This is a genomic window from Pirellulales bacterium, assembly GCA_035533075.1.
GTDB lineage: Bacteria > Planctomycetota > Planctomycetia > Pirellulales > JAICIG01 > DASSFG01.
The window spans coordinates 1-42,734 of the sequence record DATLUO010000270.1 but is presented as its reverse complement, the minus strand read 5'-3'; the positions used below and the strand labels follow the sequence as shown (position 1 = coordinate 42,734).

At 64.0% G+C, this 42,734-nt stretch carries 29 protein-coding genes and 1 other RNA gene; 11 read left to right on the top strand and 19 right to left on the bottom strand.

Annotated elements, in window-relative coordinates; translation table 11 throughout:
* Positions 1–23 precede the first annotated feature (23 nt).
* Positions 24–1,277 (bottom strand): hypothetical protein, encoded by a 1,254-nt coding sequence (locus VNH11_33795; protein ID HVA51364.1) that lies wholly within the window; start codon positions 1,275–1,277, stop codon positions 24–26.
* 223 nt (positions 1,278–1,500) lie between these two features.
* Here VNH11_33795 and VNH11_33790 point away from each other — a divergent pair, with 223 nt between their 5' ends.
* Both VNH11_33790 and VNH11_33785 read left to right on the top strand, forming a co-directional pair.
* Positions 1,501–1,698: a hypothetical protein gene (locus VNH11_33790; GenBank protein ID HVA51363.1), complete on the top strand. Its 198-nt coding sequence runs from the start codon at positions 1,501–1,503 to the stop codon at positions 1,696–1,698.
* A gap of 382 nt (positions 1,699–2,080) precedes the next feature.
* Positions 2,081–3,259, top strand: a complete 1,179-nt coding sequence (locus VNH11_33785; GenBank protein HVA51362.1) for a hypothetical protein — start codon at positions 2,081–2,083, stop codon at positions 3,257–3,259.
* A gap of 168 nt (positions 3,260–3,427) precedes the next feature.
* Here VNH11_33785 and VNH11_33780 read toward each other — a convergent pair whose 3' ends face one another.
* From VNH11_33780 to VNH11_33770, 3 genes are read right to left on the bottom strand one after another with little or no spacing between them, the layout of a single operon-like run.
* A complete protein-coding gene (locus VNH11_33780) occupies positions 3,428–3,994 on the bottom strand; it encodes a sulfotransferase domain-containing protein (protein ID HVA51361.1) in 567 nt (188 codons plus the stop codon).
* Positions 3,995–4,027: 33 nt separating this feature from the next.
* The gene (locus tag VNH11_33775; protein ID HVA51360.1) at positions 4,028–4,870 is read right to left on the bottom strand and encodes a hypothetical protein; all 843 of its coding nucleotides are present in this window, start codon (positions 4,868–4,870) and stop codon (positions 4,028–4,030) included.
* Complete coding sequence (locus VNH11_33770; protein ID HVA51359.1) at positions 4,867–5,052, bottom strand: hypothetical protein; 186 nt, start codon at positions 5,050–5,052, stop codon at positions 4,867–4,869. The genes VNH11_33775 and VNH11_33770 overlap by 4 nt, the downstream gene beginning before the upstream one ends.
* Positions 5,053–5,241: 189 nt before the next feature.
* On the opposite strand from VNH11_33770, the gene VNH11_33765 reads away from it, so the two are divergent.
* Positions 5,242–5,862: an isoprenylcysteine carboxylmethyltransferase family protein gene (locus tag VNH11_33765; protein HVA51358.1), complete on the top strand. Its 621-nt coding sequence runs from the start codon at positions 5,242–5,244 to the stop codon at positions 5,860–5,862.
* 5 nt (positions 5,863–5,867) lie between these two features.
* Here the strand turns inward: VNH11_33765 and VNH11_33760 are convergent, their stop codons facing one another.
* From VNH11_33760 to devC (VNH11_33745), 4 genes are all read right to left on the bottom strand, one after another.
* Positions 5,868–6,989: a citrate/2-methylcitrate synthase gene (locus VNH11_33760; GenBank protein HVA51357.1), complete on the bottom strand. Its 1,122-nt coding sequence runs from the start codon at positions 6,987–6,989 to the stop codon at positions 5,868–5,870.
* 113 nt (positions 6,990–7,102) lie between these two features.
* Positions 7,103–8,287 carry an ATP-binding cassette domain-containing protein gene (locus tag VNH11_33755; protein HVA51356.1) on the bottom strand — a complete coding sequence of 395 codons (1,185 nt, stop codon included), beginning with the start codon at positions 8,285–8,287 and terminating at the stop codon, positions 7,103–7,105.
* A complete protein-coding gene (gene devC, locus VNH11_33750) occupies positions 8,287–9,432 on the bottom strand; it encodes an ABC transporter permease DevC (GenBank protein ID HVA51355.1) in 1,146 nt (381 codons plus the stop codon). Before devC (VNH11_33750) ends, VNH11_33755 begins: the two co-directional genes overlap by 1 nt.
* A 128-nt stretch (positions 9,433–9,560) precedes the next feature.
* The gene (gene devC / locus VNH11_33745; protein ID HVA51354.1) at positions 9,561–10,703 is read right to left on the bottom strand and encodes an ABC transporter permease DevC; all 1,143 of its coding nucleotides are present in this window, start codon (positions 10,701–10,703) and stop codon (positions 9,561–9,563) included.
* A 67-nt stretch (positions 10,704–10,770) separates the two neighbouring features.
* On the opposite strand from devC (VNH11_33745), the gene VNH11_33740 reads away from it, so the two are divergent.
* The 7 genes from VNH11_33740 to VNH11_33710 all read left to right on the top strand — a co-directional run bounded on the left by VNH11_33740 (position 10,771) and on the right by VNH11_33710 (position 17,257).
* Positions 10,771–11,823: an ROK family protein gene (locus tag VNH11_33740; GenBank protein ID HVA51353.1), complete on the top strand. Its 1,053-nt coding sequence runs from the start codon at positions 10,771–10,773 to the stop codon at positions 11,821–11,823.
* 137 nt (positions 11,824–11,960) lie between these two features.
* On the top strand, positions 11,961–13,766 hold the full coding sequence (lepA, locus tag VNH11_33735) for a translation elongation factor 4 (protein ID HVA51352.1): 1,806 nt from the start codon (positions 11,961–11,963) through the stop codon (positions 13,764–13,766).
* Positions 13,767–13,874: 108 nt separating this feature from the next.
* Positions 13,875–14,324, top strand: coding sequence for a hypothetical protein (locus tag VNH11_33730; GenBank protein ID HVA51351.1), 450 nt, complete (start codon positions 13,875–13,877; stop codon positions 14,322–14,324).
* Positions 14,325–14,328: 4 nt separating this feature from the next.
* Positions 14,329–15,330 (top strand): hypothetical protein, encoded by a 1,002-nt coding sequence (locus VNH11_33725; GenBank protein HVA51350.1) that lies wholly within the window; start codon positions 14,329–14,331, stop codon positions 15,328–15,330.
* A gap of 1 nt (position 15,331) precedes the next feature.
* The gene (locus VNH11_33720) at positions 15,332–15,823 is read left to right on the top strand and encodes a RimK/LysX family protein (GenBank protein HVA51349.1); all 492 of its coding nucleotides are present in this window, start codon (positions 15,332–15,334) and stop codon (positions 15,821–15,823) included.
* A complete protein-coding gene (gene rimK / locus VNH11_33715) occupies positions 15,820–16,725 on the top strand; it encodes a 30S ribosomal protein S6--L-glutamate ligase (protein HVA51348.1) in 906 nt (301 codons plus the stop codon). Before VNH11_33720 ends, rimK begins: the two co-directional genes overlap by 4 nt.
* A gap of 199 nt (positions 16,726–16,924) precedes the next feature.
* Positions 16,925–17,257 (top strand): RNA-binding protein, encoded by a 333-nt coding sequence (locus VNH11_33710; GenBank protein ID HVA51347.1) that lies wholly within the window; start codon positions 16,925–16,927, stop codon positions 17,255–17,257.
* 121 nt (positions 17,258–17,378) lie between these two features.
* Here VNH11_33710 and VNH11_33705 read toward each other — a convergent pair whose 3' ends face one another.
* Complete coding sequence (locus VNH11_33705) at positions 17,379–29,984, bottom strand: DUF1583 domain-containing protein (GenBank protein HVA51346.1); 12,606 nt, start codon at positions 29,982–29,984, stop codon at positions 17,379–17,381.
* A gap of 394 nt (positions 29,985–30,378) precedes the next feature.
* On the opposite strand from VNH11_33705, the gene VNH11_33700 reads away from it, so the two are divergent.
* Positions 30,379–30,537 carry a hypothetical protein gene (locus tag VNH11_33700; protein ID HVA51345.1) on the top strand — a complete coding sequence of 53 codons (159 nt, stop codon included), beginning with the start codon at positions 30,379–30,381 and terminating at the stop codon, positions 30,535–30,537.
* Positions 30,538–31,287: 750 nt separating this feature from the next.
* On the opposite strand, the gene VNH11_33695 is transcribed toward VNH11_33700, so the two are convergent.
* From VNH11_33695 to VNH11_33650, 10 genes are all read right to left on the bottom strand, one after another.
* Positions 31,288–33,033: an ATP-binding protein gene (locus tag VNH11_33695; protein ID HVA51344.1), complete on the bottom strand. Its 1,746-nt coding sequence runs from the start codon at positions 33,031–33,033 to the stop codon at positions 31,288–31,290.
* Between the two features lie 276 nt (positions 33,034–33,309).
* Complete coding sequence (locus VNH11_33690) at positions 33,310–35,202, bottom strand: ATP-binding protein (protein HVA51343.1); 1,893 nt, start codon at positions 35,200–35,202, stop codon at positions 33,310–33,312.
* 104 nt (positions 35,203–35,306) lie between these two features.
* Entirely contained in the window at positions 35,307–36,965 is a 1,659-nt protein-coding gene (gene rpoN / locus VNH11_33685) for an RNA polymerase factor sigma-54 (GenBank protein HVA51342.1), read from the bottom strand.
* An 87-nt stretch (positions 36,966–37,052) separates the two neighbouring features.
* Complete coding sequence (gene recR, locus VNH11_33680) at positions 37,053–37,652, bottom strand: recombination mediator RecR (GenBank protein HVA51341.1); 600 nt, start codon at positions 37,650–37,652, stop codon at positions 37,053–37,055.
* Complete coding sequence (locus VNH11_33675) at positions 37,649–38,014, bottom strand: YbaB/EbfC family nucleoid-associated protein (GenBank protein HVA51340.1); 366 nt, start codon at positions 38,012–38,014, stop codon at positions 37,649–37,651. Before VNH11_33675 ends, recR begins: the two co-directional genes overlap by 4 nt.
* Positions 38,015–38,028: 14 nt before the next feature.
* Entirely contained in the window at positions 38,029–39,762 is a 1,734-nt protein-coding gene (gene dnaX / locus VNH11_33670) for a DNA polymerase III subunit gamma/tau (protein HVA51339.1), read from the bottom strand.
* A gap of 58 nt (positions 39,763–39,820) precedes the next feature.
* An RNA gene (gene ffs / locus VNH11_33665) (signal recognition particle sRNA small type) lies at positions 39,821–39,919 on the bottom strand.
* 192 nt (positions 39,920–40,111) lie between these two features.
* Positions 40,112–40,573 (bottom strand): hypothetical protein, encoded by a 462-nt coding sequence (locus tag VNH11_33660; protein HVA51338.1) that lies wholly within the window; start codon positions 40,571–40,573, stop codon positions 40,112–40,114.
* Positions 40,573–40,962: a hypothetical protein gene (locus VNH11_33655; protein ID HVA51337.1), complete on the bottom strand. Its 390-nt coding sequence runs from the start codon at positions 40,960–40,962 to the stop codon at positions 40,573–40,575. Before VNH11_33655 ends, VNH11_33660 begins: the two co-directional genes overlap by 1 nt.
* Before the next feature lie 13 nt (positions 40,963–40,975).
* Positions 40,976–41,170 carry a hypothetical protein gene (locus VNH11_33650; protein HVA51336.1) on the bottom strand — a complete coding sequence of 65 codons (195 nt, stop codon included), beginning with the start codon at positions 41,168–41,170 and terminating at the stop codon, positions 40,976–40,978.
* Positions 41,171–42,734: the final 1,564 nt, after the last annotated feature.

Here is a 42,734-nt window from a genome sequence, read left to right as displayed (position 1 = left end):
CTCGCTGGCCCCACCTTACGGCGTCATCGCGCGACCTCGCCGGTCGCGGACTCCGCGTCGGCGACGAGTTCCTCGGCACGGTTATCGAGCAGGGCGAACCGTTTTTTGGTCAGTTTCAATTCTTTCAACACGATGTCTTTGAAGCGGTCGGCCAGCGATAACCGCCGGGCCAGGACGAGCGCCGCGGCCAGCGGCAGTTCTTCCAGGTCGCGATCGACGGTGGCGAAATCGAGCAGCAGATAGCAGTAATAGTCTTGCAAGGCGGTGTCGCGCGTGACGATGTCGGCGGCCAACGATTCGTCGGTCACGCTCGGCAAAACGTTCCCGGCCACGTTTTCGCTGGGAGAACCATAATCGTCAAAAAAACTTCGGGCATGTGCCAAGACCCGTTCGGTCTGAAACCAGGCCGGCGCCAGCAACTGGTCGACCAGCCGCCGCGTGAGATGAGCCACGCGCTTTTGGCCGAGCAGGTCGAGATCGGCGAGCGCCAGCGGCGCTTCGAGCATCGCGGCGATGGCCGGCGTGGCATCGTCGCCTTGTTCCAACCAGAGCCGCAGCGCGCGGGCGCGAATGTAGCATTCCGGGTGAGTGAGGCCTTCAGTGCGCGCGTCGTGATGGCTGAAAATTTCGTCGGCCTGGCGGAGATAGCTCTCGGCGCTGACTTCCTTCAGTTCGGTGGAGACTTTGACCAGCGTCGAGATGGCGGCCGACAAGTCTTGGGTGACCATCCAGGCGGCGCGGTCGCAAAACAGCTCGCAATAGAGCCAGTACAGCCGCGCCGTCGAGGCATAGACCGCCGTGCCGGCCGGGTCGTTGGCCAAGGCTTCGAGCAGATGCGCGGCAACGCGGTAGTCGCCGTCCCATTTTTCCCACAACAGGCGATGAGCCAATTCGTGACCGAAGAGGGCCTTGATCTCGATGGTGGAGAGCGTGGTGGCCAGCGGGCCGCTCAAGACCAGGTGGATTTCGCTGGGAAGATGGGCGACGGAGGCGTTCAGCCCTTGCGGATGTTGGGCCTGATAGATGGTCAGCGGCAAATCGAGGGCGAGCTTTGCCGCCGCTTCGTCGGCCAGCGCATACAGTCCGGGCTGCGTCTGCCGCTCGATGCGATACGTCGATTTGAGCAGATCGAGGCGAATGCTGGCGGCCTGCTGTGGGTCGTCTCGCTTTTCGGCGAACCATTGCCAGACGGCCGGATCTTCGGCCTTCAAATAATCGACGACCGCACGCAGGTACGCGAGCGGCGTCAGGCGCGACGAATCGAAAGGCTGGACCATGCTGCGGCAACGTGAAACGTCGAACGGCAAAGCCGTGATTCTACCGCCCGGCGGCCCCATTGCCAGCGCCGGCGGCGGCGACGACCGCGGCGTCGTGATTCGTCGTTGATTCGTCGGCGGCTGATTGCGTGACCGGGAGCGCCTCGCTAGAATAGACCCTGCTTCGGTGGCCGCGGCGTCGATACAAAACTCGATGTGTCAGCCTCAAGAGGGAGTCGTTCCCGTGATTTCCTTTTTTTGTCCTTATTGCAAGCACGTTCAGAAAACGTTCGAGGAACAAGCCGGTACGCTGATTGTCTGCGAGCAGTGCAAGCTCGAGATTCGCGTGCCTCAGCCGGCCGGTCCTCCGCAGTTGCCGTCCACGGCGCGCCAAAAGGCGCCCGTTGGATTTTGGAAGCGGCTGTTCGCTGGCGCGAAGTAGGCACCAGAGCGGTTCGGAGCGGATGGGGCTTCGGCTCAGCGTGCGAATACTGGAACTGGTACGCGGATTGCTTCTCTGCCCGCTGCGCCGTGCAAACCACGTCGTCGGCGTGGCACGTGCGCCGCGGGGGCGGCGCGCCAAAACGCCTCGTTTTTCCGCAAAAACGCGGTAATTACCGTAGTTTTCTGGCTTGACAGGCGTGTTTTACCCCTCCTGCCTGAGCGGAGAAGTCATTTTGAGGGGTGGATAAAAAATAAACCTTTACAGGCCGCGACTGACCAACTTCTGGCCAGCAGCAAGCCGCACGGTGCGGATCGGGCCAGGGGCCTGGAAAACCTGGGCCTGGAAAACCTGGGCCTGGAAAACCAAGAAGGGAAAACTGATGCTACTCAATAAATCGACCGCGGTCATGGACTACAAGCTCGTCACCGGATATGAATCGCTCAGGAAGCGATTGCTGGCTGCCAAGTTCAACGACCGGCTCGACAAGCCGCTGGCCTATTGGGCGATTGGCAGCGACCGTCGCTTGCCCTTGGCCTTCATGGGCAGGACGCTGAGAGACTTGCTCAACACGCCGTTCGATGAGCTGTTCGCCACCGCCGGCATCGGTCAGAAAAAGATTCGCACGTTCTTGATGTTGCTCAATCGGGCCGCGCAGCCCAAGCCGATCGGCGCGCTGGTCGACGAGGAGGAGACCTACGTCGATACCGCGGCCGAAGTCGCCAAAGACCAGCCGCATGTCGACGCCAGCCTGGTGAGTGAGGCCCTTTGGGTTCGGTGGCGGGCCACCGTTCGCAAGCACCGTTTGGAGCACGAGCCCTTGGGGCGCTTCGCGGTCAGCCTATTGGACATGCCGCGCGTCGTCTGGTACAAGCCCTTGGGTGAGTACGTCGATCTTTCGTTGGCGGAACTCCGTTCGCTCCGAACGCACGGCGAGAAGCGGGTCCGCGCCGTGCTGGATGTCTTCGGCAACCTGCACCAAATGCTCGTTCACGTCGATCCGGACAGCCACCTGGGAGTTCGCATTGCGCCGCGGTCGTTGATGCCCGTCGAGGACTGGGTCGTACACTGGCTGACCAACGTCGGCATTCCCAGCAAGCGGGAGCTGCAAGACTCGCTGGTTTCGCCGCTGCTCGAACTGGTCCGCGTCGATGCCGGCGCGCCGATCGCCAAGCTGGCGGAGGGCCGCCTGCAGTCGCAGTCGGGCAGCGTCCGCCGGGCGGCTCATCGCATGGGACTGACGCGGGCCCGTGTTTATCAATTGTTGAGCGAGGCTTCGGAGGTGCTCGTGCTGCGGTGGCCGGCCGGCCCGGCACTGGTCGGCCAGCTTCGCAACAAGATGCAGGCCGCCGAGGCCGACCGCAATTTGCTGGCTTGGTTCGACCTGGCCATCGAGCTGTTGCTGCTGCGCAGCTCGCGCCACGATGAAGACGACGAAGACGACATGCCTTCCAACGGCCGGTCAAGTCAGGCATCCAACGGCTCCTCACCGAAGGAAACCGGCCGCCATCGCAACGGACAGCGGTCGACGGCCAAGACGGCGCCCCGCCGACGCGGCTGAGGCAAGCGCGCCGGTGAACGTAGGGTGGGACCAGCGAGCTTGCGAGCGCCGGCCCACCCTGTTTAGGCGTCTGGTATCAGGCATCAGGAAAGTCGTCCTGACGCCTGAAACCTGACGCCTGACGCCTCTTGCTGGTGGGCCGGTGCTCGCAAGCTCGCTGGTCTCACCCTACCGTTTCCGATTTCGGTACAGCGACGGGTCCACCGCGCGCAGCATTTTTTCGACGTCGGCAGCGCCTCCGAGAAACGCGCGAACGCATTCGGCATGCCGGCGCGGTTCCTTGATGAGCTCGTTATAGCTGACATACAGAACCTGCATGTTGCGCTGTTGGTCCAGCCACTCGCGCAGCCGCTTGAGGTGCGCCGTAAACGGCCCCTCGATTTGCTCGCGAGGCGGCGCGGACCGGCCCAGCCGTGCGAGCATCTTCTCTTGCGAAGCGAGCATCTCGTCGAAATCCCGCTCCATGAAGATGATCCGAAATCGCTCGTCGCCGGGCAGATGGTAGAGGAGCTGCGAGACCATCTTGACGGCCTTGCCCCGCGCCTCGGCCAGCCACGACGCGTCGCGCTGGATGGCTTTGACCTTCTCGAACTCGTAGTAGCCTTTGGGGTTGTCGACGTCGGCGGTGCGAGTTCCGTCCGTCACGACCTCGATGCCGCCGTTGTCCAGCATTTGCATCATCAGCGACGTGCCCGAACGCGGCAAACCGGAGACGATCATGATTTCCGTGTCCATCCTGTAGACCTTCCTCCGCAACCGGCCTGGCGATCACAGATTGACGTTCAACACCCGGCGAAAGGCGAAACCCGAAATCATCGACACCGCGAACCAGTAGACGACCCAGGTATCCGCGCCGCTGGTCCACGACGATCGTTCCGGATAGTCGATCTCGACCGACTGAATCGGCGAGTTGCGATCGAACGGCTTCTCGGCCGGATGCAAAATCGCCTCGCTTATCTCCCAACCGGGCCGCAACGAGCTGACGCGCATGAAGCGGTCGCCGACAACGAAATCTTTTTCGCCAATCTGGTCGCCCGCGTGAAACACGAGGCGATGCCGGCCGGGCCGGCGTGCCTTGATCTTCCAACACACCTCGCGCTCGGTTGGCACTCGCACGGGGCCGACGGTCACGTCGATGGCGTCGATCGGTGCCAGCCGCACGTCGGAGAGCGCCGCGCCGTCGGCGCCCACCTTCAAGATGACGACGGCCTCTTCACCCGCTTCGAGCGGACGCGCCTGATACCACAGCGATAGCTGTCCCAGGATGAGCAAGACCGGCACGACCATGACCAGCATCGGCACGATCGCCAGCAGCAACAGTCTCAGCGCCGCGAGCAGAATGGCTCCCTGTGCCCGAAATGCGACCCAGGCGCTCTCCTTGAACAGCTTGATCGCCAGCAGATTGGCTTTGATTTCGTCCTTGACCCGTTTGATGGCGGCCTGGTTCGAGGTGTATTTGAAGGCGGCCAGCAGCGCCACTCCGCTGGCGACCGCCGCAAGCGTTGCCGACAGCCAGCCGGGCAAGACGGCGATGGGAGCCAGCAACAGGCTGCCTAGAGCGTTTGCCAGGACGTTCAGCCAGACGACGAGTTGTGTCACCAAGTCGGTCACTCGATGTATCCCAGGCCGCGGAGTTGATCGGCCACGCGGGCTTCGGAGTCGTCGGCGTTTTGTTTCTGCAACTCGTTCTCGATCGAGTGCGCGATGAACTCATCGACGCTGCTGTAGCCGGCGGTTTCCGCCGCGCGTTTCGCCCGCTCGTAAAGCCCGGGGTCGATCTTGACTTTCATCATCGTTCGCACCTCTCCTTCGTATCGTAGGATAAGCCGGTCGGAGCCGTTCTTCAAGCTCGGCGGTCCGTGAGGGCGTCTTGATCGGGCTTGTCGCTTTTTCGCCGCGCTTGTACCATGCCGGCCTGCGAGGGGGCCACTTCTCGATCCTTCCCCTATTCACCAGGGTCTGCGGATAGCATGCGACGGGCGATGGAAGCCGAACGGGCGGCAAGCTGGGCCTTTCGTGCTCGCGGGCTGGTGGGAGCGCTGCTGGGGGTCGCTTTCGGCACGCTGGTGGTCTTTTCGCCGCCGCTCTTCTCGCAGGCCCAATGGGAGCGGATTCCGCTGGAGGTGCTGGGCTGGCTCACGTTCTTCGCCGGCGCCGCAATGCGTTTCTGGGCCACGCTTTACATCGGCGGCCGCAAACGCCAGGTGATCGTCAGCGAGGGGCCGTACTCGATTTGCCGCAATCCGCTTTATTTGGGCACGTTTCTGATCGCCCTGTCGACGGCCATTATCCTCGAGAGCATGACGTTTCTGGCCTGCGTGCTGGTGGGGGCGGTGTTTTATGCCTGGGCCACCGTGCCGGCGGAAGAGCGCTATCTGAGCCGGCGATTTGGCGGTCCTTATCACCGCTATTGCCGCGAGGTGCCGCGCTTCCTTCCCCGGCTGGCGAACTTCGGCACGCCCGACACGATCGTGGTGAACATCCGGGCGTTACGCCTGGAATGCTGTCGTGCGGCCCGCTGGGTGTTGCTGCCCGTCGTGGCCGATCTGCTTTGTCGCCTGCGTTGCGAAACCTGGTGGCCGCATTGGGTGAACTTGCCGTAGCCCTCCTATCCCCGCTTGGCCAGCGGCACCAGCGGGCGATGTGCCGGACCGGTGTAACGCGAGCGCGGCCGGATCAAGCGGTTGTTGTCCAATTGCTCGATCACGTGAGCGCTCCAGCCGGTCACGCGGCTGATGACGAACAACGGTGTATAAAGCTCGACCGGCAAACCCAGATAGTGATACAAGCGGGCGCTGGGCCAATCGAGATTGGGCGGCAAACTCTTCTCTTGCCGTACCACGGTCTCGATGACCTCCGCCATTCGTTCCATATCTTCGTGGCCGGTCTCGCGGGCCAGCTCGCCACAAAGCGTCTTCAAATAGACGGCCCGCGGGTCGCCCGACTTGTAGACGCGATGCCCGAAGCCCATGATGCGGCGTTTGGCCGCCAGGGCCTCGCGCACCCAGCGGTCGGCATTCGCCGAGCTGCCGACCTCGGCCAGCACTTCCATCACGCGCTCGTTGGCGCCGCCGTGCAGCGGGCCCTTCAGGGCCCCGATGGCCGCGGTGACGGCGGAGTGCAAATCGCTCAAGGTCGAGGCCACCACGCGGGCGGTGAATGTCGAGGCGTTGAACTCGTGCTCGGCGTAGAGAATCAAAGAGACGTCCATCGCCTTGACGGCTTGCGGCGAAGGGACTTCGCGGTTCAACATCCAAAGCACGTTGGCCGCCAGCGACAGGCGGCCATCGGGCGGCACCGGCTCTTTGCCCGCCGTCAGCCGTTGCCGGGCGGCCATGACGACCGGCAACTGGGCCACCAGCCGTTCGGCTTTTCGCAGGTTGGCTGCGTGGCGGCTGTCGGCGGCGTCGGAATCCCAATGGGCCAACAGGCTGGCGGCCGTGCGCATCACGTCCATCAGCGGCGCCTGGGCCGGCAGCAACCGCAGGAGACCGACGATCGCCGGATCGAGCGACTGGGCTTCGACCAGCCGGGCACGAAAGGCGTCGAGCTCCGCCGCGGTCGGCAACTCGCCGTGCAGAATGAGAAATGCGACCTCCTCAAACGTGGCATCGCCGGCCAGTTCTTCGACGGCGTATCCGCGGTATTGCAGGCCACCGGCCAGAGTGCTGACCGCCGTCTCGCCGGCGACAACGCCTTCCAGCCCCGGACGGTAAATCTCTTCGCTCATGATGGGTTCCTGTTGGGTGGCTAGCACTGCGGGAAATGCAAATCATACACCTCGCCGGCGTCTCTCGAAACCGTTTTTGATCTTGGACACCCGCGAAGACGCTACGCAATCGGTTACTGCCGGGCGAACAGCACCCGCCGCAACACATCGCGGAAAGGCGGGCTGGCGTCGATCACGCGTTTGAAGTCGTCTTTGCCCAACGTATAGACCTCCAGCGTCTCGCCGGCCCGCACCGTGGCGTTGCGCGGCTCGCCGCTGATCAGGGCCGCTTCGCCGAAGAAATCGCCCGGTCCCAAACTCGCCACCTGGCGTGTTTGGCCGTCTTTGGTCACGTGGACTTCGGCCTTGCCCGAACGGATCACATACAGTTTGTCGCCCGGATCGCCCTGGCGAATCACCACGTCGCCGGCCGCGAACCGCTCCAGCGCCACCTTGTCGGCCACTTCGGCCAGCGTGCCGGCCGACAGGTTCTTGAACAGCTCGTTGCGTTGCAGGAATTCGGTGATCGTGGCCGCCTCTTGCACCAGCACGTCGGAGATAACGCGGCCGTCGACCATGTTCACGATGCGGTCGGCCACGTCCAGAATGCGATTGTCGTGCGTGACCATCAGTACCGTGCAAGCTTCTTCCTTGGCAAATTTGTGCAGCAGCTCGACGACGTCGCGGCCCGACTCGCGGTCGAGCGCCGCGGTCGGCTCGTCGGCCAGCACCAACTGCGGGTGGCTCGCCAGCGCCCGCGCGATCGCCACGCGCTGTTTTTGTCCGCCCGAAAGCTGATCGGGCTTGTAGTGAATTCGCTTCTCCAGGCCCAGGATGGTGAGTATCTCGATTGCCCGCTCGCGAATGGCCGCGGGGTCGTCGTCCCAGAGTTCCATCGACATGGAGACATTTTGCAGGGCCGTGAGCGAATCGAACAAGTTGTGGGCCTGAAAGATGAAACCCACATCGCGGCGCACATCGACCAGCTCTTTGGCGCTCAGGCTGTGCAGCTCGCGGCCCAGCACCATGAGCTGCCCTTGCTGCACGGTGCGCAGCCCGCCGATGAGCGTCAACAGGGTCGTTTTGCCGGAACCGGAAGGCCCGGTCATGATCACAATCTCGCCGCGGGCCAGGTCGAGCTGGTTGTCGAACAGCACTTGCTTTCGCAGCTCGCCCTCGCCGAAGCTATGGTTGAGCCCCCGCACGCGGACGGCAAACAGATCGTCCGACGACTCTCTCAGGTCCGCGTGCCGCCGCGTCGCCGACCTGGGGTTGATCGAGGCAAAGGCGGTACTCGCTCGCGCGCGTCTCCTGGCCATCAAAAAAGCTCCGCGGGGTCAAGTTCCATCACCTTGCGCACGGTCATACAGCCTGAAACGATGCACATGACGATGCTCATGCCCAAGACCGTGAGCGCCGTGGCCAAATGAACGCCGACCTTCAAATTGGTGAGCATGGCCACGAGGTAGCAGATCAATTGGCTGCACGCCACACCCGGCACGAACCCCAGCAGCGACAACAACACCGCTTCCTGCATAATCAGCCACACGAAATAGCGGTTGCCATAGCCCATCGCTTTCAGCGTGGCAAACTCGGGCAGGTGGTCGGCCACGTCGGTGTACAGAATCTGATGGCAAATCACACTCCCCACAATAAACCCCATCAACGTTCCAAGCCAGAAGATGTATCCGATCGGCGTGCTGGTTTCCCAGAACCACCGCTCGCGCTGTTCGAACTCCTGCTTGGTGAGCACCACCACGTCGTCCGGGAGAAGTTCTTGCAAGTCGCGCTGACGGTCGAGGAGACTCTGCCCGCTTTTCAGGCGGACCAGACCGACGTCGACCGCACTCAGAGGATCGTTGCCCGGAACGGGAAACAGGCGTCGGTAGGTTTCGTCGCTGGTCATCAAGTTGCCGTCGTTGGCGAAATCCGTGCCCAGCGTGAACAGCCCCACCACATCGACGCTGCGGCCCGCCAATTCGATCGACTGACCCTGCGTAACATGACCGTATTCGGGTTTCGACTTGCGGTCGAACAACACCCGGTCCGCGAGACGCAAGTCGGACCGATGCGATTCGACTTCGGGCATGTTGAACACGGGGTGATCGGGGTTGAAAGCCAACACGCGGATAGTAACCGCTTCGCCGGTTTCGCTGTTCTTGAGGTTCGAGCGGTGCGTCTCAAGGTAGAGCGGATAAGCGGCCAGCACGCCCGGACACGCTTCGGCCTGGGCCACTCTGCGGCGGCTGAACGTCTCGCGGACCACGATGGTGTATTGTGCCCGGCTGGTGATAATCAACTCGGCGTTCATCTGGCGTATGACCTCGACCGTACTGTCGAACAGCGCCTGGCGAAAGCTGAGCTCCATGCACATGAGCAGCACGGCGAAACCGACGCCGGCCAGCGCAAGTGCCAGCCGGCGCCGGTCGTGCGTCAGGTTCAGCCAGGCAAGAGGAGTGGGCATCGGGTTCGGGGTTCAGAGTTCAGAGTTCAGGGTTCAGGGTTCAGGGTTCAGGGTTCAGGGTTCAGGGTTCAGGGTTCAGGGAATTCCGCATCCCTCATCTCTCGTCTCTCGTCTCTCATCCCTCATCCCTAAAACAGATCCGCGGGATCGGCGGCGTTCACTTTACGCAAGGCGGCGACGCCGGAAATCGCACACATGACGATGCTCAACACGAGGATGCTCGCGGAGAGTTCCCACCCCATTCGCATCGGAATGTGAGCGCGCTGCTCCGTGATGTCGTAAAGCAAGAAGGAAAACGCCCAGCCGGGACAAAAACCGGCGACGGCCAGAATGATCGCTTGTTCGAGCACCACGCTCGCCAAATAGCGGCCCGAATAGCCCATCGCTTTCAGCGTCGCGTATTCCGACTGGTGGTTGGCGATGTCGCTGGACAGCACCTGATAGACGATCGCCACCCCGACGATCAACCCGACCACCACGCCCAGCGAAAAGATCACGCCCACGCTGGTGCGCGTCACCCAGTGCTGGCGCTCTTTGCGTTCGATCTCGCGGCGCGTGTAAACGTTGACGTCGCGCGGCAAGCGGCGGCGGAGGTCGTCGGCCACGGCCTGGGGGTCGAAGCCCGGCTTGACGCGCACCAGCCCCAGGCTCGGCTCATCGCGGGTGCGTTGCGGAAACAACTCGCGAAACGTCTCGTCGCCGACCACCACGTCGCCGTCGGCCCCGAAACCGGTCCCCATGCGATAGGTGCCGGCCACCTCGACCTTTTTGCCGCCGATCTCCAAGTCGGTGCTCTTGCGCCAGTTGCCGAACTGCTTGCGGGAAAGCTCGTCCATATAGACCCGGCCGGGCTCCTTGAGGGGCCTCAAATCTCCGGCCAAGGCGGGCAGCCGAAACGGCCGCTGCTCCAGCGGGAAGCCGATCACAAAGATGCCGCGCCGCGAGGCGTCCTCCCGAGCGTGCGTGCGGTTCATCCAGAGGCTGAAATCGAGATAGAGCGGATGGGCCTCGGCCACGCCCGGCACCGACTCCGCCTGATACAACCGGATTCGCGAAAAGCTGCCCGCCTTGGAAATCGACTGGTACTGCGGCGAAATCAAGAGAATATCGAAATTCAACTGGTCGTAGATTTGGGTTGCCGTCTGCCGCACCGAATTGAGAAAGCCGATTTGCATCAGGATCAGCACGACCGCGAACGCCACCCCGGCGATGGCCACGAGCGTGCGCATTTTGTCGTGTAGCAGGTTCAGCCACGCCAACGGTGTCTTCATGGGTTTCCATATTACTTGCCGCTGGAATTGCCCGAAACTGGTGTACTTCATATACTTGTGCGATTCCATGCCGCCGATTCGCCCTTTCTTGCCCGTAGACGATGCTCAAGCGCCGCTGTTCGCGGGCGTCGACGTGGGGGGCACCACGGTCAAGATCGGCATCGTCGACGACCTGGGCCGAACCCTGGGATGGACCGCCATTCCCACCGATCCAACTCGCGGACCCGACGACGGCACCCGCCGTATGGGCCAGGCGCTGCTGGGGCTGATCGAGCAGACCGGCTTGCAGCCTCGGCAAATCGCACGCGTCGGCCTGGGCACGCCCGGCACGATGGACATTCCGGCCGGATTGCTGCTCGATCCGCCCAACTTGCCCGGCTGGATTGACTTTCCGGTCCGCGACCGCCTGAGCCGCGAGTGTGGCTTGCCCGTCAGCTTCACCAACGATGCCGCCGCGGCAGCCTATGGCGAGTATTGGGTCGGCAGCGGTAAGTCGTTGCCCAGTATGGTGATGCTGACATTGGGCACCGGCATCGGCGGCGGCATCATTGTGCGCGACGCCTCGATCGACGGCGAACACAGCCACGGAGCCGAGTGCGGGCATATAATAATTGACTGCCGCGAGGACGCACGGACCTGCTCGTGTGGCCAGCCGGGGCACCTGGAGGCGTATGCCAGTGCGTTGGCCGTGATCCGCCGCACGCAGGAGGCCCTCGACGGCGGCCGAGCGAGCTCGCTGGCGGTGCGGCTTGCCGCCGGCGAAACGCTGACTCCGCTGTTGCTGGCCGGCGAGGCCGAAGCGGGCGATGAATTATCTCTGGAGATCATCCTGGAAACGGCACGCTACCTGGGCATCGGCGTCACGACGTTGATGCACACCATCGACCCCAGCGGCGTCGTGCTGGGCGGGGCGATGACCTTCGGCGGCAACGCCAGCCCGCTCGGCCGGAGGTTCATCGAACGGGTGCGCGACGAAGTCCGCCGCCGGGCGTTTCCCGTTCTGGCCGCCAAGACGCCCATCGAATATGCCTCGTTGGGCGGCGACGCCGGATATATCGGCGCCGCCGGCATCGCACGGGCAGAAGAAGGAAGGCACGATACTGCACGCGGGCAGCAATGAGACATTTTCGGTGGCTGGGGCAGAAGCTGGCCTTTGTCTCAAAGATCGCCGCGCGCCGTATAGAAAACACGAACGCCAACGTTCTGAGATCCGTTGTCAGTTGCAACGGACGATGGACAACGGACCACGGACTATCAATGGACTGCAAACACATCCGCAACTTCTGCATCGTGGCGCACATCGACCACGGCAAGAGCACGTTGGCCGACCGGCTGATCGAGCTCACCGGCACGGTCAGCCGCCGCGATCTGCGCGAACAGCTCTTGGACGACATGGAGTTGGAACGCGAGCGAGGCATCACCATCAAGGCCCGCGCGGTCGCCATGCGCTATACCAGCCGCGGCGAGACCTACGAGTTGAACCTGGTCGACACGCCCGGCCACGTCGATTTTCATTATGAAGTCTCCCGCAGCCTGGCCTGTTGCGAAGGCGCCTTGTTGCTGGTCGATGCCTGCCAGGGAGTCGAAGCCCAGACGGTGGCCAACGCCTACGCGGCCATCGAGGCCGACCTGACCATCGTGCCGGCCCTGAACAAGATCGACGTCGTCAGCGCCCGGCCCGAGCAAGTCATGGAAGAGATGGAGTCGAGCCTGGGCATCGATCCGGCCGATGTGCTGGCCGTGAGCGCCAAGACGGGCGCCGGCGTCGAGGCCCTGCTGGAGGCGCTGATTGCCCGTGTGCCACCGCCCGAAGGCGATCCCACCGGCCCGCTGCAAGCGATGGTGTTCGATTCGCACTACGACGAGTTCCGCGGGGCGATCACCTATGTGCGGCTGATGAACGGCACCGTGCGCCGCGGACAAAAAATCCGCTTTCTCAAGTCCGGCACGACCTACGAAGTGCTGGAACTGGGCCAGTTCGTGCCCGACCGCCGGCCCTGCGACCAATTGCAAGCGGGGCAAGTCGGCTACTTGATCTGCAACATCAAGACGCTCAGCCAGGTTCACATCGGCGACACGGTGAGCGTGCCGGGCGAAGGCGCCGCCGTGCCCCTGCCCGGCTATCAGGAGCCGAAGCGGATGGTGTTTTGCGGCCTCTATCCCTCCGACGGCGAGAACTTCGAAGAGCTGCGCGAGGCGCTCACCAAGCTCAGCATCAACGACCCCAGCTTCGAGTTCGAGCCGGAGACGAGCGACGCCTTGGGCTTCGGCTTCCGCTGCGGCTTTCTGGGCCTGCTGCACATGGAGATCATTCAGCAGCGGCTGGAAAAAGAGGCCGATCTCGATCTGGTGCAGACGGCCCCCAACGTGACTTACGAGATTCTCACCAAGACCGGCGAGCTGCTGCGGATTTACAATCCCCAGCAGGTACCCGACGCCGGCGACATCGAGCAGTTCCGCCAGCCGATCGTGAAGGTGAGCTTTATCTTGCCGACCGAGGCGATCGGCCTGGTGCATCAGCTTTGCAACGACCGGCGGGGCGAGTATGTGCGCACCGAGTATCTCTCGCCGACGCGGGCCATGCTGGTCTACAATCTGCCGCTGGCCGAGGTGATTTACGACCTGCACGACAAGCTCAAGAGCTGCACCCGCGGCTACGGCACGATGGATTACGAGTTGGTCGGCTACGTGCCGGCCGATCTGGTGCGGCTCGACATCCTGGTGGCGGGCAACCGTGTCGACGCCCTCTCGATCGTCTGCCATCGTGCCGACTCCGAGCGTCGCGGCCGGGCGATCGTGAAGAAGCTCCGCAGCGAGATCGACCGTCACATGTTCGAGGTGGCGTTGCAGGCCGCGGTGGGCAGCCGGATTATTGCCCGTGAGACGATCTCGGCCATGCGCAAGAACGTGACGGCCAAGTGCTACGGGGGCGACATCACGCGCAAGCGCAAGCTGTGGGCCAAGCAGCGCGAGGGAAAGAAGCGGATGAAGTCGATCGGCAGCGTCGACATTCCCCAAAAGGCCTTCTTGGCCGTGCTGGAAACCGGCGACAAGGATTTCTGACGCACTTGACGAGAGCCTGCTTGAGTGCTAATGTACATGGGTGCGCGTTCCGTTCGGGGTCGGATCGACGGAGCCGTTTGCTTTACATCCAGCAAGGATTCGACGAAAATGATGAGCGAGGCGCCGCTTGGAGATGTCCGAAGCGAACGACTCAAATATGCCGATGATTTGGCCAGGCTCATCAACTGCCCGCCGAGTGACGCGAGACAGTGCCAACCGAGCCGCGTCTTTCGATTCGTCCACGATTTGATTACCGATGAGAGAAACTTCATCCCCCCGGCTAAGTTAAATCCCGCTCGAAAGTTCAAGGATGACGAAGAGCGTTGTTCGGCCCATGCTCTGTCCATGTTCATCTCGCAGCCACAAGCCGTCTCCTTCTTCACGGGTCTAAAGCGCCGATATCCGAACATCCATAAAGTGCTCGGCGCCAACCTCTCCGCGGGCACGCTGGCGGATACCGATGGACTCGCGACGACGCCCGACTCGCGAGGGCATTTCGACCTATTGAGTCCGGGTCGGCTGACTTTTCCAAAACATTTTGTATCGTTCAGGCGTTAGTGTCATGATTGCTCTTCGAGGGATTGAGATTCCGTCGCTGCCGATCTCCGGCCTGCACAAAGTCCGGGATCTCGACGCCTTCGATGGCCCTCTGCTTTCGCATTTCCGCCACCCGAGCGGCGACGACTACTTGTATTACTGGTGCGATTGCAACGACTCCGCCAATCGGTGGATGGTGCTGCGCGTCACCGAACGCAATATCCTCCGCTTGGCTAACCGGGTCGTCCCGCTCGACTACGTCATTCCGACCGGGGCGAAGGACGACTTCGTCTATTTCGTCGATCTCGACGGAAATGGGCGCGCGGCACGTGTGCTGCTTGTGATCAAGGAAAACGTGCCGGCAGACTATACGCCACAGGGCGGCGCGCGTCTCCCGTCACGCGTCCTCGGCGACGATGGCTCGTATACAATCCTGGTCGAGGGACCGCTGTCGCTCGACGAGTTGTTCGAGCTGCCAACAAAATATTCCCAGGCATACAGTCTTCAATACACGCTGGCGACGCTCCGGCCCGACGGTTTCGAAGCCTTCCCCTGGCGCGGAGGGTTCAGCTCCATGCACTTCTACCGCGACATCGCGAAAAAGCTTCCTGCGGAAGCCAAACCCGCACTGGATGCCGTGCAGATTGCATCCCCCGGTTTTATTCGCTTTGTCATGGATCGCAGGACGGCCAGCTTGGTCACGGAGGCCGTCGGTCGGTTCCTTGACGCCAAATCCGCGGCGAATCTTGCCTACGATCGCTTGCGGCTCTACATCCGGGCTGAAAAGCTGAATGATTTGCGTGAAAAGAACAAAGATCTCCGCAGCCATGAGTGGGCCGAGCATGACGCGAAGCTGATCGACTTCACTCGTTCGTTGATCGAAGCCATGCAGGTCATCGGCGGAGAAATCCTCTCGAGCGCGGCTGAAGCGCCCTTTGAATCAGCGAAGATCACGATGTCTTACGCACATCGCCTGAGAGAGCTCGCCCACTTCGCGAATGCCGGGCAAATCATCTTTCCAGAATAGCATGCTGCCCGAACTTTTCCCCGGTTTGCCGATCATCGGTTGGCGCGAATGGCTGGCCTTGCCCGACCTGGGCATCCGCGCCGTGAAAGCCAAGGTCGACACGGGCGCCCGTTCGTCGGCGCTGCACGCCTTCGATATCGAGTTGTTCGAGCGAGACGGTCGGCCGATGGTGCGGTTCCGCGTCCACCCCTGGCAAGGCGATCAGACGGAAACCGTGGCCGCCGAAGCGCCGCTGGCCGGCGAGCGATTGGTCCGCAATTCCGGCGGCATCGAGACGGTGCGGCCGGCGATCGTGACCGATCTCGAGTTGGCCGGCCGGCGTTGGCCGATCGAACTGACCCTGACCGCCCGCGACGCGATGGGCTTTCGCATGCTGCTGGGCCGCGAGGCGGTGCGGCAGCGGTTTTTGGTCCATCCGGGCCGCTCCTATCTGACGGGCAAGCGACCGGCCGGGGTGCCGCGGCCGCCGCGCCGCCGCGGGGGGACGCCGTGAAGATCGCCATCCTCTCGCGAAAGCCGGGGCTGTATTCCACGCGCCGCCTGAAAGAAGCGGGCGAGAAACGCGGCCACGAAATGCGCGTGATCGACTATCTGCGTTGCTTCATGAACATCAGCTCGCTGAAGCCCATCGTGATGTATCAGGGCAACCCGTTGGAAGACATCGACGCCGTCATCCCGCGGATCGGCGCTCCGCACACGTTTTACGGCACGGCCGTGGTGCGGCAGTTCGAGATGATGGGCGTCTTTTCGGCCAACGAGTCGCAGGCCATCACCCGCTCGCGCGACAAGCTGCGTTGCCTGCAACTGCTGGCCCGCAACGGCATCGGGCTGCCGGTGACCGGCTGCGCTCATTCGACCAAGGACGTCGAAGGGTTGATCAACGCGGTGGGCGGCGCGCCGTTGGTGGTCAAATTGCTCGAAGGGACGCAGGGCATCGGCGTGGTGCTGGCCGAGACGCGCAAGGCGGCGGCCTCGGTGATCGAGGCCTTCCGCGGCCTGCAGGCGAACATTTTGGTACAAGAGTACATCAAAGAAGCGGGCGGCGCCGACGTGCGGTGTTTTGTCGTGGGCGGGCGGGTGATCGCCTCGATGGAACGCCGGGCACGGGCGGGGGAGTTCCGCTCGAATTTGCACCGCGGCGGCACGGCCAGCAAGGCCCGGCTGACGCCCGAAGAGCGCAGCACGGCCGTGCGGGCGGCCAAGGCCATGGGGCTGAACGTGGCCGGGGTCGATATTCTGCGGTCCAACCACGGGCCGGTGGTGATGGAGGTCAATTCGTCGCCCGGCCTGGAGGGCATCGAACGGGCCACCACGGTGGACGTAGCCGGAAAAATCATCGAGTTTTTGGAGAAACACGCCGCGGGAGGCAACCAGCCCGACCGGATTAAGGGCTAAGCGCTCTTCCCTCGGAAGCTCAATATGCTATAGTAGCGGTGGTTGGTTTGTCGACGCGCGAATCGTCTCGTTGGTTCTTCGCGAATCTCCCGCGATTTCTCTCTCGAACTTCCCACCTGGCGGGCCACCATGCTTGGCCCCTTTCTCACGGCCCGGAAAGACGAAAACGGGTCACGTTTGCCCATCAGGAGTTTGAATCGTGGGTAAGAAGTTGTATGTCGGGAATCTGAGCTACCAAATCAACAACGCCGCGTTGGAGGCCCTGTTTGCCCCCTTCGGCGAAGTGCGCAGTGCGCAGGTAATTCAGGACCGCGACACTGGTAGTAGCAAGGGTTTTGGATTCGTGGAAATGGCCGACGATAATGCGGCGCGTGAGGCCATCAAGGGCCTGAACGAGCAGCAGCACGAAGGCCGCGCGCTGATCGTCAACGAAGCCCGTCCGCGCGAAGAGCGCAGCGGCGGCGGTGGCGGTGGTGGTGGTGGCGGTCGCCGCGGAGGAGGTGGCGGTGGCGGGCACGGTCGCCGCTACTAAAGTCGCCGCGACTAATGTCGACTGCTACTAATGTCGACTGCGGCCAAAACAGCAGAGTGGGCCGGCGAGCTTAGGCTTTGCCGGCCCACTGCTTTTAGCAACCACCCGACTTTGTGAAAACTTACGGCGCCTTGCCGGGAGCCACGAACGATTCGGCGCGAATCGAAAGCTCCTCCAGCACAACGTCGACGCCGCTCTGTTTGCTGAATGCACGAGCGTAGACCTTCACGCGCAACGCGTCGGCGTCGCCGGCCCGTTCCTCCGAGAGCAAGCGGTAGTCGTCAGAACCGTATTCGCCGAACAGAAAGTAGATCATCGGTCCGCTGCGCACGATCTTCAGCTTGCCGGACGCCGCCGCGATCGTGTTGCCTTTGAGCATGCTCGGCCGGTCGAGCTTGCCGGGCAAGTCGCGGGCGTAGATCGATTGCAGCACGTGCTGGCCGTCCTCCCGCTGCCGCCGCTCGAACAGCAGGTCGGCGTTGTCGGAACCGTTCAGCCGCAGTTGCAGATCGATGCCGGGACCCCAGGCTTTGGGGCCTGAAACCGTTTTCAGCCCGCTATAAACCGCCACGACTTCAAAGTCGCCGCGGAGCCGGAAGTTCGTCTCATAACCCACGGCGTTGGGCTTTTCTTGATTCGCCGGCAACACGATCCTGGCGCCGCTGGCCGGCCGTGTGATGTACTTCGCGGCATTTTGCCCAGCAGGCGACAACTGGGCGGCGAGCGGCTTGCCGCCGCGAAAATCGTATTTGAATTCGGCGACGACCTTCTTCGGATCGAGCGCGGCGCGCACGGCCGGGGAGACGGCCAGTTCCTGCTCGGCGAGCGGGGGCAGCGACTTCGGCCAGTCGCCTCGGTAGACCACGTTGCGCACACGGGCTTCGGTTTGCGCGGCGTCGTGATACAGCCCAAACACCCGCTGATTCGTCGGCTCGAGGTCGCGCTGGTACACTTCAACGCCGTTAAGCTGCAAGGTGACCGTATCGCCCACAAGCGTCAGCCGCACGCGGTTCCAGGCCCGATCGTTGAGGGGCAACATCGCCGGGCCGCGGCGGTTCTGCGGCTCGGTCGCGCGATTGTCGGGCGTCAAGCCGGAGCGATCGTGCTGAGCGTCCGAGAGCCAATGGATATCGACGCCCGACGGCTCGAGCAGCAAAGCCAGCCGGTCGATGGCCGGCGCGACCGCCGCTTCGCCGGCCTGATAATAGAATTCATAGTCGATCTGGCCGTCTTCGAACAGCGGACGATGATACTGCAATAGACTCTGGCGCGTGCCGGCGGTGTGGGCCAGCTTGCGGCCAAAAATCTCTTCGCCGCGCTTCTCCCAATTCGGCCCGTCGCCCGCCACCGACTCGCCGTAGTATTCCGCCAGCCAGGCGTCGAGATTGGCCGCCGCCGACAAGCGCAGCTCGGCAGGCACCTGCGGCGTGCCGGTGATGCGGACCTGCCGTGCTTCGGCGTTGAACAGTCCCCACGAGCGAAAGACCAACCAGGGATCGGGTTCGTCGGGCAAACGCTGGGTGACGATTTGCCGGCCGTTGACAAACGCCGTGGACTGACCGTTCTTGACCGACAGACGATAGCGATACCAATGACCGAGGTCGTCGAGCGGCGGATCGATGACGCCGTTGGGCCGGCCGCGTTCGAACGTCGACTGCGTGTAGCTCTTGCGGTCGTAGACAACGCCAAAAATGGAAGCGGCGTAGGAGCTGGTGATCTCTCGCCAGCCAAAGGTGCTCAGCTCGGCCTCTAACTCGAAATCTCCCCGCAAGGGCACGCCGAAATACACGTAATCGAAGTCATGTCCGGCGTAGTGCATCAGCCCGCCGGGCCGGTGCTGCCAGTGCATGGGCGGCTGTCCGCTGCCGCGGCTGACGGCGGTCGCGTGCGTGGCTGTCCGCCATTGCGTAAGCGGCGGCGGGCTGCCGAAAGACACGTTTCCGTCGGGCATCGAAGCTAGCAACGCGCGGGCGCGCAAATGACGCGCGGTGCGTTCCCAGCGGACGCCCGTTTGCGGGCTGCCGTCGGCGATCTGGTTCAGCATGGCCAGGGCGATGGGCCGCAGCGCGGGACGCTCGAAGGCCGCCCAAGCGGCCACCAGCGCGGACCAGCGACGGTATTCGGCTTCGTCTTTCGTGCTGTTCTTCGTATGCGGGTAAAGCGCGGAGAGTACCTGTTGGGCCCGATCGTCATTGTTCGTGGCGACGGCGATCAAGGCCAGCAGTGCATCCTTGCCTCGGGCGGCAAACTCGTCGCCCGCCGCCCGCGCTTCGGCCAGCGAACGCAGCTCGTCGAGCTTGCCCAACTCGGCGGCGACCGCCACCAGGTCGAGCGCCGGAACAACCAGCTCGCCTCCGCTGGACACGCGGCGCAGACGTTGATCATGCGGCGCTGTCACGCCTACCGACTCCGCCACCGGCGGCGCGGGATCGGTCGGCGTAAAGTTCCCGTACAGCCGCACCACCGAACCGCGGACCGGATCGGGCAACACCCAATCGCGTAAAAACAAGTAGCGCTCGGCTGCGGGCAGCGACCGCGCCGTCTGCCACACTTGCCAGGTGCCGAGATAGACGTTCTCTTCGCCCAACAGCGCGTCGGTCAGGCCCGCCGGGTCGATGTTTCGCTCGGCGTCGATCGGCAGAAGCAGATTGGCCAGCCGGGCCTCGCTCAGCTCGCTCGGCCAATCGTCGCCCGACAGCACGACATTGCGCACTTGCACCGCCGTGCGATCTTTATAGTGAAACAGGCTGAACAGCCGGTCGTTGCTTGCTTCCATCGGCCGGCGGTAAATCTCGCCGCCGTTCAAGACGAGCGAAAGTTCGCCGGCAGCCAACCGCAGCTCCATCGCGTTCCACTCACCGGGCTTCAGCGGCAACGGCCGCGGCCCGCGACGATGGGCCGGCTCGGCGGCGACATTGTCGGCCGGCAATTCCGTGCTGTCCGTTTCGCCGTCGGTCATCCAGTGCGGGGCCACGCCTTCCGGCTCGATCAGGAAAACGAGGCGGTCCAGCGCCGGATGGACGTGCGTGGCGTCGGGTTCGTAAAGAAACTCGTATCGCAACGTCTCGCCGTCGCGCAGCGGGCGCATGTAGTGCAGTCGGCTCTGCGACGATCCTGGCGCGAGGCCCTGCGCGCGGCGGCCGTGAATCACGCCCTCCGCCGCCCGCCAGTCGTAATCGGCCGGTCCAACCACATTGCGAAAGAGATAATAGCCGCCCGAACGATCGTTCGGTTCACCTTTGTAGATCCGGGCAGGTTGGCTCTCGTTGTAAAATTGGGCCAACCAGCCGTCCAGCCGGTCGCCTTTGACCAGTTCGACCCGCCGGGGAACGACCGGCTTGCCCGTGATCCGCACGTTACGGAAGGCGGTGCGGCGCTCGCGGCTGCTGAACAGGTCGAGCCAGGGAGCGCAGGAACTTGGCGCGTCGTCGCGATAGACCGGTTTGCCGTTGACCGAAAAGCGGACCGCGTCGGGCGACACGCGGATGGCGTAGTGATTGTAGCTTCCCTGGCGCATCAGCGAGGCCGTCGGGCGCCGGATCTGCTCGTGATGCCCGACCGGCCAAACGTCCAGATGACCCGTCGTGTAGGCTTCCACGCAAAGGCCGCCGTAGCCAAGATTGGCTTCGGCCCACATGCCGTCGAGCAGATCGGCGGTAATCTCAAAGGTACCGGTCAGCGGATAGTCGAAAATGAAGTGGTCCGATTCTCCGCCGCCGACATGCACCGCCTGGCGTCCGTCGACCGCCCACCAGGGCCGAGCGGCGCCGGAACGATGCATCGACGCGGAGATGAAAAGCGCCGGCTGCCAGGGAACTAATTCATCGACCCGGTCCTTCCGCTGCTGGCCCAGCCGCCTCGCCGTTTGATCGGCCACGTCGATCCGCAGGTGTGACAGCAGCGGATGATTTTGACTTTGCTGGGCATGCGTGAGCAGCGTTGCCAGCATCCCCATTCCCACATCGCCTAAAGCCGCGTTGGACGCGCAGGCGTTCGCCGCGAGGTACTCGGCCCCAGGAAGACCGCTCGCCCTCCAGGCCTGGGCGGGCGGCGTGCTCGCCAGCTCGGCCGCCAGCGCCGTGGCCGCCTCACGCACGTTTTCGGGCCTGCGCCGTGCAAGTTGGACGACGATTTCCAGCGCGGCGGCGTTCTCGATTTTCTGGTCCGGATCGTGAGCGGCCTCATGTGCGAGCTTGGCCAGCTCATCGAGCTGGCCGCCGGCCTGTGCCGCTTCGACGAGCATCGTGAGTGTGCTCATCAGGTCGCCGGAAGCGTTACTGAACTTCGTCAGGCCGCCGGATGAACGATTCTCCGCTGCGGCTGAAGCACTGGCGACGTCATGAAAGGCTTCGGGCAATTCCTCTTGCGGCACGAATGCCGCCAGCAGGCGCACCGATTTGCGGTCTTTGGCCGGCAGCGACCACTGCTTGAGTTTTTCGTAGCGTTCGGCGGCCGGCGCCGAGGCAAGCTGCCGGACCAACGCGACCACGGCCGGGCCGACGTCGATCTGGCCATAGTTGGACCCGATCTCGGTGTCGGCATATTGCCCCAGCATGTCGAGCGCCTCGTCGAACTGGCCGGCCGTGGCCAGCTCGGTCGCCACCTTGGCAAGCTGCTGCTTGCGGCGGTAGATGCCGTAGTCGCCGGTATACCGGACGTTCATTTGCTGGCAGACGGCCAGGTAGTCGAGCAGGCTTTTGCGGCCGGCCTCGACGGCGCCGTGCCGCAATTGGTGCCGGGCCAACAGCAGCAGCAGGCTGGCCGCCGGCTCGTCGTTCGACTGTTGGTTCGGCTGGGCGGACAAGTTCTTGGCCGCCGTTTCGACGATGCCGACGGCCTTCGGCGCCAGCTCGCCGTCGTCCAGCGCGGGCAGGGCGGCGTGGCAGGCCATCTCCGCCGAGCTTTGCAGCGTTTCACCGGCGATGCGCTGCCGCAGCCAATCGAAGCTCGCCGTCGCGGCCTGGCGATCGCCCGTGGCCAGGGCCAATTGCGCCAAGAGCACGTAGCCGGGCAACTGGGCCAACGGCTGTTCCAAACGCCCGTTGACTCGCTGGCGCAAGCGGTCGGCGCAGCCGGCGCGCGTCGCCCAGTCGACGAGCAGTTTGCCGGCGCTTGTCGGGTTGCGCAGCGAGCCGACGGTCAAGGGTGGAGCGTAAAGCAGGATTTCTCCAGGTCTGCCCGCCGGCATGACGGCCTCGACCAAGGTTTGATAGACCGCCTCGGGCGGGGCCGCGCGCCGTTTCCAAAGCGCGTCGAGCCGGCTGAGCCGCTGCTCGACGCGTTGAGCAATTTGCGACTGGTCGTTGTCGGGCTGGTTCGACCGCGAGCGAACAACCATTCCGGGACCGCCGCGCTGCATGGCCTTCATGGGCACGGCCGGCGGGCCGGCCCGCAGCACCTCGCGCACCGCGCGCAGGCTCAATTCGTGCAGCTTGTGCTCGGCCGCCAGCGCGGCGATGTCCATCGCCTGGTCGAACTGTTGCAGCGTGGCGACGGGCAAGCCGACAGGTTTTGTTGCCGGGTTTGCCGGTCGAGCGGTCGGCGCCGCGGGGCGCTGCGCCTGATCGATATACTGGTATGTGACGAGGGTAGCGGCCGCGATGTTTGCCGCCAGTTTCAGCCGATGGCTGGGGCAGAGCCTGGCCGGATCGACGTTGGACAACAGAGCAAGCGAGGTGGCCAGGCGATGCCCCGGTTGGTCGGCGCCGGGGCATCGCCTGGCCGCACTACCGTGAGCGAACGTACGGGGTTTTTCGCGGCCAGGCTCTGCCCCAGCCACCGCCGACCTAAAGGCTGAAGGTAGAATGACGAAGGTAGAAAATGGGTTTCTGCCTTCTGCCTTCATCCTTCTGCCTTGTCCCTGATGGTGGGCCGGCGCTCGCAAGCTCGCTTTTTCCACCCTACGGCTTGCTCCCTCGCTCCCGCGCTTCTTTTCCGCGGGTGGTGGCAGCACCAATTGCAACATCTCGCCCCACGACCGTTCGGCCGCCGCATGATCGCCGCGGTCGAGCTCGGCCTGGCCCCGCTCGCGCAACATGGCCAGGGCATAAATCGCATCGAGCTGCCGCCGCGCGGCCTGCAAGGCGCGCTCGGCGAACTTGTCGCCCGCATCGCGCAGCGGCTCCTGCTTGACACACTCGCGGGCAACCAACCACAGACCGATTTGCCGCGCGGCCTCGGCCCGTTGACGCGCGTTGGGGCGAGCGCCGTCGGGCAATTCTTCCAGCGGCGTCTCGGCCACCAACTTTTGCAAACGCTCGACCGCCGCTGAAATCGGGTCCGCTTTTCCGCCTGCCAGCGCCTCCAGCACGGCGGCAATCTGGACGGAAAAATCGCGCGGGTGATCGCTCACGAGTTGCTTCACGCGAGAATTGGCCAACTCTTGCGCGTCCGGCACGGAACCGGCCGATTTGAGCACGCCGGCCAGCATGCTCGTCAACTCAGCCCGCGCCAGGTCGCGGGGCTGAACCATCAACATCAGGTCGATCGCCGCGCCGTCGCCCGCCTCCTTGCCGGCCGGCTTCAGCAGCGCGTCGACCGCGCGTCGCAGGCCGTCGGGCTTGAGGCCCTGCATCGCCTTGGCCATCCCCTGTTCGACCTGCTGCTTGAGGTAGCTGCCGCCGAATTGTTGCGCCAGCTCGAACGATTCGCTGTCGGCCAGCAGCTCGTTGTAGATTTTCGCCGCGTCAGCGGCATAGCCCAGTTCGAGCAGTTGCTGGCCGACCGAGTTCCGGTTTTGCACCTGCTGATAAGCCGCATAATTGGGATCGTAGTTCGCATAGTCTTTTTCTTTGGCAAGCTTCAGCACCAGGGCGCGGCCATCCTCGTCGCGGCCCGCCTTGTGATAGATTCCCACCAGGCGTTTGAGCGGACTGTAGCTGAAGTTCGTCCGCACGTCGGAGCTGTCGACGGTGCTCTCGTAGAGCTTCATCGCCAGGTCGTTCAGTTCGCCGCGGTTTTCCAGCTCCTGGCCGGCGACCCAGCAGGCATAGGACGGCATCGGCGATCGCCGGTCGGCCAGCAACTCCTCGATCGCGGCGCGGCTTTGGGCCACCTGACCGCGGCGGGCCTCGACCAGACCCAACAGCAACTTGCCGCTCGTCCACTGCGGGAATTTTTTGACGGCCGTTGCCAGCTCCGCGCTGAGCGGCTCCAGCTCGTTGCGCTTGGCGGCGCCGTCCAGAAAGCGCGTCACGAGGCTGTTCACGCGGCCGTCGCCGCTGAACGACATCACGCTGCTCACGCCGGCCCAGGCGTCGGGCACCGCGGCGTCTCCACGCGGGATGAGGGCGTCGCGAGCATAGTCGTAGGCCTCCTGCGTCTCCCAGAAGGTGTTGTCATACATTTGAGAGATGATTTGCGCCCGCTGCGCCGGAAACGCCTCCCAGGCCCGCTTGAAAAGTTTCATCGCCAGCGGCCGCTGGTTGTCATTGCGCCCCATGTTTTGGATGAGGTTCGTGATCATGTAATACTGGCCGATCGCCTTCAGGTCGATCTCTTCCAGCAGCTTGACCAGCTCTTCTTCCTTCTTGGCCTGGCGGAAGGTCTGCTCCACTTGCCAATAGTTGTTGCCGAACAAACGCGGCTCTTTCTTGATGGCGGCCCGGTAATGCTCGACGGCCGCAGCGGGATCGCCCGACTGCGAGAGTTGCTGCGCCACCTGATATTGCAGCCGCGCGTCGTCGGGCCGGGCGGCGGCCATCTGCTGATACAACTCGGCGCTCTTTTTGCGATCGCCGGCCGCCTGATAGTATTCGGCCAGCGTCTGATAGATCTGCACCGAGTGCGGCGAGTTCTTGAGCTGGGCCTCGGCCCGCGCGATCATGTCTTTCAGCTTGCCGGTGCGGGCCAGCACCGTGATGGCCTGCCCGCGGGCCGCGTCGTCGGGCGTCTGCCCCATATTCGGATCGCGCTGTCGGCCGGGCACGCGACGCAGGATTTGATGCGCCACCTGGGCGGCCACGTCGGGCTTGTTCTGCCCCTGATATTGCAGCATCAAGGCCATCAGCGCGCCGCTGCGGTTGCCGGCCTGACGCTGGGCACGGGCCATGACGGCTTCGGCCAGATCGTGCATGCCCAACTGCCGCATCTGCGCGGCCAGCTCCACCTGCATCTCGGCGTCGAGCCGCAGCCCGAACAGCCGTTCGGCGGCCTGCCGCGCCCGCTCCAGGTCGCCCGATCGCACCGCCACGCGCAAGGCCAGCAACTCGCGGCGCTGCATCGTCGATTGGTCGAGCGGCGTCACCGCGTCGGCGAGGGCCAGGGCCTCGTCCAGGTCGCCATTGGTCTCGCGCAGCTCGGCCAGGTCGAGCTTCAGGTTCAGGTCGTCGGGGGCCAGTTCGCAGGCACGGGCAAAGTCGTCGACCGCCTCGCGCGGCGATTCTTCCCACGACTGTACGTAAGCCAGCGCCAACTGCGGATAGATGCGTTCGGCGGCCGGCGCGTCGCCCGTCGCGGCGGCACGCAGGTGGGCCACCAGGTCGCTCAGCAGGTCGTCGCGCTTATAAAGTTCGTAGGCGTTCCGCAGCAACTGGATGGCGTTGAAATCAAAGTAGTTGTTCGGCAACGGAAAGGCCACGCGGATGTTCTTGGGGGTCTTGCCGACATAAATGGTGAAGTAAGGCAGGGATGCGACCGAGGTGGAACGGCGCGCGGCCGTCGGGCGAGCGGCGGTCCGCTTTTGTTGCAGGACGTATGCCCAATAGCGATCGTAGAGCCGCAAGATGTCGCCATAGCGCTTCGCATCGGCCAGCTCCCCCATCAGCCGATTTAGCGGGCTGGCGATGTTGTAGCCATAGTTTTGAACCATGCTTCCGCCGCCGCGGCTGGCCGGTTGCTTCGCCAACCGATCGAGCAATTCGAGCGTGCCTTCCATGTCGCCGCGCTGGCCGGACAGCGTCAACATGGTGGCGATCGATATCCCTTGATCTGCCTTGGCCAGCGCCTGGCGATAGATCTGCTGCTCTTCGTCCGTGCGCTTGGCACGCCGCAGTTCCGTGGTCACGTTGTTGACGATCATTTGCCCGTAGTAGCCGGCTTGTTCGAACAGCTCCGGCCGCTTCTGCTGGATGTTGCGGTAGGCGGCCAACATCCGCTCCAATTCGTCGGCCGCCAGCGGCTCGACGTTGTCGGTGTCGTCGTTGTTGCGGACCACGCGCACGTTTTGCTGGACGGTACGGTTGCCCAGCGAGGCCAAGTAAACGAACTGCCCCGTCGGATCGTCGCCTTCCGCCAGCGCCTTGGCGGCGGCGAACGTTTCCGGGTAGTCTTGCCGCACGGACTGCAAATAATACCAGTCCCAGCGTGTACGCGCCATGCGGTCGAGATTCTTCGATTTTTCGGCCTCGTCGCGCGCCGCACGTTGTTCCGCCAGGAACGCGTCCTGTTTCTTTTCCTTCTCGGCAAAGGCCAACAGCCAACCCAAGGCCGCCATCCGCGCCTGGCCGAAATCGCCGGGCGTCCAAAGCTGGGGCTGGTTTCCGTAATACTGCTGCACCTGCAGGCCGGTGGCATTGCGAATCTGGTAGCTCATCTGCGCACGGTTTTGCACCGGCAACGATTGGGCGAAAGGCGACAGTTGACGCGCCGAGACGCCCGCCGGTTTGCGGGCCTCGCGGCCCTTGAAGGCCTTCGTTGCGGCGTTCGGCTCGTCGTCGTTCAGCCGCAGCGCCAGAATGGCCCGGCAGCGGGCCGCGGCCTCCTGGGGCTTGTCGTCGGCCAGCACGGCCACTTCGCGGTAAAGCGCTTCCCAATTGTTCGGCTGCTCGCGCAGAATCCGCTCGGTCACGGCCAGCGCGGTGTCGCGCTTGCCCGAACCGATCAGGCTGTCGATCGCTTTGAAGATTTTTTCGGGTTCCTCTTCCTTTTCGGTCAGATGCTGCCAGATGGTGCCGGCCTCTTCGGTCGCTCCGGCGCGGGCCAGCAACATGGCCAGCCGCGTCTCGGTTTCTTTGCTGGGCGCCAGATGCACCAACTGCTGCTGATACTTGGCGGCCTCGGCCACGTCGCCTTCGGCTTCGAGCAAGGTCGAAAGCTGCTGCAAAAGCTGCGTGTCGCTGGGGTTCTGCGACAACAGCCGCACCAGTTCCTGCCCGGCCGTGCCATAGTCGCCGGCGGAGTGATAGGCCTGCGCCACGCAGATGCTCAGCTCGCGCGACTCCTTGGCTTCGCGCCGCAAACGTTCCAGCCGCTCCAGCAAGCGGTCGAACTGGTTGGTTTGCAGATAGAGGTCGGCCAGCCGCGACACCACGTCGAGCTTGGGCTCCAGCTCGCCGGCCTTCTCGAAGGCCCGCCAATACAGCTCGATCGCCTCGTCGGTGCGAAACCGGTCGGCCAGCGCCTTGGCCAAGGTGAGCAGCACTTTCGGCTCGCTGGGGTTGGCCCGCAACGAGCGTCGCAGCGTCTCCAACCCTTCGTCGTTCTGGCCGAGCTGGAAACAAAGCTCGGCGAAGAATTCGTAATGCTCCGGGTTGCCCGGCGCGGCGGCCAGCAGATCGCGGCCGGCGGCCAAGGCGTCGTCGCGGCGGCCGAGGCGGGCTTCGAGCTTGGCCACCTCGGTCAAGTAGAGCGTCCGCGAGCGGCGGTCGATGGCCGCCAGCTTGCGATACGTCTGGGCCGCATCGAGCAGGTTGCCCGACGCTTCTTCGATCCGCGCGGCCGCCGTCAACGCGACCACCGATTTGCCGTCCCGCTCCAGCGACTTGTTGATGGCCGCGGTGGCTTCGGGAAACTGCCGGGCAGCCTCGCGCAAGCGGGCCAGCCGATACCAGCCGGCCGCGGCGGCGTCGCCCGCCTCAAGCTGTTTGGCCAAGGCGTCGATTACGGCCGTCAGCCGCTCGGCCCCCTCGAAGACCTTGATTTGTCCCTTCAGCACTTCCTCGCGTTCTTCGTCGTTCTCGGCCAGCTTGTCGGCCTGGTCAAGCTGCGCGAGTGCCGCGTCGAATTGCCGGTCCTGGCCAAGCAGGTCGGCGTACTTGAGCTGCCGGGCGAAATCGTCGTTTTCCAACTCGCAGGCCTCGCCCATCGTTTTCACGGCTTCCTTCAGATAGCCGAAGCCCGACAACACCTCGGCCAGCCGCGCCAGGTTTTTGGCGTTGCGGTTCGGCGCCGCGGCGATGGCCCGCCAGGTGGCCAGCGCTTCGTCGGACCGCTTGAGCGTGTGATAGTACTCGCCGAGATACTCGCGATATTGCGGCGATTCGGGATCGAGCTCGACCGCCCGGCGATAGTATTCCAGCGCCTCGTCGGGCATCTCGGCGTGGCGGAACAGGTCGGCCACTTGCGTGGCGGCCAGCGGATCTTTCGGCCGCGCGGCAGTCAACCGCCGCCAGACGTCGGCCGCCGCCTTTTTGCGTTCGGTTTCGTCGCGCGACTTGTCGCGCAGGATGATTTGCCCCCACTCGCGCAGATAGTCGGGATTGTTGGGGTCGGCCTTGTCGAGCGCCTCGTACTGCGCGATCGCTTCGGGCCAACGCTGGTCGTAAACCAATTGCCCGATGAACGTCCGCCGAAGCTCCTTGCGCGAAGGGGCGAGCTTGATCGCCTTTTCCAGCCAGGTCTGGGCTTCGGGCACGCGGCCCTGCGTGGCCAGCGTGTGGGCCAGACGGGCCATGCCGTCGACGTCGTCGCCGTGCTTCTCCAGCCAGGCGGTGTAATACTTGGCCAGGCCGGCCTGGTCGTCGTTGCGCAAAAACGCTTCCTCGATGCGGCGGCGAACTTCGCGATAGAGCCAGCTATCGGGGTTCAGGTCCGCCAGCATGTTCTCGAAATCGCCCAGAGCCTGCGTGGTCTGGCCGAGCTTCAGCTCCAGCTCGCCGGCCTCCATGCGAAACAGCGATTGCCGATAGCGGTCCTTCGTAGCCTGCGCCAGTTTTTTGTAGCGGGTCAGGGCCTCGGCGTGCTCGCCCTCTTCGGCCAGCGTCGAGGCAATCTGCTCCTCGACGCGGGCATCGTTGGGAAACAGTTTTTCCAGCCGCGTCCAGACGGCCAGCGCCTGCTGGTTGCGTTGGGCGCGTTGATAAACGCGTCCCAGGGCCTGGAACACGTCGAGCAGTTCGGCGGGCGGCGGCTTGCGCTCGATGGCCCGCTCGAAGGCCGCGGCGGCGGCTTCGGGCTGGCCGACCAGCACCAGCGACTGGCCCAGGTAATAGGGCGCGAGGTAGTTTTTGGCCTCCGCCTTTTCGGCCTGTTGGAAAGCGGCCACGGCGGCCGCGTCGTGTCCGCGTTGCGATTCGAGCAGGCCCACGATCATCCAGGCCGCGGCGTCGCCGCCGTCTTCGGCGGTCCGCGCGCGATACTTTTCGACAAGCTGATCGAGCGTGCCGCGTTCGACGTGATGGCCATAAATGCGATCGAGCGCCGTGCCGCGTCGCGGGTTCTTTTCGAGCACCGTCAGGAACCGCTCGACGATTTGCCGCTGGCGATCGTCCTCGGCGTCAGCGTCGGCCGTCGCAGGCGCCGCTTCCGCCGTCGGTTTGGCGGGTTTCGCGGCGGGCTTTGTGGAACGGGCCGCCGGGGCCGCGGGTTTCTTTTCACTGGTTCGGGCCGGCGGTTTGGCGGCCGGCTTCTTGGGCGAGGTTTGTCCAAGTGCAATGCCGCCGGCGGAAATGAACAACACCAGCAGCCACGCGAGTGCCGACCCCGAAGGCGCGGCTTGCTGCGGCTCGGCATCCAGGAAGGTAACGTGATGGCCGTAGCGTGCGGTATCGATGCCAACGCCGATGGACACGACAGCGGAGTTAGGGGGACGATGGGACATCGTGATTCTCGCAAAGGGGTTGAATGGAACAAGCCGGGGTCGTGAGCCTCCTCCGCAGTCCCAATGAGGTCGGCGATCCTTGTGATGAGCGGTCGAGCCGCATGATGCAACAAAGCCTCACTCAAAGGCCGGAGGGATCAATCTGAAAGAAGAGGTCAATGCCTCAGGGGCTAAAAAGATCTCCTCGCGGCTCCCGTAACCTCCGGTCTGCCATGACCGAAGGTCGTGGTCTACGAACAAGCAAATCGCGTCATACAAGGGCCACGACGCATCTTGCTGTTCGACAACCCAGGGTTGCGCTGCGCTCCACCCTGGGCTATCGAATGACGCCCGTACCGGGCTACGGACGACCGCGGCGCGGCGCGTGATTATCGATCACCTGGAGCGGCGCTACGGCCGCCGCTTCAATACCGTCTGGGCCTTCGTGCGCTTCGCCGAAGACGCGAAACTTGGCCTCGACTTCACCACGCCGCCCGTTCGCCCCGACCCCCCAAGATGCAGCTTCCCCCGCCGTGAAGAGTAACCTTTTCGGCAATGCCGCACGCCCCGACTCGCCGGCCCACGCCGCGCAAGCTCGGCGAAAGGGCCTACCATTGAGGACCGACCTGGATAAAAACGCGCATACTCCGTAGAATGTGATAGCATTTCTATCCAGCACCCGCAAGCACCGCAAATGGCTACTGCGAACGAACACGCCCAGAAGGACTTCGGCAGACTTGGGGATATCTTCCCAACGAGCGAAGCGCTCGCGGTGGGCATCCATCCGCGCACACTCTATGCCATGAGAGACGCCGGCGAGCTGGAGCACCGGCGAGCTGGAGCACCGGCGAGCTGGAGCAACTGGCGCGCGGCGTTTTTCGGCTCGCCAGCCTACCGCCGCTCAGTAATCCTGATCTGGCCAAAGTCGCTAAGCGTGTGCCACAAGGCGTTGTCTGCTTAATCTCAGCGCTGGCCTTCCATGAACTTACAACGCAGGTTCCGCACGAGCCTAAACAAAAGCGCCGCGCGCGGCGCTTTTGTTTAGCAGCGCGCCACCGGGGGGCGTGCGGCACGCGCTCGAGGTGCTCCAGGACCTCAACGTGCCGCTGAGGGACGTGCAACCGAAGTCGCACCGGTTCCGGAACGTTGGACGCGACAAACGTGTCGCCTGCCGCGTCGGCCGAGGCCCTGCGGACGCTCCGTCGGAACCTGTTCGGACCCCCGGTGATCGTGTAGGACTACCCGGAAATCTTCAAGGTCCGCGGCGACCGCTGCCTCCGCCGGAGTGTCGGAGCTACAGGTTCCGTGTACCATGGACTTGGAAGATCGTACATCCGCGTGCCGAGGTCGCAGGCGTGCGTGCTCGGCGGAGGGCGGCGAAAAACGCGGCGCGGTCGATCGGCTTGGTACACACGTCGTCGCAGCCGGCCGCCCGGCACTTGTCGTGCTCGGTGCTGAGCGCGTGTGCCGTCAGGGCGATGATCGGGCTGCGATAGCCGGCCGCACGCAGGCGGCCCGTGGCTTCATAACCGTCCAGAACCGGCATCTGCATGTCCATCAGAATCAGGTCGAAGGCGGAGCCTTGACGGAGTTCGTCCATCGCCAATTCGAGGGCCGACTGGCCGTTGTCGGCCAGGGCGACCTCCGCCCCGGCGCTTTGCAACACATAGCGAATCAGCCGCTGGTTGTCGGCGCTGTCTTCCGCCAGCAAAATGCGGCAGCCGGCCAGCCAAGCATGGTCCGCACCGCGAGAAATCGCGGCATCGTGTGGTGCGGCATCGTCACGCCGCGCCGTGGCATCGTCGGCGTTGTGCCACCGCGTTCGGGCGACCGGCAGGCTGACCGTGAAACAGCTTCCCTGCTCCGGTTCGCTGGTCACCTCGATCGACCCGCCCATCATCTGCACCAGGCGGCGACAGATCGCCAGTCCCAGGCCCGTGCCGCCATAGCGCCGCGAAGTCGACCCGTCGGCCTGGCTGAACGGGCGAAACAATCGGCTCAACTCCTTCCCGCTCATGCCGATGCCGGAATCGCGGATGGCGACTTCGAGGCTGCCCGGTTCGGTCCGCGGTCCGCGCCAGCGTATCGCCACATGCACCGCGCCGCGCTCCGTAAACTTGACGGCGTTGCCCACGATATTCACCAGCACCTGCCTCAACCGCGTCGGATCGGTTTCAACGGCGTCGGGCAATTCCGCGTCGAAGCACGCTTCCAGCCGCAGACTCTTGGCCGACGCCGCCGCCTCGAACAGCGCCAGCACGTCGTCGACGAGTTGCCGGGGGGAGAAAAAGCCCAACTCCACTTCCAATTGTCCGGCTTCGATCTTGGAGAGATCGAGAATGTCGTTGATCACCTGCAGCAGGTGCTCGCCATTGCGATAAATGGTGGCCAAGGCCTCGCCGTGGCTGATCCGCTCGACTTCGGCCGGGTTTCGAGCGGCCTCCCGCAGCAGCTCGGTGTAGCCGAGGATGGCGGTGAGGGGGGTGCGGATTTCGTGGCTCATGTTGGCCAGGAACTCACTTTTCGCGCGGTCCGCGGCCTGCGCGGCGAAAAGTGCCCGCTCCAGCGCCGCGCGTTGCCGGCGTTCGAGCGCCTTGAAGACGAACGTCAGGCCCGCGGTACACAGGACGATTCCCAACAGGCCCGCCAACTGCAAGAAGCGCAAGCCGGCGGCCGTGCAGGGCGATGGAAAGTCGACGCCTCCTTCCCGGGCCGCAAACAGTCCGCACAGGGTCAGCACGCCGAGCAGCGTCCAAACGGTCGCCCATCGCATGCCGGCCACAAAGGCGGCGATGATCGGCAACGACACATACCAAGGCGTCACCGCCGCCGCGGGGCCGCCCGTGACCAAGGCCAAGGCCGTGTACGTGCCAAAGGCCAAGGCCACCAGTAAATTGCCGCATAGTCTGGCACGCCGCGTGGCGCGAAGGACGAACGGAATGGCCACCAGCAGTAACGCCGCGATCAGAAGGATGTCGGCCCCGGCCGGTATGCCGAGGAATTGATAAACAGCGACAAAAATCGGGATCCAGACGCTCATGGCCAAACAAAAGGCCAGCACGCGCCGCGCCCGCTCGATCTGTTGCGGAGAACTTTGTAAAGGAAGGAACCAACACCAGAGAGTCAGCACGGCGTGGCGCAGACCGTCGAACGCCCAACGCGTGCGCGCCGGCGCAGCGGAGGAAGAGCGTCGACCTTGCCCAGCGTGACAAGCAGCCATAGCCAGCCCGTATGGTGTTCGTGGGCCGGAACGGCCCGTTCCAGCAAGCATAGCTTGTGTTGGTGGCTGGGGCAGAACCTGGCACCCTGTTTTCCGTCACAGCATCGTTGAATGGGAACCGGCGACGAACTCCTCGGCCTCGCGCCGCCCCACTCGCCGGCGGATGGCGGCAAAAAACGTGGCCCGCTCGATCGGCTTGGTACACACCTGGTCGCAGCCGGCTCTGCGGCACTTGTCGTGCTCGGTGCTGAGCGCGTGTGCCGTCAGGGCGACGATCGGGCTGCGATAGCCGGCCGCACGCAGGCGGCCCGTGGCTTCATAACCGTCCAGAATCGGCATCTGCATGTCCATCAGAATCAGGTCAAAGGCGGAGCCTTGCCGGAGTTCGTCCATCGCCAATTCGAAGGCCGACTGGCCGTTGTCGGCCAGGGCGACCTCCGCCCCGGCGCTTTGCAACAAATGGCGAATCAGCCGCTGGTTGTCCGCGCTGTCTTCCGCCAGCAGAATGCGGCAGCCGGCCAGCCAAGAGTCTTCGGCGCCGCGGGAAACCGTTGTGCCGCGCGGCGCAGGGTCGTCGTCGCTTGCCGTCCTGGCGCCGTCGGTGTTGCGCAACCGCGTTCGGGCAACCGGCAGGCTGACCGTGAAACAGCTTCCCTTTTCGGGTTCGCTGGTCACCTCGATCGTTCCGCCCATCATTTGCACCAGGCGGCGACAGATCGCCAGTCCCAGGCCCGTGCCGCCATAGCGCCGCGAGGTCGATCCGTCGGCCTGGGTGAACGGCTCGAACAACCGGCTCAATTCCTGCTGCGTCATCCCGATGCCCGAATCACGGACCGCGAACTCGATGCGACCGGGACCCGTTCGCGGTCCCTTCCACTTCGTGTCCACGCACACCGCCCCCTTCTGCGTGAACTTGACGGCATTGCCGACGATATTCACCAGCACCTGTCTCAACCGCGTGGGGTCGGCCTCGATGGCGTCGGGCAACTCGGCGTCGAAGCACGACTCCAATTGTAGATTCTTGGACGTGGCCCGTGCCTCAAACAATTCCATCGCGTCGGTTACGATTTGCCGGGGCGAGATCAAGTTCCGTTCCAAATCCAATCGTCCCGCTTCGATTTTGGAGAGATCAAGAATGTCGTTAATCACCTGCAGCAGGTGTTCGCCATTGCGATGAATCGTTTCCAAGGCGTCGCTGTGACTGATCCGCTCCATCTCGACTGGATTCCGACCGCCGTCTCGCAACAGCTCGGTGTAGCCGAGAATCGCGGCAAGCGGGGTGCGAATTTCGTGGCTCATGTTGGCCAGGAACTCGCTCTTGGCGCGGTCTGCCGCCTGCGCCGCCAGCATGGCGGCTTTCAGCGCCGCTCGCTGCCTGAGTTCGATGGCCTTAAAGACGAGCGTCAGTACGGCGATGAACAGAACGAGACGCATCAACGCAGCCCATTGCAACACGTGCAAACTGGAGGCCGTGAACGGCGAGGGAAAACTGGCGCCCATCTCCCTGGCCGCGAATAGCCCGGAGGCCGTCAGCAAAGCAATCGAGGTCCAAAACGTGCCCCACCGCGCGCCGGTGACGAAAACGGCGATAATCGGCAACGACACAAACCATGGCGCCACGGGCGCCGCGGGGCCGCCCGTCACCAGCGCCAACGCCGTGAAGGTGCCCAGGGCCCAGCCCACCAGCAGGTTGCCGCACAGCATGGGACATTGGCCATACCGGAGCAAGAACGGGATGGCCACCAGCAGCAGCGCCGCGACGAGGAGAATATCGACGGCAGGCGATACGCCCAGGATCTGATAGGCGACGCCGGTGATCGGCACCCAAACGTTCATCCCCAGGCAAAAGGCGAGCACCCGCTGCGCCATATCGCTTTGGTCCGGCGAAGGGTCTTTTGGCAGGAACCAGCGCCAAGTCCACAACACCGCGGCCCACAGCGCGTCAAACGGCCGGCGGCTGTGCGTCAGTGCGGCGGAAAAAGAGAACATCAACCTTGCCTGTCGTGACAAGAAGCCATAACCGACCCCATGGATGAATGTGGGCCGGAACGGCCCTGTCGGGAAAGCCTAGCTTTTCGCTGGTGCCCGCACCTTCAAAGAGAATCGTGTGTTTCCAGCCGGCCAGGCGGCGGCATCGCTCCCGGCGGCACGATGGACGAAACCGGCCCGGCATAATCGCTACGAACCTCCGTCGCGGGCTGCGCCACAGAAGACGGCGATTCGCGTTCCTCATCGACCGGGGCCTCGCTGGGGTGCCGGCCGTTGTCGCCTTGGCCGATCGTCCAGTCACGCCGCTGGCGAGAACTGGGAATGTTCATCGCCTTGCGGTACTTGGTCACGGTCCGCCGCGCCACCGTCAACCCGTGCTTGGCCAGCACCTTGACCAACTCGTCGTCGCTCAAGGGGTTCTGCTTGTCTTCATGGTCGACGATCTCTTGCAGCTTCAGACGCACGGTGTCCCAAGCGACTTCTTCGCCCGAGGCGCTGACCGTGCCGCCTCCGAAGAACCGCTTGAGCGGAAAGATGCCGCGCGGCGTCTGAATCCATTTGTCGTCGACTGCCCGGCTGACCGTCGTGACATGCACGCCCACCTTGTCGGCGATCTGCTGCATCTTCAAGGGCTCGATGAACTCCGGACCCTTGTTGAGGAACTCGGTCTGATAATCGACGATCGCCTGGGCCACCCGCGTGAGCGTGTTGCGGCGCTGCTCGATCGAGTCGATCAGCCATTGCGCCGAGTTCACCTTGCGCTTGATCCATTCGCGCTCCGCCTCGGTGGCGTTGCCCTGTTGCAGCAGCTTGCGGTAATAGGGGCTGATGAACAGCGTCGGGGTCCGACCGTCTTCCAGCACGATCTTGTATTTGCCGTCGTCGCCCACCTCCAGAAAGATGTCGGGCGTGACCGTGGGCGCATGAACGTCGCCGAAGATCGCGCCCGGCTTGGGATTGAGCTTTCGCAGCTCGCTCAGCGTCTCGTGGATCAGGTCCATCGAGTAGCCGGTGCGGCGTTCGATCACGGGCAGGCGGTTGTGCTCCAGGTCTTCCAGGTGGCTGGAGATCAGCGTCCGCAATTGCTCGTAACAGTGCATCCCCGGCATGAGCTGCAACAGCAGGCACTCGCGCAGATCGCGGGAACCGACGCCCGGCGGATCGAGCTTGTGAATCACCGCCAAGGCCCGCTTGGCCACGTCCAGTTCGTCGGGGCCCGCCGTCGCATCGACCAGCTCTTCGAGACGCACGGGCAAGTAGCCGTTCGAATCGAGGCTGTAGATGATACGCTCGCACATGGCGCGGGTCCGCTCGTCGAGATCGAACCAGCCCAACTGGTCGCGCAGATAATCGTGCAGCGATTGCGGCCGGGCCACCATGTTGGCCATCGCGTCGTGCTTCCGATCGCCTTCCTCGGCCATCCGCGTGCTGCTCATCCGGGGCCGCTCTTCGAAGCTGTCGGGCCAGTCCTCGCCCATGTTCAACAGCCGCTCGAAGTCGTCTTCGTTGTTCTTGGTCTCGTCGACGACCATCTCTTTTTCGTCGGCGGTGGGGGCGTCGGGGTTCTCCGTCTCCATCTGCTCGTCGGGCAAATCAGGATCCGAGTCGGCCCGTTCCAGGCAGGGGTTCTCGGCGATCTCCTGCTCGATGCGCTCTTCCAACGCCATGATCGGCAGTTGAAGAATCTCCATCGATTGGATCATCCGCGGGGCCAGCTTCTGCTGCTGGACCATCCTCATTTCTTGGCCGAAGGATAATCGCATATACAGTTCGTCCGTTGTCAGTGGTCCGCTGTCCGTGGCCATTCGTTGTCCGTCGGCCTCAACGGACCACGGACAACGGACCACGGACTAAAACTTTTGTCTTCCGGCCAACGCGTCGGCCAGAATCTCCTTGTTTGCAAACTCTAGCACGCTGCCGGTCGTGATTCCGCGAGCCAGGCGGGTGATCTCCACCGGTACGCCCTCGAGTTGATTCGCTATATAAAGGGCCGTGCCGTCGCCTTCCAACGTCGGATTCGTGCCCATAATGATCTCTCGAAACGATCCGGAGCGGACCCGCTCGACCAACGCGGCGATGGTCAATTGGTCCGGCCCGATGCCTTCCAGCGGCGCGATGCGGCCCAACAAAACGTGATACAACCCGCGGAAACTGGCCGCCTGCTCCAGCGCCATCAAATCGCGGGGTTGCTCCACCACGCAGAGCAGCGTTCGATCGCGCCGTGGATCGCGACAGACGGCGCACTCTTCGCCTTCCGCCAGGTTGTAGCACGTGCGGCAATATCGCACGTTTTCTTTCACATTGCGGATCGCATCCGCCAACGCCAAAGCTTCATTCTTGTGTACCCGCAACACGTGGTACGCCAGCCGCTCGGCCGATTTCTTTCCGATGCCCGGCAGCTTGGCAAACTCGTCAACCAACTTCGTGACGGATTCCGTCAGCAAGGTCACGATGGCTCGTCCTTCGTCCTTCCGGCCTTGGCCAAGGCGTCGTCGAGAGCCGGCAGCCCGAAGCCCCCGGCCAGATTGCGCATGGCGTCGGAGTGCAACTGCTTGGCCTTGACGATCGCCTGGTTGGCGGCGGCGCAGACCAGGTCTTCCAGCAGTTCGGTGTCTCCGCCCGAAAGCAGGCTGGGATCGATCTTGCATCGCAGGACTTCTTCCAGGCCGTTGACCTCCAGTTCGACCAGCCCACCGCCCGCCACGCCGATGGCCCGCTTGGTGCGCAGCTCTTCGCCCACGCCGGCCAGCCGGCCTTCGAGCTGCTTGGCCTGTTTGATCAAGGAAGTAAGGTTTCCAAACGCTCCCAACATCGCTTTATCCTTCGTTACGGTCGCGCCGCCTCCGGCTCCTCGACCTTGACGGGAAAGGCCCCGAACAATTCGCCCGCACGCCGCACCAACGGGTGTTCCGCCTTTTCCAGCAATCGCTGCTGGGGGCTGATGATTCGCTTGACTGGCGTCGGTTCGCCCACGTCCGGCCCGTCGGGAGCCACCACGAACTCGATCCGGAACCGCTGGCCGGTCGTGCGGGCCACCGCCTGCTCGAACTTGGCCATGTTCTCCGGCCGCTCGCAGTACGTCTTACAAGAAGTATACTTCTCCGGGAAAGCCGCGACCAGCCGGTTAGGCGCAGAAATTGCTACATGAGCCACCCTCCGGGCCATCTCGGCCAACATATCTCCAAGCTGGGAACCGATTTGCCCCCAAATCTCGTTCGCGTCGAGCGGCGCGGCAGCCGCCGAGGCAACCGGTTCGGCGGCGTGGACCGGCGGCGGGTCACTTAGTTCCGCGGTAGGCGGTTTTTTTTTTGCCTCGGTCGACGCGGGTGCGGCAGGCGGTCCCGCCGACAGGGGCTTGCTACGGACGGGCACCGATGCCGGCCCCGCGGCGCCACCCTCGCGCAACTGGCCGATCAGGCTCGACAGCGACTCCAAATCTTCGAGCTGGCAAATCCGCACCAGAGCCAACTCCGCCAGAATTCGCCCGTGCGTGCTGTACCGCAGCCGGGCCAGCGTTTGATCGAGAATCTGCATCACGGCCACGACGGTTGCCAGTCCAAGCTGCCTGCCGGCGGTCTCCACCGCGTCGCGGTCCGTCGTCGAACTGTAGAGCAGCAAATCGGCCGGCGCCCCGGCCACCGTGACCATCACGTCGCGGAAATATCCCAAAAGCTGGTCGATGAGCGGCCCCACGTCGCTTCCCTCGGCCAAACTGCGGTCGAGATCGCCCAGCGCGGCCGCGGCGTCGCGGGCCACCAAGTGGCCGACCAACTCGACCAATCGCCGGTCGCCGGTCGTGCCCAGCATGCGGTACACGTCGTCCAGCGTGAGGTTCGCTCCGCCGAAGGCCAGCAACTGTTCGAGCAACGATTGGCTGTCGCGCATCGAGCCGGCGGCGCGACGGGCGATCGCCTCCAGTGCGGCCGGCTCGGCTTCGACGCCTTCCGTTTCCACGATCTGACGAAGCCGGTCGGCGATCGACTTGGTCTGGATGCCCGCAAAATCGAACCGCTGGCAGCGCGACAGAATCGTGATCGGGATTTTTTCCGGCTCGGTGGTGCAGAAGATGAACTTGACGTGTTCGGGCGGCTCTTCCAGCGTCTTCAGCAGCGCGTTGAAGGCCTCCTTGGTGAGCATGTGGACTTCGTCGATGATGTAGATTTTGAACCGGGCGCGGCTGGGGCGCACGTTGACGTTCTGGCGAAGCTGCCGCATTTCGTCGATGCCGCGATTGCTGGCGCCGTCGATTTCGAGCACATCGACGTCGTCGCCGCTGCTGATGGCGTGGCAAATATCGCACTGGTTGCAGGGCGTGGCGGTCGGCCCATGAACGCAGTTGAGGGCCTTGGCCAGAATGCGGGCCGACGAGGTCTTGCCGACGCCGCGGGCGCCGGTGAAGAGGTAGGCATGTCCGACACGATTCGAAGCGATCGCCCCGGCCAGGGCCTGAGCGACGTGCTGTTGGCCGACCAGCTCGGCGAAGGTCTGCGGGCGATAGCGCCGGGCGACGACGACGTATTCGCCGGTTTGGTCCTGGGGAAGGCTGATCGTGTCAGGCATAGGCGAAGGGTTCGGGGTTCAAATCACAGGCAAGAACAAGAATCGGAGTTGATCGGCGACGGATGAGAGGCCCTCCGCACAAAGGGCTGACTGCTTATGGCTGCTGGATTTCTCCCCTGACCAGGTTTGCAGGTCCCCATTGCGGGGGCCCCTCATCGGTCGCCGACCTTTTTGGGAGCATCGACCACTGGGTACGTTTTATGCGGTGACGGCACAAAGGTCAAACGGCTTGCGGCCTGAAGCTTTTTGCTCGCCTTGTCGACGCTGTGTTCGACGCGGGGCCGTTCGTCTCCGGCCTTCAATCAGCGCTCCGGCGGCACAAGGCCGGAATGGTGGCGGGGCGATGGCGTTACTCGCCTTCCTGCGGAAGCCGAAGCACGTCATGCGCGTGGGCCCGCACCTGATCGCGAAGTGCTGATAACGCGGTTTCGGCGCGACATCGCTGGAGAGCATCGACGATCTCCAGCGCAATGCGAACGGTTGCCTTCACGTTGGCCGCATTTTGGACGGTGAATCGTCTCGTCTTCAAATCATAATCAGCATCGTTGCGTTGTTCGCGTAGCGAGCTAAGCCTGTTAACCACCAAGCCTGCGTCTTCGTTGTCGGCCTGCGAGAGGCAGAAGCGCACCTTCCTATGAATGTCTGCGCCGAGAAGTTCGCTTCGCGGAAAGCGAATGCCGCACTCCCCAAGCAACTCGCGGGCGCAATGGAAGGCACCGTAATAGGCGCGGCCGACAGCCGTACGGAGCTCCGACTCCTGGTGGCTGTTGGAAAGCATGAGGGCGAGGCTGATGAAGTCGGCGGGATCCATTAGCGCGCGTCAATGGATAATCTAAAAAGCCCGGGCCACTGGCGCGCGACGGAACGCAAGCGACGGTGCCACTTCTCGTCGCGGGCCACGATGTCGTCCACGCCACCGGCGGCGGCAACCTCAAACACCAAATAAAGATCGTCGCGAATCTCAGGATCGACGCGTATTTCGATGGCCATCTCTCCGGGAAATAGTTCCCGCGTAAACGCGGCCACCTGGCGGCAAAGCTGCCTCAACTCTACAGGCGCAGGCCGCTCGATGCCGACGCTTTCGGCGGCGGCGTCGAACTGGAGCGCAACCTCGTCGACATCGGGCCGCGCCACCGGCAGCACGGTGGCTTGGGCTTCCGCGTGGGCGGCGTCGCTCGAGTTGCGCGGCACGGTAGACATTCGGGAATCTCCTTCAGCAAGGGGCGATCCATTCTACCATCCCCTGCCAAAGCCAACAAATCGAGTTGCCGAGCACGCCGAGCACGTGCATCCGGTCTGGCCGCGTCGCGGCGTCGCGGCGTCGCGGCGTTGCGGCGGCGGCACGCACGACGCGGCAACCGAGGGAGGCGAACAGGGCGGCGCGGGGCCCTTCGTCTCTGGCGTCCAATCACCGCTCCACCGGGGCAAGGCCGGATGGTGGCGCGGCGAAGCAGCCCCGTTTGGCCGTTCGCGGATTCGCCATGACGCGGCGCGGTTCCGCGGCGTCGCCACGACGACGAGCGCCAAACGGGCGCGCCGCGCCCGCCGCGTCTTCCCCGCCACCACCCGAGCTTGCCTCGGTCGACCGATGATTGAACGCCAGAAGCCCGCCGCCTAAAAGACCTTCTCCCTCCCGCCCGTGCGTCCCGCCGCCGCGTTGCGGCGGCGGGAAGCACCGCTGGCAGACGTGACCTATGAGTGCCGTCAGAAGGGCGTCGACATGAAGCTCGGCCTCGACATCGCCTCGATGGCGTACAAGCGGCAGGTCGACTTACGGCCGGAGCGACGAGGTGCCGCGGGGGGCTTTCACCCGCTCGCAACCAATACCTCCCCTGTAGCCTTTACCTATTCCCCTCACCTCCCGCCGTCACGCGGCGGTCAACGATCCGGTCGCGGCTTCGCTGGCATGTCCTTCATGTTCCGTGGGTTCGCACCCACGGCTAAACTCTTTCGCCACTACGCGGCAGTCCCTTTTATCCCGTCGCCCGCCGCGTTGGCGCTATCCGGCGGCACAGGGGAAGAGGAGCGTTCGCGCGGGCGGCCTGCGGCGCTCCACCGGCACGAGGCCCGATGGTGGCGGGGCGAAGCAGCCGCGTTTGGCCGTGCGAGAATTCGCCTCCGCGCGGGGCGGTTCGGCGGCGTCGCCACGCCGACGAGCGCGAAACGGGCGCGCCGCGCCCGCCGCGTCTGCCCCGCCACGACCCGAGCTCGCCTCGGTCGAGCGATGATTGAACGCCAGAGGCCGGCCACGCAACAGGGGCACGAGAGGGTTCGGGGTTCAGGGTTCGGGCGAGGGAGAGGCCGACGCCGAGAGTATAAGGCACGCGGGGCGGAGAAAAAACAAGGCGGCGGTCCTGGGATTTTGGATTTTCGATTTTGGATTGGTGGGGCGGCGCGACTGGAACAAGCCAAGCCAGCGGCGAGGCAGGATGCCGGCCGATCCGTGCCCATCCGTTTCATCCGTGGTTTCCCCTCTGTTGCGGCCATGCTGGCGTGCCTAATAATTGAGCAGCAGGGCCGCGCGGGGTCCAACGCGGCACCTCGGCGCACGGCTTTTGCAAATTTGCAATAGCCGGTCAAATACGGCGTTTTTATCATCTCGTACCTAATTGGAGGGGTAATCCGCGCGGACTGCCTAATCTGTACGCATGGGGCTACTTTGGTGCATATATATTAGGCACTCCGTGGATAAAGATGAGCGATGAGGGATGAGAGACGAGGCACCGGAATCAGCGAAGCGGTGGTCGAGCGCATCGCGAGAGCCATGCAAGCCAATGGCCGTGCAAGATGAGTGATGAGCCACCAGGAATGAACCGCGCTTAAAGGACGGATGAGTAGAGTAGGCGGGGAGGTTGGCCTCCCCGCCCCTCGTCAAACCGGACGGGCGGATTTCCCGCATCCGGCTTTCCCAAGAAGAATGAAGCGGCCAGGCATGGGCAGGTCCATCGGTCGATGGAAATGGTCATAGGGGC

Coding starts and splice junctions, on each gene's coding strand:
- lepA (HVA51352.1), top strand. CDS start 11,961: ATGGACTGCAAACACATCCGCAACTTCTGCATCGTGGCGCACATCGAC.
- rpoN (HVA51342.1), bottom strand. CDS start 36,965: ATGCGATTATCCTTCGGCCAAGAAATGAGGATGGTCCAGCAGCAGAAG.
- VNH11_33795 (HVA51364.1), bottom strand. CDS start 1,277: ATGGTCCAGCCTTTCGATTCGTCGCGCCTGACGCCGCTCGCGTACCTG.
- VNH11_33675 (HVA51340.1), bottom strand. CDS start 38,014: ATGTTGGGAGCGTTTGGAAACCTTACTTCCTTGATCAAACAGGCCAAG.
- VNH11_33760 (HVA51357.1), bottom strand. CDS start 6,989: ATGAGCGAAGAGATTTACCGTCCGGGGCTGGAAGGCGTTGTCGCCGGC.
- VNH11_33690 (HVA51343.1), bottom strand. CDS start 35,202: ATGTTCTCTTTTTCCGCCGCACTGACGCACAGCCGCCGGCCGTTTGAC.
- VNH11_33695 (HVA51344.1), bottom strand. CDS start 33,033: ATGAGCGTCTGGATCCCGATTTTTGTCGCTGTTTATCAATTCCTCGGC.
- VNH11_33785 (HVA51362.1), top strand. CDS start 2,081: ATGCTACTCAATAAATCGACCGCGGTCATGGACTACAAGCTCGTCACC.
- VNH11_33770 (HVA51359.1), bottom strand. CDS start 5,052: ATGATGAAAGTCAAGATCGACCCCGGGCTTTACGAGCGGGCGAAACGC.
- VNH11_33720 (HVA51349.1), top strand. CDS start 15,332: ATGCTGCCCGAACTTTTCCCCGGTTTGCCGATCATCGGTTGGCGCGAA.
- VNH11_33655 (HVA51337.1), bottom strand. CDS start 40,962: ATGTCTACCGTGCCGCGCAACTCGAGCGACGCCGCCCACGCGGAAGCC.
- VNH11_33660 (HVA51338.1), bottom strand. CDS start 40,573: ATGGATCCCGCCGACTTCATCAGCCTCGCCCTCATGCTTTCCAACAGC.
- VNH11_33730 (HVA51351.1), top strand. CDS start 13,875: ATGATGAGCGAGGCGCCGCTTGGAGATGTCCGAAGCGAACGACTCAAA.
- devC (HVA51355.1), bottom strand. CDS start 9,432: ATGCCCACTCCTCTTGCCTGGCTGAACCTGACGCACGACCGGCGCCGG.
- VNH11_33780 (HVA51361.1), bottom strand. CDS start 3,994: ATGGACACGGAAATCATGATCGTCTCCGGTTTGCCGCGTTCGGGCACG.
- VNH11_33725 (HVA51350.1), top strand. CDS start 14,329: ATGATTGCTCTTCGAGGGATTGAGATTCCGTCGCTGCCGATCTCCGGC.
- VNH11_33740 (HVA51353.1), top strand. CDS start 10,771: ATGCCGCCGATTCGCCCTTTCTTGCCCGTAGACGATGCTCAAGCGCCG.
- VNH11_33765 (HVA51358.1), top strand. CDS start 5,242: ATGGAAGCCGAACGGGCGGCAAGCTGGGCCTTTCGTGCTCGCGGGCTG.
- devC (HVA51354.1), bottom strand. CDS start 10,703: ATGAAGACACCGTTGGCGTGGCTGAACCTGCTACACGACAAAATGCGC.
- VNH11_33755 (HVA51356.1), bottom strand. CDS start 8,287: ATGGCCAGGAGACGCGCGCGAGCGAGTACCGCCTTTGCCTCGATCAAC.
- dnaX (HVA51339.1), bottom strand. CDS start 39,762: ATGCCTGACACGATCAGCCTTCCCCAGGACCAAACCGGCGAATACGTC.